Origin of the sequence: Halomonas salsilacus (genome assembly GCF_051216275.1) — a bacterium.
Lineage (GTDB): Bacteria > Pseudomonadota > Gammaproteobacteria > Pseudomonadales > Halomonadaceae > Halomonas.
Map to the genome: position 1 here is coordinate 136,764 of NZ_JBPKAQ010000007.1, position 55,402 is coordinate 192,165.

General features: G+C 65.0%; 56 protein-coding genes and 1 tRNA gene. 21 read left to right on the top strand and 36 right to left on the bottom strand.

Annotated features, from left to right (window positions below; translation table 11 throughout):
- Window positions 1-106 precede the first annotated feature (106 nt).
- Genes nei through ACR80S_RS11805 form a run of 4 tightly spaced genes read right to left on the bottom strand, consistent with a single transcriptional unit; the run spans window position 107 to window position 3,617 of the window.
- Complete coding sequence (nei, locus tag ACR80S_RS11790; protein WP_435403262.1) at window positions 107-931, bottom strand: endonuclease VIII; 825 nt, start codon at window positions 929-931, stop codon at window positions 107-109.
- Entirely contained in the window at window positions 931-2,958 is a 2,028-nt protein-coding gene (uvrB, locus tag ACR80S_RS11795; protein ID WP_435403263.1) for an excinuclease ABC subunit UvrB, read from the bottom strand. Before uvrB ends, nei begins: the two co-directional genes overlap by 1 nt.
- 31 nt (window positions 2,959-2,989) lie before the next feature.
- Entirely contained in the window at window positions 2,990-3,406 is a 417-nt protein-coding gene (locus ACR80S_RS11800) for an OsmC family protein (protein ID WP_435399664.1), read from the bottom strand.
- 13 nt (window positions 3,407-3,419) lie between these two features.
- Complete coding sequence (locus ACR80S_RS11805) at window positions 3,420-3,617, bottom strand: hypothetical protein (protein WP_435403264.1); 198 nt, start codon at window positions 3,615-3,617, stop codon at window positions 3,420-3,422.
- A 237-nt stretch (window positions 3,618-3,854) separates the two neighbouring features.
- On the opposite strand from ACR80S_RS11805, the gene ygfZ reads away from it, so the two are divergent.
- The gene (gene ygfZ, locus ACR80S_RS11810) at window positions 3,855-4,892 is read left to right on the top strand and encodes a CAF17-like 4Fe-4S cluster assembly/insertion protein YgfZ (protein ID WP_435403265.1); all 1,038 of its coding nucleotides are present in this window, start codon (window positions 3,855-3,857) and stop codon (window positions 4,890-4,892) included.
- A gap of 19 nt (window positions 4,893-4,911) precedes the next feature.
- On the opposite strand, the gene ACR80S_RS11815 is transcribed toward ygfZ, so the two are convergent.
- Window positions 4,912-5,685 (bottom strand): TatD family hydrolase, encoded by a 774-nt coding sequence (locus ACR80S_RS11815; RefSeq protein ID WP_435403266.1) that lies wholly within the window; start codon window positions 5,683-5,685, stop codon window positions 4,912-4,914.
- 8 nt (window positions 5,686-5,693) lie between these two features.
- Complete coding sequence (locus ACR80S_RS11820) at window positions 5,694-7,283, bottom strand: peptide chain release factor 3 (protein WP_435399660.1); 1,590 nt, start codon at window positions 7,281-7,283, stop codon at window positions 5,694-5,696.
- Between the two features lie 145 nt (window positions 7,284-7,428).
- Between ACR80S_RS11820 and ACR80S_RS11825 the strand changes: the two genes are divergently transcribed.
- Complete coding sequence (locus ACR80S_RS11825) at window positions 7,429-8,703, top strand: ATP-binding protein (RefSeq protein ID WP_435403267.1); 1,275 nt, start codon at window positions 7,429-7,431, stop codon at window positions 8,701-8,703.
- Window positions 8,704-8,730: 27 nt separating this feature from the next.
- Complete coding sequence (locus ACR80S_RS11830; RefSeq protein ID WP_435403268.1) at window positions 8,731-9,276, top strand: response regulator transcription factor; 546 nt, start codon at window positions 8,731-8,733, stop codon at window positions 9,274-9,276.
- Window positions 9,277-9,300: 24 nt separating this feature from the next.
- Here the strand turns inward: ACR80S_RS11830 and ACR80S_RS11835 are convergent, their stop codons facing one another.
- Both ACR80S_RS11835 and hybE read right to left on the bottom strand, forming a co-directional pair.
- Window positions 9,301-10,074 carry a 3-hydroxybutyrate dehydrogenase gene (locus ACR80S_RS11835; RefSeq protein ID WP_435403269.1) on the bottom strand — a complete coding sequence of 258 codons (774 nt, stop codon included), beginning with the start codon at window positions 10,072-10,074 and terminating at the stop codon, window positions 9,301-9,303.
- Window positions 10,075-10,144: 70 nt separating this feature from the next.
- A complete protein-coding gene (hybE, locus tag ACR80S_RS11840; RefSeq protein WP_435403270.1) occupies window positions 10,145-10,591 on the bottom strand; it encodes a [NiFe]-hydrogenase assembly chaperone HybE in 447 nt (148 codons plus the stop codon).
- Window positions 10,592-10,697: 106 nt separating this feature from the next.
- On the opposite strand from hybE, the gene ACR80S_RS11845 reads away from it, so the two are divergent.
- From ACR80S_RS11845 to ACR80S_RS11855, 3 genes are all read left to right on the top strand, one after another.
- Window positions 10,698-11,513, top strand: a complete 816-nt coding sequence (locus ACR80S_RS11845) for an inositol monophosphatase family protein (RefSeq protein ID WP_435403271.1) — start codon at window positions 10,698-10,700, stop codon at window positions 11,511-11,513.
- Window positions 11,514-11,647: 134 nt separating this feature from the next.
- Window positions 11,648-11,923 carry a GrxA family glutaredoxin gene (locus ACR80S_RS11850; RefSeq protein WP_435399654.1) on the top strand — a complete coding sequence of 92 codons (276 nt, stop codon included), beginning with the start codon at window positions 11,648-11,650 and terminating at the stop codon, window positions 11,921-11,923.
- A gap of 128 nt (window positions 11,924-12,051) precedes the next feature.
- On the top strand, window positions 12,052-12,819 hold the full coding sequence (locus ACR80S_RS11855) for a VOC family protein (protein ID WP_435399653.1): 768 nt from the start codon (window positions 12,052-12,054) through the stop codon (window positions 12,817-12,819).
- 121 nt (window positions 12,820-12,940) lie between these two features.
- Here ACR80S_RS11855 and ACR80S_RS11860 read toward each other — a convergent pair whose 3' ends face one another.
- Together ACR80S_RS11860 and ACR80S_RS11865 are read right to left on the bottom strand one after the other, a co-directional pair.
- Entirely contained in the window at window positions 12,941-13,600 is a 660-nt protein-coding gene (locus ACR80S_RS11860; protein WP_435399652.1) for a CoA transferase subunit B, read from the bottom strand.
- Between the two features lie 87 nt (window positions 13,601-13,687).
- On the bottom strand, window positions 13,688-14,389 hold the full coding sequence (locus ACR80S_RS11865) for a CoA transferase subunit A (protein ID WP_435399651.1): 702 nt from the start codon (window positions 14,387-14,389) through the stop codon (window positions 13,688-13,690).
- Window positions 14,390-14,647: 258 nt separating this feature from the next.
- On the opposite strand from ACR80S_RS11865, the gene ACR80S_RS11870 reads away from it, so the two are divergent.
- From ACR80S_RS11870 to ACR80S_RS11895, 6 genes are all read left to right on the top strand, one after another.
- Entirely contained in the window at window positions 14,648-15,544 is an 897-nt protein-coding gene (locus tag ACR80S_RS11870; RefSeq protein WP_435399650.1) for a LysR family transcriptional regulator, read from the top strand.
- An 80-nt stretch (window positions 15,545-15,624) separates the two neighbouring features.
- Window positions 15,625-16,491, top strand: a complete 867-nt coding sequence (locus tag ACR80S_RS11875) for an acetyltransferase (RefSeq protein WP_435399649.1) — start codon at window positions 15,625-15,627, stop codon at window positions 16,489-16,491.
- Entirely contained in the window at window positions 16,443-17,378 is a 936-nt protein-coding gene (locus ACR80S_RS11880) for a LysM peptidoglycan-binding domain-containing protein (protein WP_435399648.1), read from the top strand. Before ACR80S_RS11875 ends, ACR80S_RS11880 begins: the two co-directional genes overlap by 49 nt.
- 108 nt (window positions 17,379-17,486) lie before the next feature.
- Window positions 17,487-18,647 carry a glycosyltransferase family 4 protein gene (locus ACR80S_RS11885; protein ID WP_435399647.1) on the top strand — a complete coding sequence of 387 codons (1,161 nt, stop codon included), beginning with the start codon at window positions 17,487-17,489 and terminating at the stop codon, window positions 18,645-18,647.
- Window positions 18,619-19,161 carry a phosphatase PAP2 family protein gene (locus tag ACR80S_RS11890; RefSeq protein WP_435399646.1) on the top strand — a complete coding sequence of 181 codons (543 nt, stop codon included), beginning with the start codon at window positions 18,619-18,621 and terminating at the stop codon, window positions 19,159-19,161. Before ACR80S_RS11885 ends, ACR80S_RS11890 begins: the two co-directional genes overlap by 29 nt.
- A gap of 50 nt (window positions 19,162-19,211) precedes the next feature.
- Window positions 19,212-19,808, top strand: a complete 597-nt coding sequence (locus ACR80S_RS11895; protein ID WP_435399645.1) for an alpha-ketoglutarate-dependent dioxygenase AlkB family protein — start codon at window positions 19,212-19,214, stop codon at window positions 19,806-19,808.
- A gap of 250 nt (window positions 19,809-20,058) precedes the next feature.
- Here the strand turns inward: ACR80S_RS11895 and ACR80S_RS11900 are convergent, their stop codons facing one another.
- Window positions 20,059-21,462, bottom strand: coding sequence for an alanine/glycine:cation symporter family protein (locus tag ACR80S_RS11900; protein WP_435399644.1), 1,404 nt, complete (start codon window positions 21,460-21,462; stop codon window positions 20,059-20,061).
- Between the two features lie 513 nt (window positions 21,463-21,975).
- Here ACR80S_RS11900 and gcvH point away from each other — a divergent pair.
- Complete coding sequence (gene gcvH / locus ACR80S_RS11905) at window positions 21,976-22,368, top strand: glycine cleavage system protein GcvH (RefSeq protein ID WP_435403272.1); 393 nt, start codon at window positions 21,976-21,978, stop codon at window positions 22,366-22,368.
- 103 nt (window positions 22,369-22,471) lie between these two features.
- Complete coding sequence (gcvP, locus tag ACR80S_RS11910) at window positions 22,472-25,366, top strand: aminomethyl-transferring glycine dehydrogenase (protein WP_435399642.1); 2,895 nt, start codon at window positions 22,472-22,474, stop codon at window positions 25,364-25,366.
- Window positions 25,367-25,439: 73 nt separating this feature from the next.
- Here the strand turns inward: gcvP and ACR80S_RS11915 are convergent, their stop codons facing one another.
- Entirely contained in the window at window positions 25,440-26,354 is a 915-nt protein-coding gene (locus ACR80S_RS11915; protein ID WP_435400080.1) for a LysR family transcriptional regulator, read from the bottom strand.
- 98 nt (window positions 26,355-26,452) lie between these two features.
- Between ACR80S_RS11915 and ppnN the strand changes: the two genes are divergently transcribed.
- Complete coding sequence (ppnN, locus tag ACR80S_RS11920; RefSeq protein WP_435403273.1) at window positions 26,453-27,814, top strand: nucleotide 5'-monophosphate nucleosidase PpnN; 1,362 nt, start codon at window positions 26,453-26,455, stop codon at window positions 27,812-27,814.
- 131 nt (window positions 27,815-27,945) lie between these two features.
- Here ppnN and ACR80S_RS11925 read toward each other — a convergent pair whose 3' ends face one another.
- A complete protein-coding gene (locus ACR80S_RS11925; protein WP_435403274.1) occupies window positions 27,946-28,314 on the bottom strand; it encodes a hypothetical protein in 369 nt (122 codons plus the stop codon).
- A gap of 1 nt (window position 28,315) precedes the next feature.
- Window positions 28,316-28,780 (bottom strand): flavodoxin domain-containing protein, encoded by a 465-nt coding sequence (locus tag ACR80S_RS11930; protein WP_435403275.1) that lies wholly within the window; start codon window positions 28,778-28,780, stop codon window positions 28,316-28,318.
- A 167-nt stretch (window positions 28,781-28,947) separates the two neighbouring features.
- Here ACR80S_RS11930 and ACR80S_RS11935 point away from each other — a divergent pair, with 167 nt between their 5' ends.
- Window positions 28,948-29,157: a DUF2788 domain-containing protein gene (locus ACR80S_RS11935; protein ID WP_435399638.1), complete on the top strand. Its 210-nt coding sequence runs from the start codon at window positions 28,948-28,950 to the stop codon at window positions 29,155-29,157.
- 118 nt (window positions 29,158-29,275) lie between these two features.
- On the opposite strand, the gene ihfA is transcribed toward ACR80S_RS11935, so the two are convergent.
- The 10 genes from ihfA to cysQ form a co-directional block, all read right to left on the bottom strand.
- The gene (gene ihfA, locus ACR80S_RS11940; protein ID WP_290904649.1) at window positions 29,276-29,578 is read right to left on the bottom strand and encodes an integration host factor subunit alpha; all 303 of its coding nucleotides are present in this window, start codon (window positions 29,576-29,578) and stop codon (window positions 29,276-29,278) included.
- A gap of 90 nt (window positions 29,579-29,668) precedes the next feature.
- Window positions 29,669-32,065, bottom strand: coding sequence for a phenylalanine--tRNA ligase subunit beta (gene pheT, locus ACR80S_RS11945; RefSeq protein ID WP_435403276.1), 2,397 nt, complete (start codon window positions 32,063-32,065; stop codon window positions 29,669-29,671).
- Between the two features lie 33 nt (window positions 32,066-32,098).
- Complete coding sequence (gene pheS / locus ACR80S_RS11950) at window positions 32,099-33,118, bottom strand: phenylalanine--tRNA ligase subunit alpha (RefSeq protein ID WP_435399636.1); 1,020 nt, start codon at window positions 33,116-33,118, stop codon at window positions 32,099-32,101.
- Window positions 33,119-33,239: 121 nt separating this feature from the next.
- Window positions 33,240-33,593 carry a 50S ribosomal protein L20 gene (gene rplT / locus ACR80S_RS11955; protein ID WP_290785858.1) on the bottom strand — a complete coding sequence of 118 codons (354 nt, stop codon included), beginning with the start codon at window positions 33,591-33,593 and terminating at the stop codon, window positions 33,240-33,242.
- A gap of 35 nt (window positions 33,594-33,628) precedes the next feature.
- The gene (rpmI, locus tag ACR80S_RS11960) at window positions 33,629-33,823 is read right to left on the bottom strand and encodes a 50S ribosomal protein L35 (RefSeq protein WP_290785855.1); all 195 of its coding nucleotides are present in this window, start codon (window positions 33,821-33,823) and stop codon (window positions 33,629-33,631) included.
- Window positions 33,824-33,933: 110 nt separating this feature from the next.
- Window positions 33,934-34,476, bottom strand: coding sequence for a translation initiation factor IF-3 (infC, locus tag ACR80S_RS11965; protein ID WP_435400079.1), 543 nt, complete (start codon window positions 34,474-34,476; stop codon window positions 33,934-33,936).
- A gap of 33 nt (window positions 34,477-34,509) precedes the next feature.
- Complete coding sequence (gene thrS, locus ACR80S_RS11970) at window positions 34,510-36,408, bottom strand: threonine--tRNA ligase (RefSeq protein ID WP_435403277.1); 1,899 nt, start codon at window positions 36,406-36,408, stop codon at window positions 34,510-34,512.
- A gap of 251 nt (window positions 36,409-36,659) precedes the next feature.
- The gene (locus ACR80S_RS11975; RefSeq protein WP_435403278.1) at window positions 36,660-37,316 is read right to left on the bottom strand and encodes an OmpA family protein; all 657 of its coding nucleotides are present in this window, start codon (window positions 37,314-37,316) and stop codon (window positions 36,660-36,662) included.
- Window positions 37,317-37,609: 293 nt separating this feature from the next.
- Entirely contained in the window at window positions 37,610-38,077 is a 468-nt protein-coding gene (locus tag ACR80S_RS11980; protein WP_435403279.1) for a DUF2489 domain-containing protein, read from the bottom strand.
- 72 nt (window positions 38,078-38,149) lie between these two features.
- A complete protein-coding gene (gene cysQ, locus ACR80S_RS11985; RefSeq protein WP_435403280.1) occupies window positions 38,150-38,983 on the bottom strand; it encodes a 3'(2'),5'-bisphosphate nucleotidase CysQ in 834 nt (277 codons plus the stop codon).
- 256 nt (window positions 38,984-39,239) lie between these two features.
- Here cysQ and ACR80S_RS11990 point away from each other — a divergent pair, with 256 nt between their 5' ends.
- On the top strand, window positions 39,240-40,697 hold the full coding sequence (locus ACR80S_RS11990; protein ID WP_435403281.1) for an SLC13 family permease: 1,458 nt from the start codon (window positions 39,240-39,242) through the stop codon (window positions 40,695-40,697).
- A 68-nt stretch (window positions 40,698-40,765) separates the two neighbouring features.
- Here ACR80S_RS11990 and cyoE read toward each other — a convergent pair whose 3' ends face one another.
- The 3 genes from cyoE to ACR80S_RS12005 all read right to left on the bottom strand — a co-directional run bounded on the left by cyoE (window position 40,766) and on the right by ACR80S_RS12005 (window position 44,181).
- The gene (cyoE, locus tag ACR80S_RS11995; protein WP_435400078.1) at window positions 40,766-41,692 is read right to left on the bottom strand and encodes a heme o synthase; all 927 of its coding nucleotides are present in this window, start codon (window positions 41,690-41,692) and stop codon (window positions 40,766-40,768) included.
- A gap of 4 nt (window positions 41,693-41,696) precedes the next feature.
- Entirely contained in the window at window positions 41,697-42,761 is a 1,065-nt protein-coding gene (locus ACR80S_RS12000) for a COX15/CtaA family protein (protein WP_435403282.1), read from the bottom strand.
- 682 nt (window positions 42,762-43,443) lie between these two features.
- On the bottom strand, window positions 43,444-44,181 hold the full coding sequence (locus ACR80S_RS12005; RefSeq protein ID WP_435399628.1) for an SURF1 family protein: 738 nt from the start codon (window positions 44,179-44,181) through the stop codon (window positions 43,444-43,446).
- Window positions 44,182-44,191: 10 nt separating this feature from the next.
- Between ACR80S_RS12005 and ACR80S_RS12010 the strand changes: the two genes are divergently transcribed.
- On the top strand, window positions 44,192-44,386 hold the full coding sequence (locus ACR80S_RS12010) for a DUF2909 family protein (RefSeq protein ID WP_435399627.1): 195 nt from the start codon (window positions 44,192-44,194) through the stop codon (window positions 44,384-44,386).
- 67 nt (window positions 44,387-44,453) lie between these two features.
- Here ACR80S_RS12010 and ACR80S_RS12015 read toward each other — a convergent pair whose 3' ends face one another.
- The 5 genes from ACR80S_RS12015 to ACR80S_RS12035 all read right to left on the bottom strand — a co-directional run bounded on the left by ACR80S_RS12015 (window position 44,454) and on the right by ACR80S_RS12035 (window position 49,048).
- On the bottom strand, window positions 44,454-45,311 hold the full coding sequence (locus tag ACR80S_RS12015; RefSeq protein ID WP_435399626.1) for a cytochrome c oxidase subunit 3: 858 nt from the start codon (window positions 45,309-45,311) through the stop codon (window positions 44,454-44,456).
- Window positions 45,308-45,907: a cytochrome c oxidase assembly protein gene (locus ACR80S_RS12020; RefSeq protein WP_435403283.1), complete on the bottom strand. Its 600-nt coding sequence runs from the start codon at window positions 45,905-45,907 to the stop codon at window positions 45,308-45,310. Before ACR80S_RS12020 ends, ACR80S_RS12015 begins: the two co-directional genes overlap by 4 nt.
- 34 nt (window positions 45,908-45,941) lie before the next feature.
- Window positions 45,942-47,576, bottom strand: coding sequence for a cytochrome c oxidase subunit I (gene ctaD / locus ACR80S_RS12025; RefSeq protein WP_435399624.1), 1,635 nt, complete (start codon window positions 47,574-47,576; stop codon window positions 45,942-45,944).
- 41 nt (window positions 47,577-47,617) lie between these two features.
- Window positions 47,618-48,739, bottom strand: coding sequence for a cytochrome c oxidase subunit II (gene coxB, locus ACR80S_RS12030; RefSeq protein ID WP_435403284.1), 1,122 nt, complete (start codon window positions 48,737-48,739; stop codon window positions 47,618-47,620).
- Window positions 48,740-48,874: 135 nt separating this feature from the next.
- Window positions 48,875-49,048: a DUF2970 domain-containing protein gene (locus ACR80S_RS12035; protein ID WP_435403285.1), complete on the bottom strand. Its 174-nt coding sequence runs from the start codon at window positions 49,046-49,048 to the stop codon at window positions 48,875-48,877.
- Between the two features lie 162 nt (window positions 49,049-49,210).
- Here ACR80S_RS12035 and ACR80S_RS12040 point away from each other — a divergent pair, with 162 nt between their 5' ends.
- On the top strand, window positions 49,211-49,564 hold the full coding sequence (locus ACR80S_RS12040) for a hypothetical protein (RefSeq protein ID WP_435399621.1): 354 nt from the start codon (window positions 49,211-49,213) through the stop codon (window positions 49,562-49,564).
- A gap of 62 nt (window positions 49,565-49,626) precedes the next feature.
- Here ACR80S_RS12040 and ACR80S_RS12045 read toward each other — a convergent pair whose 3' ends face one another.
- From ACR80S_RS12045 to ACR80S_RS12055, 3 genes are all read right to left on the bottom strand, one after another.
- A complete protein-coding gene (locus ACR80S_RS12045) occupies window positions 49,627-50,361 on the bottom strand; it encodes an LrgB family protein (RefSeq protein ID WP_435403286.1) in 735 nt (244 codons plus the stop codon).
- Complete coding sequence (locus tag ACR80S_RS12050; RefSeq protein WP_435399619.1) at window positions 50,358-50,714, bottom strand: CidA/LrgA family protein; 357 nt, start codon at window positions 50,712-50,714, stop codon at window positions 50,358-50,360. Before ACR80S_RS12050 ends, ACR80S_RS12045 begins: the two co-directional genes overlap by 4 nt.
- Before the next feature lie 88 nt (window positions 50,715-50,802).
- Complete coding sequence (locus tag ACR80S_RS12055) at window positions 50,803-52,431, bottom strand: BCCT family transporter (RefSeq protein ID WP_435399618.1); 1,629 nt, start codon at window positions 52,429-52,431, stop codon at window positions 50,803-50,805.
- Between the two features lie 211 nt (window positions 52,432-52,642).
- Here ACR80S_RS12055 and ACR80S_RS12060 point away from each other — a divergent pair.
- Both ACR80S_RS12060 and ACR80S_RS12065 read left to right on the top strand, forming a co-directional pair.
- Window positions 52,643-52,719 (top strand) — tRNA-Pro (locus tag ACR80S_RS12060).
- A gap of 484 nt (window positions 52,720-53,203) precedes the next feature.
- Entirely contained in the window at window positions 53,204-54,217 is a 1,014-nt protein-coding gene (locus ACR80S_RS12065) for an extracellular catalytic domain type 1 short-chain-length polyhydroxyalkanoate depolymerase (protein WP_435399617.1), read from the top strand.
- 199 nt (window positions 54,218-54,416) lie between these two features.
- Here ACR80S_RS12065 and ACR80S_RS12070 read toward each other — a convergent pair whose 3' ends face one another.
- Window positions 54,417-55,172 carry a Crp/Fnr family transcriptional regulator gene (locus ACR80S_RS12070; RefSeq protein WP_435399616.1) on the bottom strand — a complete coding sequence of 252 codons (756 nt, stop codon included), beginning with the start codon at window positions 55,170-55,172 and terminating at the stop codon, window positions 54,417-54,419.
- Window positions 55,173-55,402 lie beyond the last annotated feature (230 nt).

Consider the following 55,402-nt stretch of genomic DNA (forward strand, 5'->3'; position numbering starts at 1 on the left):
TCGAACGGCGAGCATTATACCCCACCCCGCTGCCTGTCGACATTCGGGTACTAAAGGGATGAGATAAATAGAGTCGCAAAAGTAGATAACGGTATAAAAAGTATCTTCAAGCCTCGGCTTGGCAGCCTGGGCAGCGATAAAACCGCCGGGATGCCACCCTTTCCCTCTCGATGGCCGTGCCACAGCGATGGCAGAGCAGCCCCTCGCGTTCGAAGACAGCAAAGCGCCATCGCCGGCGGGACGCCCCACGACGCCGTTCGGCGGCAGCCCAGTCGGGCCGATTGGTCACCCCCGCCTGGTCGTAGGCCTGCCGGGTCACCTCCAGAATGGCGCGGGCTAGGCGCTTCAGGGCGGCCTCCTCCAGGTCCGCCGGCCTGGCCTTGTGGTGTAGCCCCGCAAAGAACAGGATCTCGGAGCGCAGGTAGTTGCCGATGCCGGCAAACAGCGCCTGGTCGAGTAGCAACCCGCCCAGGCCGCGGTGACGAAAGCGTGCCTCCTGCAGCCGGGCCACGGCCTGACCCACCGTGACATCTTGGGAGAGCAGGTCCGGGCCGAGCCGCGACAGGAAGGGATGTTCACCGAGCCGGTTCTCCTCCCATAGCGAGACGTCCGAGGCGCTGTAGAGGCTGGCCGCCCTCCCCTGGGCCACCAGTCGCACCCGCAGGGAGCGTCCGGTGTCGGGCTCTCGCTCGGCGTCATGAAGCTTCCAAACGCCGTAGAGCTGGTTGTGGGAATAGAGCACCCGACCGTCGTCGAAGCGGGTCAGCAGCGCCTTGCCCCAGCTTTCCACGGCGGTGACTCGGCGCCCCACCAGGCTCTCTGCCTCGGGCGCCAGTTCGGGAAAGGCGAACCAGACGTGCTCCAGCCGACGACCGGCCAACTGCTCTTGAATCCGGTCGGCGGCACGGCGAATCTCGGGACCTTCCGGCACTAAATGGCCCCCAGCACCAGCTGGCGTTCCTTGAGTTTGTGCAGCCGGTCGCGCAGCCGCGCGGCCTCCTCGAACTCCAGGTTCTGGGCCGCCTCGAACATGGCATCCTCCACCCGGGTCGTTTCCCGAACAAGCTCTGCCGGCGACAACCCGGCGGGGTCGTAGATTGCCTCCTTCTCGGCCACCTTGCGTTCACCGCGCCGGCCTTTGCCCTTGCGACCCGGGGCCTGGGCGGCCTCCAGAATATCCGCCACCGAGCGGGTCACGGTGGTAGGGGTGATGCCATGGGCCTCGTTATGGACGACCTGCTTGGCGCGGCGCCGGTCGGTCTCCTCCATGGCACGACGCATGGAATCGGTGACCCGGTCGCCGTAGAGTATCGCGCGGCCGTTAGCATTGCGCGCGGCGCGGCCCATGGTCTGGATCAGCGAGCGCTCATTGCGCAGGAAGCCCTCCTTGTCGGCGTCGAGGATCGCCACCAAGGAGACCTCAGGGATATCGAGACCCTCGCGCAGCAGGTTGATACCCACCAGCACGTCGAACTTGCCCAGGCGCAGGTCGCGGATGATCTCCACCCGTTCCACGGTGTCGATATCCGAGTGCAGGTAGCGGACGCGCACGCCGTGCTCGTCCAGGTACTCGGTGAGATCCTCGGACATGCGCTTAGTGAGCGTCGTCACCAGAACTCGCTCACCGACCTCGGTGCGCAGGCGGATCTCCGAGAGCAGATCGTCCACCTGGGTGCTGGCGGGCCGCACTTCGATCTCCGGATCGAGCAGGCCGGTAGGGCGCACCACCTGCTCCACCACCTGGCCGGCGTGCGCTGCCTCGTAGGGCCCCGGGGTGGCGGAGACGAAGATCGTCTGGGGGCTGATCGCTTCCCACTCCTCGAACTTCATCGGACGGTTGTCCAGGGCCGAGGGCAGCCGGAATCCGTACTCCACCAGGGTCTCCTTGCGCGAGCGATCGCCCTTGTACATGCCGCCCACCTGGGGAACGCTGACGTGGCTCTCGTCGATGAACAGCAGGGCATCCGCCGGCAGGTAGTCGAAGAAGGTGGGCGGCGGCTCGCCGGGGTTGCGCCCTGAGAGGTAGCGGGAATAGTTCTCGATACCGTTGCAGTAGCCCAGCTCGAGCATCATCTCGATATCGTAGAGGGTGCGCTGCTCCAGGCGCTGGGCTTCCACCAGCTTGTCGTGCTTGCGCAGCCAGTCGAGGCGCTCCACCAGTTCGGCCTTGATCGCATCGATGGCACCGAGGATCGTCTCCCGCGGCGTCACGTAGTGGGACTTGGGGTAGATGGTCATGCGCGGTACCTTGCCCCGCACCTCGCCGGTGAGCGGATCGAACAGGCTGATGGTGTCGATCTCGTCATCGAACAGCTCGACGCGCACCGCCTCGTCCTCGGCGTCGGCCGGGAAAATGTCAATCACGTCGCCGCGCACCCGGTAGGTCCCGCGCTTGAAGTCCATGTCGTTGCGGGTGTACTGCAGCTCCGCCAGGCGGCGCAGGAAGGAACGCTGGTCGATCAGCTCGCCGCGGGTGAAGTGCAGACGCATCTTCAGGTACTGCTCGGGGTCGCCCAGGCCGTAGATGGCCGATACCGAGACCACGATCAATGCATCGCGGCGCTCCAGCAGCGCCTTGGTGGCCGAGAGGCGCATCTGCTCGATGTGCTCGTTGATGGACGCATCCTTCTCGATGAAGGTGTCCGACGACGGAACATAGGCCTCGGGCTGGTAGTAGTCGTAGTAGGAGACGAAGTATTCGATGGCATTGTCGGGGAAGAACGCCCTGAACTCGCCGTAGAGTTGGGCCGCCAGGGTCTTGTTTGGCGCCATGACGATGGTCGGGCGCTGCAGACGCTCAACCACGTTGGCCATGGTGAAGGTCTTGCCCGACCCGGTGACCCCGAGCAGCGTCTGGTGGGCAAGCCCTGCCTCCAGCCCCTTTACCAGATTATCGATGGCCGTGGGCTGGTCGCCGGCGGGCTTGAACTTCGAGGCGAGGCGAAAGGACTTGCTCATTGCGTCTCCGTGTCTGGCGTCGTCGGGACTATCAGGCCTCGACGCTGGTCCGAGTGCTGACCTCCACGGTGGAACTGGTGATCAGGCGATGGATGGGGCACTTGTGACTGATCTCCTCGAGGCGTGCGCGCTGCTCGAAATCCTCGATGCCGTGGAAGGTCATCTCCACGTCCAGTCGATAGGTGCCGTGACGCTCCTCGCTGTCGTCGCGATGCACCTTTACGCTCACGCCCTCGAGGGGCCACTTCTTGCGTCGGGCGTACATCTGCGCGGTGATCGCCTTGCAGGCGCCTAGCGAGAGGTCGAAGTAATCGTGGGGATCCGGGGCACTGCCCTCGCCGCCAAAGGCCTCCGGCACGTCGACAAAGAGGTCATCGAAACCATCCAGTTCGACCCGCTGACGGAAGATATGGTTGCGCTCGCTGACGACTTCAATGGTCTTCTTCATGGGAAGCTCCTGTTCACTTGACCTGGATGGGTAGCTTGAGGGCCTCGACGGCCTTGATCAGCGCCTCGCGCCGCACACGCCCCTCGACCTCGGCACCGTGACGGCCCACCTCGGCACTGTCGACGCCGTCGAGCATCATCAATGCCGTGGTGATGCGGTTGATCTGGTCGGCGTTCTCGACGCCCTTGAAGCTCAGCGACTGGTGCGCCATGGGACGGCTCTCCCTTGCTTGTGACGAAACGTTGTGACGAAACGTTGTAATAAAACGTTGTAATAAAACGCAGTGGCGGAGGGTGTGGCGAGTACGGGGCAAGGCGCTTGCGAGACCATCCCGCGCCAATATGCGGGCGAGTCTAGCATGGCGCCGGGAGGTCCACAGCGGTTGCAAAGTCGCCCGGCTACCCGCATAAGATGAGCCAACCACCCAGCAGACGACGAGGAGCCCCCCATGCACGACTGGATCACCGCCCCGGGCGGACGGCAGGAGGCCGAGGACCGGATCGCCTTCGACAGCCCGGCGCCGGCCCGCCAGGCCCTGGATGGCACCGTGGTGGCGCCGCTGGTCCACCTGGGCGTGCTTGATGTGATCGGCCCCGATGCCGAGCAGTTCCTTCAGGGCCAGACCAGCGCCCAGGTGGGCCTGGCCGACGGCGACTTCGCCCCGCTCACCGTCTTCTGTACCCCCAAGGGTCGCATGTTGGCCAACGCCCAGTTGCTGCGCGTCGCCGAGGAGCACTTCCGACTGCTGATGCACCGTGGTCTGGTCCCATCCCTGGCGGAGCACTTGAACAAGTTCGCCGCCTTCTACAAGGCAGACCTCAGGGTGCGCGACGACCTCGCGCTGATCGGATTGATCGGCCGCGAGGCCCCAGCGCTGGCGGAGGTCAGACTGGACCTGGCGCCCCCGACGGTATGGCACCAGAGGGGTGACGCCGACATCCAGTTGCTGGGCCATCCCGGCCCGCGCCCTCGCCTGCTGATCTGCCTGGCCACCAAGCGCGCCTCGGCGCTGTGGGCTCGGCTCGCCGAGCAGGCCACCCCCGTGGGCAATGCGGTGTGGTGCCTGCAGGACATTCAGGCCGGACTGGCCTGGCTGACGCCTGCCCATCGTGATGCCCTGCTGCCACAGATGATCAACTGGGAGGCACTGGGGGGCATCAGCTTCAAGAAGGGCTGCTACACGGGCCAGGAGGTGGTGGCGCGTGCCCACTTCCGCGGCCAGGTGAAGCGCCGCCTGGTGCGCGCCCAGCTGGAAGGCGGCGAGCTGCCGCCCCTGGGAAGCCCGGTGGAGACCGCCGACGGCAAGGCGCTGGGCGAGGTGCTGGCAGCCGAGCTCGATGCCTATGACCAGGCGGAGATCCTGGCGGTGCTGAGCACCAAGGAGGACCTGGGGCCGCTGAGCGTGGCCGGCCAGAGGTTTAAGCAGTTGAAGCTGCCCTACCCCATCGAGCGCCTGGACCCCGAGAGCCTCGCCGCCAGGACGTAAGCCACCAGAGACATCGACGTCACAACCGGAACAGCCGGTGCGCGGTAGCGGTGCTGTCGGCCGCCACTCGCTCGACCGACTGGCCGCGTAGCTCGGCGACGATCCGGCACACCTCCGTTAACCAGACTGGCTCGTTGCGCTCCCCCCGGTGGCTGGCCAGCGGCATGTCCGGACTATCGGTCTCCAGCACGTAGCCGTCATCGGGCAATGACGCCACCGCACGCTGCAGGCGCTTGGCCCGCTCATGGGTCACGGCGCCGCCCAGGCCGACCACGAAGCCCAGCTCGAGGAATTTCCGGGCCTGCTCCGGGGAGCCGGTGAAGGCGTGGATCAGCCCACCGGCGGGAAGCGCCAGCTGGCGCAGGCGCTTGGCCACGTGATCATTGGCGCGCACGCAGTGGATCACCACCGGCAGCGTTCTCGCCCTGGCAAGGCGCAACTGGGCGTCGAAGAGCGCCCACTGGGCCTCGAGGGTCTCGGTAAAGCGGGCGTCAATACCGCACTCGCCGATTCCCACGAGCCTGGGCGCCATCCCCTTCTCATGTGCATCCAGCGCCTCCTCCAGGGCCGCCAGGTCCCCCTCGCGATGCGCCTCCATAAAATAGGGATGCAGCCCCAGGCAGACGCTGACGTCGTTACGTTTCCCCAGCGCCAGCACGTCGGGCCAGCGGGCCCGGGTGGTGCCCGGCACCACGAAATGCTCGACGCCCACCGCCCTGGCCCGCTCGAAGACCGCCTCGCGGTCGGCGTCGAAGTCGGTAAAATCCAGATGGCAGTGGGCGTCGATAAGCATTGGAGCAATCAATGCTCGCGGGTCGGCTGGAAGCGTATCTCCGGCCAGCGCTCCTGGGTCATCTGCAGGTTGACCCGAGTGGGGGCGATATAGGTCAGGTAGCCGCCGCCATCGATGGCCAGATTGGCGCTGGCCTTGCGCTTGAACTCCTCGAGCTTCTTGGCATCCTCGCAGTAGATCCAGCGGGCGGTATTGACGTTCACCCCCTCGTAGACCGCCTCCACCTTGTACTCCTCCTTGAGGCGATGGGCGACCACGTCGAACTGCAGGGTGCCCACGGCACCGAGGATCAGGTCGTTGTTGTCCACCGGCATGAACACCTGGGTGGCGCCCTCCTCGGAGAGCTGCTGCAGGCCCTTCTGCAGGGCCTTCATCTTCAGGGGGTCCTTCAGGCGCACCCGCTTGAACAGTTCCGGCGCGAAGTGCGGGATGCCGGTGAAGCGCATGTCTTCACCCTGGGTGAAGGTATCACCGATCTGGATAGTGCCGTGATTGTGCAGGCCGATGATGTCGCCGGGCCAGGCCTCCTCCACCTGGGTGCGATCCGCGGCCATGAAGGTCAGGGCATCGGCGATCTTGACGTCCTTGCCAATACGCACGTGTCGCATCTTCATGTTCTTCTCGTACTTGCCCGAGCAGACCCGCAGGAAGGCGATACGATCCCGGTGATTGGGGTCCATGTTGGCCTGGATCTTGAAGACGAAGCCGGTGAAGCGCTCGTCCTCGGCCTCGACGAGGCGGGTATCGGTCTCCCGCGCCTGGGGCGGCGGCGAGTACGCCACGAAGCCATCCATCATCTCGCGCACGCCGAAGTTACCCATGGCGGTACCGAAGTAGACCGGCGTGAGCTCACCGCGCAGGTAGGCCGCGTGATCGAACTCGTGGGACGCGCCTCGCACCAGTTCCACTTCCATGCGCAGCTCCTCGGCCTGGTCCTCGCCGAGCACCTCGTCCACCTCGGGGTTGTCGAGCCCTTGGATGCGTCGGTCGTCGGGGATGCGGCTGCCCTGCCCCTGGGTGTACAGGTGAACGACGTCGTTGTAGAGATGGTAGACGCCCTTGAAGTGGCGCCCCATGCCGATCGGCCAGGTCATGGGCGCACACTGAATGTTGAGCACCTCCTCGACCTCATCCATCACCTCGATGGGCTCGCGGATGTCGCGATCCATCTTGTTGACGAAGGTAAGGATCGGCGTGGTGCGCAGGCGACACACCTCCATCAGCTTGACGGTCCGGGCCTCGACACCCTTGGCGCCGTCGATCACCATCAGCGCCGAATCCACCGCCGTCAATGTGCGGTAGGTATCCTCGGAGAAGTCCTCGTGGCCCGGGGTATCGAGCAGGTTGACGATGCGCCCGCCATAGGGGAACTGCATCACCGAGGTGGTCACCGAGATGCCGCGCTCCTGCTCCATCTTCATCCAATCGGAAGTGGCGTGGCGATCGGCCCGCTTGCTCTTCACGGAACCGGCCATCTGGATAGCGTTTCCAAACAGCAGCATCTTCTCTGTGATGGTGGTCTTGCCCGCGTCGGGGTGACTGATGATCGCGAAGGTGCGTCGCAGCCCGACTTCACGGGCCAAGGTGGCGTCTGACATCGATGGCAAATTCGTCGTCGTGGCACCGCGGGGGTGCGTGGATGGTTGCCGATAAGGCGGTGGCGGCATTCTACGCCGGTCGGCCTGTGAAATGTAGAGCGGCCTTGCAGGGGTTATGATGGTGGCCTGCCAGCGAGGAGCCGCCATGACCGCCACCCAGCCACTGCCCCTCTCCACTCCCAGCCGCAACCTGGTGCGTCTGACCCTCGTGCGCGGGATAACCTGGACCGGCTTCCTGGCCGGGGTGATCTTCGGCGTGGAACTGCTCGGCTTCGAGCTGCGGGTCAAGGCGGTGATCGGGGTGGTACTGGCCATGGCGCTGGTCAACCTAGCGACCTGGTGGCGACTAGGACGCCATCGCGTCGTCTCCCACGTCGAGTACCTGGCCCACCTGCTGGTCGACGTGGCGGGCCTTACCCTGCTGTTCTACTTCACCGGCGGCTCCAGCAACCCCTTCATCACCTACTACCTGGTGCCCGTGACCATCGCGGCCGCCACCCTGCCCTGGCGTTATGCCTGGATCATCGCCACCTCAGCGCTGCTGGCCTACTCACTGCTGATGGTGCATTACCACCCGGTGCCACAGCTGGCCCACGGGGGCCATGCCGATCACGGCGTCAGCCTCCACGTGCTGGGCATGTGGCTCAACTTCGCGCTGTCGGCGGGGTTGGTGACCTTCTTCATCTACAAGATGGCCCATGCGCTGCGCAGCCGGGAGCAGGCGCTGTCACGCACCCGGGAAGCCGCGCTGCGCAACGAGCAGGTGCTGGCGGTAGCGACCCAGGCGGCGGGCACCGCCCACGAACTGGGCACCCCGCTCTCCACCATGGCGGTGCTGCTCACCGAGATGCACGACGACGCCCGGGGCAATCCCCTGCTGGTCAAGGACATCGAGCTGCTGCGCCACCAGGTGGATACCTGCAAGTCACGGCTGCGCCAGCTGGTCGAGAACGCCGACCGACGGCGCATGGAGGAGCCCCAGGTGCGGGATGCCGAGATGTGGCTGGCCGGGGTGGTGCAGCGCTGGTTGGTGCTGCGCCCAGACGTCAGCCATCGCATGGAGGTGGCCGAGCGCCGCGGGCGACCCTGGATCTCGGTGGATACTACCCTGGAGCAGGCGCTGACCAACCTGCTCAACAACGCGGCCGATGCCAACCCCGACGACATCCTGATCGGCCTCGACTGGAACGCCGAGGAGGTGATCGTCGACATCCGCGACCACGGCCCGGGGGTCGCCCTCTCCATCGCCGACCAGCTCGGCGAGACCTTCGTTTCCACCAAGAGTAAGGGGCTGGGCATCGGCTTGTTCCTGTCCCACGCCACCATCAACCGCCTCGGCGGCGGTGTGAGCCTGTACAATCACCCCGAGGGAGGCACCCTGACCGAAGTGGTGCTGCCGCGCAGTGAACCGGCCAGCTGAGCCATCACCCGCAAACACGAGGACGCCATGCAAGTGCCAACCACCGCCGAGCGGCTGCTGATCATCGACGATGACGAGATGTTCTGCCACGTGCTGGACCGCGCCTTGCGCCGCCGCGGCTTCGAGGTGCTGGTGGCCCATGACGCCGAGCAGGCCCTGGCCCTCGCGCACCAGCTGCAGCCGACGCTGGCCACCCTGGACCTGAAGCTGGAGCATGACTCCGGGCTCAAGTTGCTGCCGAATCTGCTGGAGGTCGCGCCGGAGTGCCGGGTGGTGGTGCTGACCGGCTACTCCAGCATCGCCACCGCCGTGGAGGCGATCAAGCTGGGGGCGGTGAACTACCTGTGCAAGCCGGCGGACGCCGACGAGGTGATGGCCGCCTTCGACAGGGAGACCGGCAATCCGGAGACGGGAGTGGCCGAGCAGCCACCTTCGATCAATCGGCTGGCATGGGAGCACATCCAGAAGGTGCTGCAGGAGCACGACGGCAACATCTCCGCCACCGCTCGGGCGCTGGGCATGCACCGGCGCACCCTGCAACGCAAGCTGCAGAAACGGCCGGTGCGGCGCTGACCGCGCAAGGCGGCCCGCAGTGGGTTACTGCGCCGTCCAGCCCAGGTCGATGTTCCAGCTCGACCCGGTGACGGCCCCGGCAGAGTCCGAGGCCAGATAGGCGACCAGCTCGGCCACCTCGGAGGGCTCAATCAGCCGCTTTATGGCGGCGTTCTTGAGCATGATTTGCTCGATCACCTCCTGCTCTTCCATGCCATGCAGCTTCGCCTGGTCGGCGATCTGGTTGTCCACCAGCGGGGTCTTCACGTAGGCCGGGCAGATGGCATTGGCCGTGATCCCCTGGGCCCCACCCTCCAGTGCTGCGGTCTTGGTCAGTCCGATCATGCCGTGCTTGGCGCTGATATAGGCGGACTTGCCGGGGGAGGCCACCTGGGCATGCACCGAGGCGATGTTGATCACCCGGCCCCAGCCGTTCTCACGCATGGAGGGCCAGGCAGCCTGGGTCAGCAGGAAGGGCGCGGTCAGCATCAGGTCGATGATCTGGCGCCATTTCGCCTCCGGAAACTCCTCGATGGACGCGACGTGCTGGATACCGGCATTGTTGACCAGGATGTCCACCCGACCGAAGCGGCGGATGGCCTCTGCCACTGCTGCCTTGCAGGCCTCGCCGTCGGTGAGGTCGGCCTCGAAGAAGGCCGCACCGACGCGTTCGGCCACCTCGGCGCCCGCCGGGTTGAAGTCCACGGCCAGCACCTGATGGCCCAGCTCGCGGAAATGACGAACCACAGCTTCGCCGATGCCGCTGGTGGTGCCGGTCACGAGCGCGACGCGGGGAATGAAAGTGGCGGATCCTGTCATGGACGACTCCTTTTAGGGAAAATTCGGGCATCGCAATGATGCAGCGCAACCAGCATAAGGCGGAGCCGCGTCAGGCGCCACCTTCGCCCTTCTCGCCGGCGGCCATCACCCGTTCCATCAGTTGTTGGGCGAGCCGGCTGGCCTCCTGGCGGCTGGCCACATCGGAGAGATCATCGAGGATCACCAGTCGCCGGCACCACTGGGTCTCCCCCAGCAGTACTGTCTCCAGGGGGTAGTCCCCCGAGGGCAGTGTCAGCCAGTGCCGGCGGCCCACCTCGGTCGGCTCGCCCATCTCGGAGGCAGGCACCATCACCAGCCACAGCGACACCGGCGTGACCAGGGCGCCCACCATTTGTTCACCCAGCACGGGATCGTCATGGTGTTGAAAGCAGAGAGCATCGGCGGCCAGGCGCGGGTTGAAGAGCGGTGCGGCCTTGGCCTCACGCAGGTGGGCATGGGTCCATGCCTCGGCCAGCCGGCGCAGTCGAGCGTAGTGCTCGGGGGTCAGTGCATGCATCCGGGATTCCTCGGCAAATGGGCTGCAGTATAGCGCCGCCCTCCTCGCGGCACAGCCCGGCCTGCTATGCTGGAGAACCGTCACCACCCACCCCATGGAGCTCCTCATGACCGATGCCGAACGCCTGGCCCTGGCCGTCGAGATCGCCCGGGAGGCCGGCGAGATGATCCGCGAGGCCCGGGCTCAGCAGACCTTTGGCCACCGCTACAAGCCGGGCCAGGAACTGGTCACCGACGTTGACGTCGCCGTGGACACCCATATCACCGCTCGGCTCGAGGCCAGCTTTTCCGGCGAGGCGCGCCTCAGCGAGGAACTGGCCCCGGATCGCGACGTGCTGAACGACGAGGCACCGCTATGGGTCGTGGATCCCATCGATGGCACCGTCAACTTCGCCCATGGCCTACACCACGTGGCGGTCTCCATCGCCTGGGCGGTGGCCGGCCAGGTTCGCCTCGGCGTGGTCCATGCCCCCTTCCTCGGCGAGACCTTCACCGCCCTGGCCGGCCAGGGCGCCCACTGCAACGAGCGCCCCATCCAGGCCAGCCGCACCGGCAACCTCGAGCACAGCCTGGTGGGCACCGGTTTTCCCTACCGTCGCGACAGCCGCCCGCCGTTGATGCGACGCCTGACGGCCGTCCTCCAGCACTGCCAGGACGTGCGCCGCAACGGCTCGGCGGCGCTGGACCTGTGTGACGTGGCCTGCGGACGGCTCGATGCCTACTACGAGAGCGTCTCCGCTTGGGACTTTGCCGCCGGCTGGTTGATCGCCAAGGAGGCCGGCGCCCATACCGGCCATCTCTACCCACCCCCTGCAGGCTATCCGGAGGATCTTTATGGCGAGAACCTGCTGGTCACCAGCCCCGGCATCCACCGCGACCTGGGCGAGCTGCTGCGCCGCGCCGATGCCGGTGAGCTTGGCTAGGGGCAAATGTCCGCCATCTTGACCCGGTCGTTGATAGGGCGCACCAATGGCGCGCCTTGTCCTTGGCTATTGGCGAGCCCAGCGGCGATCCGTCACAATGCGCGCATTCGACACCATCCCCGTCAGGAGCCCCCATGTTCGTTGTCATCTTCGGCCGCCCCGGCTGCCCCTACTGTGTCTACGCCAACGAACTGGCCACCCGGCTGCAGAGTGCCGGCGCCATCGAGGGCTTTCGCTATGTGGATATCCAGGCGGCGGGCATCACCAAGGCCGATCTGGAGAAGACCATCGGCAGGCCGGTGCATACCGTGCCACAGATCTTCATCGACGAAACCCCTATCGGCGGCTATACCGAATTCGAACGCTACGCCCGCGAGCACCGTCTACTGGAGCCGGCTCGCAGCGTCTGACCCATCGCCCCCCCTTGCCCTTGCCGCGAACAGGGTCGGCCGGCTGAAAGCGTCATCCCGGCGTTGAATGGCCAGAGGCGCCACCTGCCTATACTTCCCGCCAGCATCCACGACAAGGGAAGCCAACGATGCAGAGGGAAGAGTTTGTCCAGCAGCTGTGGCTGGACTTTATCCACCAGCACCCGGACGTGGGAGCCCTGAGGCTCTGGCCGGTTGATGCCCCGGCGGAATACCTGGCGCTGCTGACGCTCAATCACGGACCCTGGTGCATGGATGCCCTGCTGCCCAGTCTGGCGCGCCTAGGCTATCGCCCCGGTCATCGTCACGCCATGGCCGATCGCGGCCTGCTCGTCACGTTGCTCTCGCCGCCCGACGACGGCTCCTGGCTGGTGCTGGCCGAACTTCAACTCGGCACCCTCTCCCGGGAACCCCGCCAGCGCCTCGAGTCGCTGATGGCCCTGGCGCCCAGGGCCGATCAACGCGGCCAGAACCTGCTTTGCCGCGGGCGCCCCTGGCCGATGCCGGACTGGGCCTCCTACCAGGCGCTGCAAGCGGCCCACCCCCTGGCCGGCCTGCTCGCTGTCAATGGCCCGCGCCTCCACCATGCCGGCTTCGACTGCCAGCGTCTGGGCGACTCCCTCGAGCACTTCGACGCCCGACTCGGCGAAAATGGCTTGCTTGGCAGCAGCGACCGGCACCATGGCATCTTCCCGGTTTCGGGGCTGCTCGACTACCGCTTCTACCCCGCCTGCTCCCAGCGTCTGGCCTTCGCCGATGGCGATGAGCACCGCATCGACAGCGGCGGGCTGGCGCTGGTGCAGAAATCGGTGCGCGCCAACCAGGAGCGTGCCGTGGAACTCCTGCTGCCCCACCACACCCGCTGCGAGATCGCCTGAGCGACACGGTCAACCCCCATCCCCTGGCACAACGCTCTCCCCACCACGCCACGGCGACGACCATAACGACGCCGGCCCGAACGCAGAGCGTCCGGGCCGTCGAGGGGCACCGCGGGTGTGATCAGTCGAAGGTCATTTCCGGCACCTGATCGGGCACGATCAGCTTGCCGGCGGTCTTCTCGACGATCTCCTCCACGGAGACGCCCGGGGCGCGCTCCTTGAGGTGGAAGGCGCCATCCTTGATCTCCAGGTAGGCCAGGTCGGTCAGCACCCGGTTGATGCAGCCCGCGCCGGTCAGCGGCAGGGAGCACTTCTCGAGCAGCTTGGACTCGCCATGCTTGGAAGCGTGGGTCATGGTGCAGATGATGTTCTCGGCACCGGCCACCAGGTCCATGGCGCCGCCCATGCCCTTGATCAGCTTGCCGGGGACCATCCAGGAGGCGATGTTGCCCTCCTGATCCACCTCGAAGGCGCCGAGCACGGTCAAGTCCACGTGGCCGCCGCGGATCATGGCGAAGGAGTCCGCGGAGTCGAAGATTGCCGCGCCGGGGCGAGCGGTGACCGTCTGCTTGCCGGCGTTGATCATGTCGGCGTCGACCTCCTCCTCGGTGGGGAAACGCCCCATGCCGAGCAGGCCGTTCTCGGACTGCAGCATCACGTCGATGCCGTCCGGCACATAGTTCGCCACCAGGGTCGGGATGCCGATGCCCAGGTTGACGTAGAAGCCGTCCTCGAGTTCGCGCGCCACGCGCATTGCCATCTGTTCGCGAGTAAGTGCCATCTTGTTGCCTCGTTGTTCGATGTAACAGCTTCGGGGGAGAAGCTCAGGAAGCGCCGGCCGGGCCGGCAGTCAGCGCATCGGGGGCCTTCAGGCCTCGCGGACGGTGCGCTTCTCGATACGCTTCTCGAAGCTGCCCTGGATGATGCGGTCGACATAGATGCCCGGGGTGTGGATCTGGTCGGGGCTCAGCTCGCCAGGCTCGACGATCTCCTCCACTTCCACCACGGTGATCTTGCCGCAGGTGGCGGCCAGGGGGTTGAAGTTCTGGGCGGTGTCGCGATAGACCACGTTGCCGTAACGGTCGGCCTTCCAGCCCTTGACGATGGCGAAGTCGGCGTGGAACGCCTCCTCGAGAATATAGTGACGGCCGTTGAACTCGCGCACCTCCTTGCCATCGCCGATCGGAGTGCCGTAGCCGGTGGCCGTGTAGAAGGCGGGAATGCCCGCGCCGCCGGCACGCATCTTCTCGGCCAGGGTACCCTGAGGCGTGAGGATCACCTCGATCTCGTCGTTGAGCATCTGCTGCTCGAACAGGGCATTCTCGCCCACGTAGGAGGCGAAGAAGCGCGAGATCTGTTTGTCTTCCAGCAGCAGGCCAAGGCCGAAGCCGTCGACGCCGCAGTTGTTGGAGATCACGGTGAGGTCCTTGACGCCGAGACGCTTGATCTCGGCAATCAGGTTCTCGGGGATGCCGCAGAGCCCGAAGCCGCCGGCAACGACGGTCATGCCGCTCTCGATGCCTGCCATCGCCTCTTCGTAGGAGTTAACGCGCTTGTCGAATCCGGCCATAGTGGCGCCTCATTTTGTTGTACACAGATGTTTTGAAAAACGTTTCGGTGCATGGAACGTTGCGATCAATGTGACGTTGCAATCAACGGGAGGTCGCGATCATCACAGAGTGAGTCTCGCGGACCTAGCGTGCCAACGAAGGGTAACGGATTTGGAGACACGATGGCGACAGTGTTGCCCCTGACGATATATTTGTTAAGTTTGTTTTATTTATTGATAGATTGATCTGCCTTATAAATTCGACCTTGGTAGCATGCGATGACCGTCAAGCAGCTTCGCGCCTTTCTCGCCGTGGCCCAGACATTGAGCTTCACCCAGGCCTGCGAGCGGCTCCATCTCTCACAGCCGGCCTTGAGCCTGGCCATCAAGGGGCTCGAGGAGAGCCTCGGCGGACGCCTGCTGATCCGCACCACCCGCAGCGTGCGCCTCACCCCGGAGGGAGAATCCTTCGTACCGCTGGCCAAGCGCCTGCTGGCGCAGTGGGACAACACCGAGGAGCTGATGCGTCAACGCTTCACCCTCCAACTAGGCCGCCTGACGGTCGCCACCATGCCGTCGTTCGCCAGCAACCTCCTGCCGCCGGCGCTGATGGTCTTCCGCAACCGGCATCCGCGCATCAACGTGACGGTTCACGACGTGATCAACGAGCAGGTCATCGACATGGTGCGCGACCGACAGGTGGAACTGGGCATTGCCTTCGAGCCGGAGGCAGCGGGCAGCCTCACCTTCACACCGCTGTTCCTCGACCGCTTCGTGGCCGTGGTGCCACCCCGCTCACTACTGGCCAATCACCAGCGGCTCAGCTGGGAGACCCTGCTGACCCATGACTTCATCGCGCTGCAGCGCCCCTCGATGGTGCGCCGGCTAGTGGAACAGCAGCTCGGCGAGCGCGGCATTCGCCTGCCCTCGGCCTTCGAGAGCCACCAGTTGGCAACTGTGGGACGCATGGTGGCCAGCGGCCTCGGAGTCAGCGCGGTGCCATCGCTGTGCGCCCGGCAGATGGAGGAGCTCGGCGCACGCTGCCTGCCGCTGGATGACCCCGCAATCGAACGCGCCGTCGGGATGTTCACCCACGGCGAACTCTCCGCTGCCGCCCTGGCCCTGCGCCAAGTGCTGGTGGAGACGCTCGGCCATCCCGAGCAGGAGCACGGCTGAGGATGCTGGGCAGCCGCGCGGCGATCCTTTAGCATTGTCGCATCTGATCTTCTCCTGCCCCTTCGCCCACGGAGTGACGCATGCCGACCCTCAAGGGCCTCGTCAGCCTCTTGCTGCTCACCCTCAACACCCTGTTCTGGGGCGTGCCCCTGCTCCTACTCACCCTGCTCAAGCTGGTGACCCCCGGGCGCGCCCTGCAACGTAGAATGCTGCAGGGACTCAACGCCCTGGCGCTCAACTGGATCGGTGTCAACCTGTGGTGGATGCGCCGCTGGCTCAAGCCCCACTTCGAGTTCGAGATTCCCGAGGGACTCGGCCGGGACCAGTGGTGGCTGGTGATCTCCAACCACCGCAGTTGGACAGACATCTTCGTGCTGTTCTTCGCCCTCCATCGGCGCATCCCCATGCCGCGCTTCTTCCTCAAGCGTCAGCTGATCTGGATCCCCATCGTGGGTCTCGCCTGGTGGGCACTGGAGTACCCCTTCATGCGCCGCATGAACGCGGAACAGCGGGCCCGGCACCCCCACCTGGCTCGCCGCGACCAGGAGGCCACCGAACGGATGTGCCGTCGCGCCCGGGAGGCCCCCATCGCCATCTTCAACTTCCTCGAGGGCACCCGGTTCACCCCGGCCAAGCGCGAAGCCCAGGGGTCGACCTTTCGAGAGCTGTTGCGCCCCAGGGCCGGTGGCATCGCCCAGGTGCTCAGCCTGCTCGGCGATCGCCTGGAGGGGATCCTCGACGTGACCCTAAGCTACGACAACTCCGACCCCACCTTCTGGGGCTTCCTGTGCGGGCAGGAGCAGCGCGTGGTCATGAAGGCGCGTATCCTGCCCATTCCCGACTGGATGCTCGAGGGAGACTATCAGGACGATCCGGACTTCAAGGAGCGGTTCCACTCATGGCTCAACGCCCTGTGGCAGGAAAAGGACGACTCGCTCTCGCGCTGATGATGGCGACGCTGCTGCTGGGTGGGTGTGCCTCACGGCCGGACGCCCCCGCCAGCGAGCGTACCGCCAGTACCGCCGAGAGCGGCGGCTGGGTGGTGGTTCAGCGCGGCGATACTCTGGGCGAGATCGCCCGGCGAGGCACCGTGCCCCTGGAGCGACTACAGCGCTTCAACCCCGACGCTGATTCGAGGCGGCTGGCCGTAGGCCAGCGCCTGCTGATGCCTTCCCAGCAGGAGCGCGCCCCTTCCGGGGGCCCCTACCGCTACCAGGTTCGCCCGGGGGATACCTACTCGAGCATCGCCCGGCGCTTCGGCACCCGCTCCTCGCGCATCCAGGCCGCCAACCCCGGCGTCGAGCCCACCGCCCTGCGGGTCGGCCAGGTGCTTCAGGTGCCCCTTGCTGGAGGTACAGCCACCGCCGGTCGTTCTGCCTCCGTCGGCGCAAACGCCGGTTCACCGGGTGAGACTCCCTCCCCCCGCGCCAGCCTTCCCGACCCCGGCGACCTGCCCCGTTCCGCCCGCAACTGGCCCTGGCCGCTGGAGGACTACCGTATCGTGCGCGCCTTCGGTGCCGACGGCCGCGGCACCCTGCAGCCAATGCTGCTGGCCACGAGCCGCGGTGCCCAGGCCCGCGCAGTGGCCGACGGCGAGGTACGCTTCGCCGACAGCATGCGTCAGCTCGGTGAAGTGGTGATCGTCCACCACGCCGACAACCTGCAGAGCGTCTACGCCCTGTGCGAGAAGCCCCTGGTCGCCAACGGCGATCGGATCGGCCGCGGTGTCCCGGTGTGTGAGGTCGGCTACAGCAGCGCCAGCGAGCGCTACGATCTCCTGTTCGACCTGCGCCACGGCGGCAAACCCGTGGACCCCCGCCGCGTACTGCGCTGAAGCGCGTCACCTAACCGTCACCCCGGCGTCGCCGGGATGTCATCGCATCTGTCCATCCTCGTCCTGTGATGGGGCCCATGACGGGCCCGCCACGCCGCGGGGATGCACATGCGTATCTGTCTGGTCAGCGAGACCTGGGCGCCGGAGATCAACGGCGTCGCTCACACCCTGGGCCACCTGAGCCGGGAGGCCGCCGCCCGCGGCCATCGCCTGCAGTTGGTGCGCCCGAAACCGGTCATCCCTGCGCCTCCGCGCAGCGACGGCATGGAGGCCGAGATGCGAGTGCGCGGGGTCTCCCTGCCCGGATATCGGGAGGTGCGCCTGGGGCTGCCCGCCGCCCGTCGCCTCAATCAATTCTGGCGCGAACAGCGTCCCGACGTGATCTATCTGGCCACCCAGGGGCCGCTGGGCTGGTCGGCCCAGGGCGTCGCCAGGCGCCTGGGGATCCCTTGCGTTGCCGGCTGGCACACCAACTTCGACCACTACTGCCATGACTACGGCGTTCCCTGGCTGAGTGGACCGGTGCGGCGGAGGATGCGCACCTTCCATAACCGCAGCCAGGCCACCCTGGTACCGACGCACCAGCAGGCCGACGAGCTGACGGCAGATGGCTTCCGGGGGGTGCGCGTCATGGCGCGTGGCATCGACGGCGAACGCTTCTCGCCGGCCCACCGCGACTCCGAGCTACGCAGGCAGTGGGGCGCCGGTGAACACACTCCGGTCATTCTCCACGTCGGGCGTCTGGCCCCGGAGAAGAACCTGTCGCTTCTGCGAGAGAGTTGCGTGGCCCTCAGCGAAGCCCGGCCGGACGCCCGCCTCGTCATCGTCGGCGACGGCCCAGGACGGCGCGCACTGGCGGCCTCGCTACCTTATGCCCACTTCACTGGATTCATCCCCGCCGACGATCTGGCACGACACTATGCCAGCGCCGACCTCTTCCTGTTCCCCTCGCTCTCCGAGACCTGGGGAAACGTGCTGCTCGAGGCCATGGCCAGCGGCCTGGCCACCGTGGCCTTCCGCCATGCCGCCGGCGCCGAGCTGATCGATGATGATCACAACGGCCTGGCGCTGGCAGTGGATGACGCCAACGGCTTTCGCGAGGCAGCCGTCACCCTCTGCCAGCAGCCGGCACGCCGTGCTCGGCTGGGTCGCCAGGCTCGCCAGCGGGCGATCGCCTATGGCTGGCCGGCGATCGCCGACACCTTCCTCGACACCCTCGACCACGCCCGGGAGACACCCCATGGACACACGCGCCCCCGCCCTGCTTGACCGCCTCGACCTGATGGAGTGGCGGCTCTGTCAACGCATCGGACGCCTCACTCTCTATCGGCCCTGGCTGGCCCTGCTGCGCCTGGCCAGCAGGCTCGGCGACTGGCCCGTCTGGGTGGCGCTCATACTCGCCCAGCCGCTGCTCCATGACGCCGGCGGCTGGCAGCGCCTCGCCCAGTACACGCTGACGGCGCTGGCCGCCATTGGCGTCTATCGCCTGGTGAAGACGCGGCTGTGCCGGGAGCGCCCCTTCATCACCTTCGTGGGCAACGTGCGCTGCAGCGAACCGGCCCGCGACCGCTACAGCTTTCCCAGCGGCCACACCATGCATGCGGTGATGTTCCTGGTGCTGACCATAAGCCATGTGCCCTGGCTGGCGCCCTGGCTCGTGCCGTTGGTCGGGCTGATCACGCTTTCTCGGGTCGGCCTCGGCCTGCACTACCTGAGCGACGTGGTCGCCGGGGCTCTGCTCGGGCTGCTGTTTGCCGGGATGAGCCTGGCCCTCGTCGGCTAACTCTCATCGACAAGCTCGTCGCATTTGCCCCGCCATGGCATCCTGATGGGATGCCGACCGAGTCCCTGCTTGCCGACCCGCCATTGTGGCTTACGACTCCCTTTCTGGGGGAGCCCGACGCCACGGCACTGCTCGGCACCCTCGATGCCGAACTGCCCTGGCAGCGCCCCACCCTGCGCCTCTATGGCCGCGAACACCCCATCCCGCGCTGCCAGGTCTGGATAGGGGACCCCGAGGCGCGCTACCGCTACTCGGGGCGCGATTTCCTTCCCGAGCCCTGGCACCCGGCCGTGGCCATTCTCCGAGACCGGGTTATCGCCGCCCTGACGATGACCGGCACCGAATGCCACTTCAATAGCGTACTGCTCAACCGTTATGCCGGCGGCGAGGAGCGCATGGGCTGGCACAGCGACGACGAACCAGAGCTCGGCCCCAAGGCACTGATCGCCGCGGTGAGCCTGGGCGCCGAGCGACCGCTGCGCTTTCGCTGGAAGGACCGTCGCGCCTCGGCCTTCAACGCCTGGCTGCCCCATGACAGCCTGCTGGTGATGGGCCCCGGCACCCAGGAATGGCTGCAGCATGCCCTGCTGCCGCGGCGGCTTCCCGGTCTGCGCATCAGCCTCACCTTTCGTCAGGTTCACGCTTGATCGCTGCTGTGTTGACTATCTACTCAACTATTTTGCGACATTCGGCATGGTCCAATGGATGCATAAAATTATAGATAACGGTATAAAATGGCTATATCAAGGGGGTAACGAGTTTAACCAAAGCCCTGAAAGCAATGCGGCCACCCGGGGTGGCCGCATTGCCCTTAGCCGATTTCGTAGGCGATCAACTGCGATGGTAGCCCGGTGTCACGGAGGGCATCCTGCTCACCGTCATCGGCAGGCGCCAGCATCAGCGCTTGTCGTGATCCAGCTCCTCGCCCGGCAGTATCTCCTTGCCGTCGAAGTAGTCCCGGGTCAGCCTGAACACCACCGGCGACAGCAGCGCCAGAGCGATCAGGTTGGGAATCGCCATCATCGCGTTGAAGGTGTCGGCCATCAGCCAGATGAAGCCCAGGTTGGCCATGGCACCCAGCGGAATCGCCAGCACGAACAGCACCCGATAGAGCATGATCGAACGGGTACCGAACAGGAACTGGAAGCACTTCTCGCCGTAGAAGGACCAGCCCAGAATGGTGGTGAAGGCAAACACCGCCAGTGCCACCGACACGATCTGATTGCCGAAGCCCGGCAGCGCCGCGTCGAAGGAGAGCGCCGTCAACGAGGCGCCGGCCTCGCCCTCGATCCACACCGTGGAGGTGAGAATCACCAGGGCGGTGATGGTGCAGATGATGATGGTATCGATGAAGGTGCCGAGCATGGCGATCATGCCCTGACGCACCGGGTTCTTCGTCCTGGCCGCGGCATGGGCGATGGGCGCGCTGCCCAGACCCGCCTCGTTGGAGAAGATGCCGCGGGCCACGCCGAAGCGGATGGCTGCCATCACCGCCGCCCCGGCGAAACCGCCGGCCGCTGCGATCGGGTTGAAGGCGTAGTAGAAGATCAGCCTGAAGGCCTCGCCGATCTGGCCGGCATTGACGATCAGCACCAGGATGCCGGCGATTACATAGAGGATGCCCATGATCGGCACCAGCTTGCCGGCCACCTTGGCGATGCGCTTGATGCCGCCGAGGATGACCGCACCGGCCAGCACCATGATCACCACCCCGGTGAGACCGTGGGGGATCCCGAAGGTGGAATCAAGGGCGTCGGCCACCGAGTTTGACTGCACGGTGTTACCGATGCCGAAGGCCGCCACGGCGCCGAAGAAGGCGAAGGCACCGCCCAGCCATAGCCACTTCTTGCCCAAGCCATTCTTGATGTAGAACATCGGGCCGCCCACATGGTAGCCCGTGCTGTCGGTCTCGCGATAGCGCACCGCCAGCACCGCCTCGGCGAACTTGGTGGCCATGCCCACCAGCGCCGTGATCCACATCCAGAACACCGCGCCCGGCCCCCCCAGGGCGATGGCTGTGGCCACGCCGGCGATATTCCCGGTCCCGATGGTGGCGGAGAGTGCCGTCATCAGGGCATTGAAGGGTGAAATCTCACCGTCGTCTTCCTTCTTCTTCTCACCGGGCACCGGCTTGGCATCCCGCCCCTGCCACAACAGCCTGAACCCCATGCCGAGCTTGCGGATCGGCATCAGCTTCAGGCCGATCTGCAGGTAGAGGCCCACCCCCAACAGCAGGATGAGCATCAGCGGTCCCCACACCACACCGTTGATGGAGCCGAAAATACTGGTCAAGGTTTCCACGTGAATCTCCCTTAAGCGATTGTTGTTTTGAATCGCCGCTCACGGCCCACGATGACAGGCGATCATCCCGCCCTCGGGGTCGTCATGCGCAAAATCGGCGAAACGAACCGCGACAAGATAGCGGATCTTGCCGCCTCGTCACCACCCTGACGAGAGTCTGAGCATCAACGTTCCCCCCGCTCAGTGAAAACATATTTCGTATAGGAAACACACGCAGCGCCTCGTCGAAGCCAATACAGCAACCCAGTCACACTCGTAGCGTAGTCCGGGTCGCCGCCAGCGTCGCCCCGGGCAGGGGACATCGGCATCGCGCCGCCCCCCTCTCGGCGGGTGCGTCGGCTCGGCCGATGGGGATTCCCCCTCCACGGAGGCTATCGGCTGGACGAATCGCCCGGGTCGGGCCACCCTTGAGGTCGGGCGCACGCCCCCGAGACGTCGCAGGGGCTCGCCAAACGCCGCCGATGGCGTTAGCATTTGCGAATCCAGAAAACCTTTTTCGTATAGGAAATCCCCATGAGCTCAATTCCTGCCAACCTTCGCTACGCCGACAGCCACGAATGGGTGCTCGACAACGGTGACGGCACCGTGACCGTCGGCATCAGCGACCACGCCCAGGAAGCGCTGGGCGATGTGGTCTTCGTCGAACTGCCCGAGGTGGGCCGCACCCTCGCGCTCAAGGAGGAGTTCGGCGTGATCGAGTCGGTCAAGGCCGCCTCGGACCTCTATGCCCCGGTGGCCGGCGAGGTCATCGCCGTCAACGAGGCCCTCGAGGACGCCCCCGAAACCGTCAACGAGGCCCCGTACGAGGGCGGCTGGATCATGAAGGTGCGCCTGGACGACAGTGCGCAGCTCGACGACCTGCTTGACGCCGACGGCTACGCCGCCGTGGCCCAGTCCGAGGACTGAGCCGAGACGTCACGCCTGCACTGCCCCGGCCACCCGGCCGGGGCGTTGATTTCATCGCCCCCGTCGTCCCCGCGACGGCCCTGACCCACGCTACGGTGCCCTCATGCCGATCGACACTCGCCGCCTGGCCGACCTGGCCGCCCACGATGACTTCCTTCAACGCCACAATGGTCCCCGCGAGGCGGACGTGACGGCCATGCTGGCCACTCTCGGGGTGGAGAGCCTCGCGGCGCTGATCGAGCGCACCGTGCCCGCGGACATCCGCCTGGGCCGCGAGCTCGAACTGGACCCACCGCGTAGCGAGGCAGAGGCACTGGACTACCTCCAGCGCCTGGCGAGCCAGAACCGGGTGTTTAAGAGCTATATCGGCCAGGGCTATCACGGTACCCACCTGCCGCCGGTGATCCAGCGCAATGTGCTGGAGAACCCGGGCTGGTATACCGCCTATACCCCCTATCAGCCCGAGATCTCCCAGGGGCGCCTGGAGGGGCTGCTCAACTTCCAGCAGATGGTCATGGATCTGACCGGCATGGAGCTGGCCAACGCCTCCCTGCTGGACGAGGCGACCGCCGCCGCCGAGGCCATGGCCCTTTGCCACCGGGCCAACAAGAAGGCCAAGAGCGAGGTATACTTCGTCGCCGACGACGTGCTGCCCCAGACCCTCGACGTGGTGCGCACCCGGGCGGCCTACTTCGGCTTCGAACTGGTGGTGGCCCCGGCCGAGGAACTCGCGAAGGTCGATGCCTTCGGCGCCCTGCTGCAATACCCGGGCGAGAGCGGCCGGGTTCATGATCTGGCGCCGCTGCTGGAGAGCGGTCGCGAACGCGGCATCATGACCTGCGTGGCCGCCGACATCATGGGGCTGGTGCTGCTCAAGGAGCCCGGTGCGCTGGGCGCCGATATCGTCATTGGCACCACCCAGCGCTTCGGGGTGCCGATGGGCTTTGGCGGGCCCCATGCGGCTTTCTTTGCCACCACCGACAAGCTCAAGCGGTCGATCCCGGGCCGCATCATCGGCGTCTCCCAGGACAACCGCGGCGGCCAGGCACTGCGCATGGCGATGCAGACCCGCGAGCAGCATATCCGCCGCGAGAAGGCCACCTCCAACATCTGCACCGCCCAGGCGTTGCTGGCCAACATCGCCGGCTTCTATGCGGTCTATCACGGCGCCGAGGGGCTGCGCACCATCGCCTCGCGCATCCATCGCCTGACCACCCTGCTGGCGCTGGGCCTCAAGGAGAAGGGCATTCGGCTTGTCCACAACAGCTGGTTCGACACCCTGCGCCTGACCGGCGTGGACGCCGGCAAGCTCCACGGCCGCGCCCTGACCCGCGAGATCAACCTGCGCTACTTCGAGAACGGTGACGTCGGCGTGAGCCTCGATGAGACCACCACCGCCCGTGATATCGATGTGCTGTTCGACGTACTGCTGGGCGAGGAGCACGGCCTTTCCGTCGGCGCCCTGGACGAGCACGCGGTGGCCGAGGGCGCAAGCGGCATTCCGGCGGCCTGTCGGCGCGAGAACGACTTTCTGACCCATCCGACCTTCAGCCGCTACCGCAGCGAGACAGAGATGCTGCGCTACCTCAAGCGCCTGGAGAACAAGGACCTGTCGCTGACCCACGCGATGATCCCGCTGGGCTCCTGCACCATGAAGCTCAATGCTACCAGTGAGATGATCCCGATCAGCTGGCCGGAGTTCGCCAACGTGCACCCCTTCGTGCCCCGTGACCAGGTGGCCGGCTATCAGCAGATGATCGACGAGCTCTCCGCCTTTCTGGTGGAGGTGACCGGCTATGACCATATCTCCATGCAGCCCAATTCCGGGGCCCAGGGCGAGTACGCCGGGCTGATCGCCATTCGCCGCTACCAGGCGGCCATCGGCGAGGGCCACCGCGACGTCTGCCTGATCCCCAGCTCTGCCCACGGCACCAACCCGGCTTCGGCGGCCATGGTGGGCATGAAGGTCGTGGTGGTGGAGTGCGACGCCCGCGGCAACATCGACGTCGCGGACCTGCGCGCCAAGGCCGAGCAGCACGGCGAGGCGCTCTCCTCAATCATGATCACCTACCCCTCCACCCACGGGGTATTCGAAGCCAACGTACGCGAGGTGTGCACGATCGTCCACGAGCACGGCGGCCAGGTCTACGTGGATGGCGCCAACATGAACGCCCAGGTGGGCCTGACCCGCCCCGGCGACTTCGGCGGCGACGTCAGCCACCTCAACCTGCACAAGACCTTCTGCATCCCCCACGGCGGCGGCGGCCCGGGCATGGGCCCGATAGGTGTCAAGGCGCACCTGGCGCCCTTCGTGTCGAACCATGTGGTGACGCCCCTGGCCGGCGTCAACGCCGACTGCGGTGCAGTCTCGGCGGCGGCCTTCGGCTCGGCGTCGATCCTGCCGATCTCCTGGGCCTACATCAAGATGATGGGCGCCCGCGGCCTGCGCGAGGCCACCGAGCTCGCCATTCTCAATGCCAACTACATCGCCGCCCGGCTCGGTGAGCACTACCCAGTGCTCTACCGCGGCGAGAACGGCAGCGTGGCCCACGAGTGCATCATCGACATTCGCCCGCTCAAGGCGGCCTGCGGCATCAGCGAGGAGGATATCGCCAAACGCCTGATGGACTATGGTTTCCACGCCCCGACCATGTCCTTTCCGGTGCCGGGCACGCTGATGATTGAGCCCACCGAGTCGGAATCGCGCTACGAGATCGACCGCTTCTGCGACGCCATGATCGCGATCCGCGGGGAGATCCGCCGGGTCGAGGCTGGTGAGTGGTCGGCGGATGCCAACCCGCTGGTGAATGCCCCGCACACCCAGGCCGACCTGATGGACGAGGCTTGGGACCGCCCCTACTCCCGCGAGCTGGCGGCCTTCCCCACCCCGGCGGTCAAGGCGTCGAAGTACTGGCCGTCGGTCAACCGGGTCGATAACGTCTTCGGCGACCGTCAGCTGATCTGCTCCTGCCCCAGCATCGACGAGTATCGTGACTGAGAGCCGCTTTGAGCCGACGCCCTAAGCAAACAGCCCCGCCGAATGGCGGGGCTGTTTGCTTAGGCGAGGTCGTTCAGAACATGACCGGCGGCTCCCCGAAGCCGGAGAGCACCTGGCGGCGCTGCTCGCGGAAGTCCTCGAGGAGGCGCACATAGCGGCGCGGCATCTCGCTACCGGCGCGCGTGACCAGATGCAGGGACTCGTGGACCGCCACCGGCAGGTCAAGCTCCTTGACCTGGCGCTGCCAGGGGGAGGTCTCCAGCACCAGCCTCGAGACCACGGTAAACCCAAGTCCTCGGGCCACCGCATCCAGCGCCATGCCCACCTCATTGGTGAAGCCCTGGCGCCGGAAGTGGCTGATGGAGCGGAACTCCTCGGGGAAGTTGCTGCGCAGCAGCGCGCTGGCGTGGTTGAGGCCATCGAAGTAATTGATAAAGCCGATCCCCATCAGTTCGGCAAGCCCGCTGCCGGCGAAATCCGCGGGCACCACCAGGCACAGGGGCTCGCGGTGCCAGGGCACCACGTCCAGGTCGGGTTGACGCAGGGTTTCAGTGACGATGCCGAGGTCATAGCGGCCGGTCAGCACGTCCTGGACGATCTCATGGTTGAAGGCAAAGCTGTAGCTGACGGTCAGGCCGGGATACATCTGCTGCTGGCCGAGCAGGAAGGGATAGAGCATCAGCCCGACGCTGCCCGGCGAGGCCAGGCGGCACTCCCCCGAGAACAGCGAATCGGCATCCAGGGAGTGTCGGAACTGCTCGTGGTCGGTGAAAAGCCTCAGCGAATAGTCATAGGCCCGCCGGCCCGCCTCGGTGAGGGTGAAACGCCGACCGTGGCGCTCCAGCAGCGGCTTCTCCAGGTACTGCTCCAGCTTGCGCACGTGCTGACTGACGCCGGGCTGGGTCATCTCCAGGCGCCGCGCCGTCTGGGTGAAGCTGCCGGTCTCGACCAGGGTGATGAAGGTGCGAAAGTAGAGCGCGTTGAACATGACGGGCCAGTTGACGGATAGGCAAGTCATTGTAGCACCGGGCGACGAGTTGCCGTGATAGCATCGGCGGGGACGACACCCGCGACAAGGACGCCTGAATGCCCGACACCATCTCCAGCATCATCTCCCCGGAAGGCAGCCTCGAGATCCTCTCCCAACATGAGGTCAGCCGCCTTCACGATACCTCCAAGGCCGGGCTGCATGACCTGTTGCGCCGCTGCTCGCTGGCGGTGCTCAACTGCGGCTCCCCTACCGATGACAGCGTGGCGCTGATGGAGGCCTACCACGACTTCGATATCGAGGTGATTCCCCAGGACCGCGGGGTGCGCCTCAAGCTCACCAATGCCCCGGCCGAGGCCTTCGTTGACGGCAGGATGATCCGCGGGATTCGCGAGCACCTCTCCTCGGTGCTGCGCGATATCGTCTACGTCTATAACGAGATCCAGGGTCACCAGCGCTTCGACCTGACCACCGCCGAGGGCACCACCAATGCGGTGTTCCATATCCTGCGCAAGGCCGGCACCCTCAAGCCGGGCCGCGACCCGAGTCTGGTGGTGTGCTGGGGGGGGCACTCCATCTCCCGGGAGGAGTACGAGTACAGCAAGGACGTGGGCTATCACCTGGGCCTGCGCGAGATGGACATCTGCACCGGCTGCGGACCCGGCGCCATGAAGGGCCCCATGAAGGGCGCCAACGTGGCCCACGCCAAGCAGCGTCGCCGGGAGGGGCGCTACCTGGGGGTCTCGGAGCCCGGCATCATCGCCGCCGAGGCGCCCAATCCCATCGTCAACGAACTGGTGGTGATGCCGGACATCGAGAAGCGCCTGGAGGCCTTCGTGCGCCTGGGCCACGGGATCATCGTCTTCCCTGGTGGGGTAGGCACGGCCGAGGAGATCCTCTACCTGCTCGGCATCCTGCTCCACCCGGACAACGTCGACGTGGAGCTGCCGGTGATCTTCACCGGCCCGGCGAACAGCGCGGACTACTTCTCGCGCATCGACGAGTTTTTGACCTACACCCTGGGCGAGTCGGCGCGGGAGCGCTATCGCATCATCATCGACGACCCCACCGAGGTTGCGCGCGCCATGCGCAAGGGTATCGATTCAGTGGCCGAATACCGCCGGAGTCGCCAGGACGCCTTCTATTACAACTGGCGCCTGACCATCGATCGTCCCTTTCAAGAGACCTTCGAACCCACCCACGAGGCCATGGCCAGCCTCGCCTTGCACCGGGACCAGCCGGTCCATGAGCTGGCCGCCAACCTGCGCCGCGCCTTCTCGGGGATCGTCGCCGGTAACGTCAAGGAGCAGGGTATCCGCGCCATCCAGGCCCGCGGCCCCTTCCGCCTGCAGGCCGAGGCGGAACTGATGTCACGCCTCGACGAGCTCCTCGACTCCTTCAACGCCCAGGGCCGCATGAAACTCTCCGGCGACTATGAGCCCTGCTACACGCTGGGATAGTGGCTGCACGCTGGGATAGCGTCACGTAGAACAAGGCAAGCCAACGCAGAAACAGAAACCCCTCAGGCGTCGATACCCGCGGGGTTTCTAGTGGTGGCGCCTGTACCGCATTGACCTGAGCTCACCTCGCATTAGGCGCTGGGCGACCTCAGCCAGATCGACAGCGCGTGAAACAGCAAGCCCAGGGTGGCGCCGTGGGCAATTAGCAGCTCCCAGCCGATGAAGTCGGTGAACAGCGCGTGGTACAGGCCCATGCCGGCCAGGCCCAGCGCCATGCAGAGGCCCAGGCGTCCCATCAGGCGCGGCAGGCGGGCCCGAGCCTCGGACTCGAGCAGCCGCCAGTGGGCGGCGGCGACGCCGGCCACCACCACCAAGGCGATCAGGATCAGGTTGAAGCGTTTGTCATGCCCCCCCACCAGGTAGCGAGGGAGGGTCGACAGCATCAGCAGCACCAGCCCCAGCATGAGGCTGAGCCGTTCGGGGGTAGGCTGAGTCCCCATTTCAGGCCACCTTCAGCGCTTCGGACTCGATCCACTCCTCGACCCAGGGCAGCGCGGCGTCATCGGCTATGAAGGTCTCCATGGCGTCGACCTCCAGTCGCTCGCCGAGTCGCTGAGCGCCCTGCCCCTGCAGCAGCTCATCGAGCTGACGACCGGCGCCGCAGAAGGTCTCCCCGTAGGAGCTGTCGCCCAAGGCGATCAGCCCATAGCGCAGCGAGCCAAGACCGGGGCTCTGCTCGGCGATGGCCCGGGCGAAGGGCACGAAGTTGCCCGGGTAATCGCCGCTGCCGGTGGTGGAGACGCAGAACAGTGCCAGCTCGGTAGGCGACCCGGTGAGATCTTTCAGGGTGGGGTTGTCGTAGATGGCCACGGAATAGCCGGCCTCCTCGAACAGCGGCTTGACCTGCTCGGCGACGTCGAGGGCGCCGCCATACATGGTACCGACAAAGATCTTGAGCATGGGCATGTCCTGGATATACTTGAGAATTCTGGTCAGATATTAACACGACTCATTGACGGCTCGCATCTTCACCGGCACAGGGCCGGGGCATTTCGCCGCACGCATTCTCCTGCAAGGCCGGCGAGAGTCCGAGTATAATACTGGGTCATTCTCTTACCCTCCACGGAGACGACATGCAGCAGACCTTCGAGGCCTGGATCACCCCGATCATGATTGGAGGACTGATCCTGTTCATGGGCTTCATCATCTGGGATCTGGCGAAGAAGTCCAACGCCGGACGCTTTGGCACCATCATGCTTTTCGTCGTGCTGGGCGCTGGCATACTGGGCTACATCCTCAAGGTGGTGATCACCTGGGTGCTGGAGAACGGCGGCACGGCATGATGTCGAGGGGTCCCCAAACCCATGAACCACGCCTCCGTCTGAAGCATTCAAGCCATAGACCCAAATGCACAACGCCACCCGCAGGGGTGGCGTTGTGCATTTGGCGGCGGGGCTGTCTTCAGTGGGCTTCGCCGAGGTAGCCCTCTACCTGGCTCTTGAGCTTCTGCCCCGGCCGGAAGGTCACCACGCGCCGTGCGGAGATCGGAATCTCCTCACCGGTCTTGGGGTTGCGGCCCGGCCGTTCGCGCTTGTCGCGTAGGTCGAAGTTGCCGAATCCGGACAGCTTGACCTGCTCGTTCTCGCGCAGGCAGGCGCGGATCTCCTCGAAGAAGGCCTCCACCATGGACTTGGCCTCGCGCTTGGAGAGCCCCAGCTCGGCGTGCAGATGCTCGGCCAATTCGGCCTTGGTCAGTGCACCCATGTTCACTCCCTCGTATGGGGTCCGCCTCATGGCCGGTGCCAACTCCCCTGCCCGCCTCGCTGGATCTTTCGCGCATCTTGACCACGAAGCTTATCCTCGAAGCTCTGCATCCAGATGCTGACGGGACTCGGTAACGATGGCATCGACCAACTGATTGATTTCCTCATCATTCAGCGTGCGCGAAGGATGCTTCCAGGTCAAGCCCAGGGCCACGCTCTTGCGCCCTTCGGGTACTCCCTTGCCCTGGTAGACATCGAAGAGGCGGCACTCGGTGAGCCACTCGCCGGCCTGGCCACGGAGGGTGTCCAGCAGCGCCTGAACCGGGAGGTCCTCGTCGACCAGGAAGGCCAGGTCACGCCGCACCTCCGGGAACCGCGATAACGGCGTGAACGCCGGTACCCGCCCGTGGGTCAGGGCGTCGAGGCGCACCTCGAACAGCACGGCGTCCACCTTCAGGCCCACCTGGGCGCGAACCGCCGGGTGCAGGGTGCCGATCCAGCCGGCCTCCTCACCGCGATGCAGGATCCGCGCGCACTGGCCCGGATGCAGCGCAGGATGCTCAGCGGGCTCGAAGCGCCAGGCGCCGGGCTCACCGCCCATGGCCAGCAGGCTCTCCAGATCCCCCTTGAGGTCGAAGAAGTCGACCCTGTCTCGACTGGCCGTCCAGCCCTCGGGGTCCCGGGAGCCGCACACCAGCGCACCCAGCATAGGCAACTGCTGCAGGTCATCGAGCTCACCGCGGAAGATCAAGCCGGTCTCGAACAGCCTCACGCGAGTCTGCTGACGGTTGAGGTTATGCTCGAGCGCCCGCACCAGGCCCGGGAAGAGACTCGCCCGCATCACGGAAAGGTCCGCGGAGATGGGGTTGGCCAGCACCGGCGAGATCGACTCGGGCAGCAGCGCCTTCTGCAGTTCGGGGGCAACGAAGCTATAGGTCACCGCCTCCTGATAGCCGCGGGCCACCATCTGACGACGCAGGCGGCCCAGCGGGGTACGCGCCTCATGGTCGGGGCGTAGCGCGAGGCGGGCCTGGGGACGACGCACCGGCAGGCGATTGTAGCCGTGGATGCGTGCCACCTCCTCGATCAGGTCCTCCTCGATGGCAATGTCGAAACGCCAGCTCGGCGCCACGGCACGCCAGCCTTGGTCATCGGCCTCTACCGCCATCCCCAGACGCTGGAGGATATCGGTGACCTCCGCGGCGGGTAACGCCTTGCCCAGCGCCTGCTCCAGGCGAGCGGCGCGCAGGCGAATCCGGCGCTCAGCGGGCAGGTGCTCCGGGCTTGCCACCTCCACCAGGGGGCCCGGCTCGCCGCCGGTGATCTGCAGCAGCAGCGCCGTGGCGCGCTCGGCCGCCTCATGGGCCAGCTCGGCGTCCACGCCGCGCTCAAAGCGGTGGGAGGCATCGGTGTGCAGCCCGTAACCGCGCGCCTGGCCGGCCACCGCCAGGGGGGCGAAGAAGGCCGACTCCAGGAAGATGTCACGGGTCTCGGCATTCACGCCGGAGTGCTCGCCCCCCATCACGCCGGCGATGGCCAGGGGGCCACGCGCGTCGGCGATCACCAGGGTGCCGTCGGTCAGCGTCACCTCCTGGCCGTCGAGGAGCACCAGGCGCTCGCCCGCCCGGGCCAGGCGCACGACCACGGCACCGTGCAGGTTGGCGCGATCGAAGGCGTGCAGCGGCTGGCCGAGCTCCAGCATCACATAGTTGGTGACATCCACCACCGGGTCGATGGCGCGGATGCCGCTGCGACGCAGGCGCTCCACCATCCATAGCGGCGTCTCGGCGGTCACGTCGACGCCCTTGATGAGGCGGCCAATATAGCGCGGGCAGAGCTCGGCGTTCTCGACGCGCACCGGGAAGGTCTCGTCATGGGTCGCGGCCACCGGTTGGGTGTCGGGGCCGGCCACCGACAAGCGGTTGAGCACGCCCACCTCCCGGGCCAGGCCCTTGAGGCTCAGGCAGTCGCCGCGGTTGGGCGTCAGGTCCACTTCGATGGTGTGGTCATCCAGCCCCAGCCAGGTGCGGAAGTCCTCGCCCACTGGGGCGCTCGCCGGCAGGTCGAGGATACCAGGGGAGGTCTCCTCCGTGAGGCCTAACTCCGAGGCGGAGCAAATCATGCCGCGAGACTCCTGGCCGCGCAGCTTGGCCTTCCTGATCTTGAAGACATCACTCTTGGCATCGCCGGGCAGCACGGCGCCGACCCGGGCGAAGGGTACCTTCTGCCCCACTTCCACATTGGGGGCCCCGCAGACCACCTGCACCGGCTCGCCGGAGCCGTCGTCGACCCGGCAGACGTTGAGCTTGTCGGCATCGGGATGCTGGACCTTCTCCAACACCTCGGCCACCACCACGCCATCGAAGTCCGCCGCCACGGGCTCAACGGCATCGACCTCGAGGCCGGCCATGGTGATCTGGTCGGCCAGGGCCTGGGTGGCAAGCTGCGGTGACACCCATTCGCGCAGCCACTGTTCGGAAAATTTCATGACAAATCCTGTGTTGTGCGGGTGCGAGGGAGATCAGGCAAACTGGCGCAAGAAGCGCAGGTCGTTGTCGAAGAACATGCGCAGGTCGTTCACGCCGTAACGCAACATGGCCAGGCGCTCGGCCCCCATGCCGAAGGCGAAACCGGTGTAGCGCTCGGCGTCGATGCCGGAGTGGCGGAAGACCTCGGGATGCACCATGCCGCAGCCCATCACCTCGAGCCAGCCGCTGTGGGAGCAGACCCGACAGCCCTCGCCCGAGCACATCACGCACTGGATATCGACCTCGGCGGAGGGCTCGGTGAAGGGGAAGTAGGAGGGACGAAAGCGCACGGAGAGGTCGCCACGCTCGAAGAAGGCGTGAAGGAAGTCCTCGATGGTACCCTTGAGGTCGGCAAAGCTGACGTCCTCATCCACCAGCAGCCCCTCCACCTGATGGAACATGGGCGTGTGGGTCAGGTCGGAGTCGCTGCGGTAGACACGCCCCGGGCAGACGATGCGGATCGGCAGCTTGCCCTCTTTCATGGTGCGCACCTGCACCGGCGAAGTGTGGGTGCGCAGCAGACGGGTGGCATCAAAGTAGAAGGTATCGGCCATGCCCCGCGCCGGGTGGTGCGCCGGGATATTTAGCGCCTCGAAGTTGTGGTAGTCGTCCTCGATCTCCGGCCCCACCGCCACGTCGTAGCCGATGCGGGTGAAGAGCCCCTCGATGCGCTCCAGGGTACGAGTAACCGGATGCAGGCCGCCGCTGGGCTGGCCGCGACCCGGCAGGGTCACGTCGAGCTGTTCGGCGGAGAGCCGATTCTCCAGGGCCGCCTTCTCCAGGGCCGTACGGCGCCCCTCCAGCTCCTCGGCGAGGGCCTGCTTGGCCTGGTTGATGCGCTCACCGGCGGCCGGGCGTTCGGCGGCTGACAGCTTGCCGAGGCCCTTGAGCAGCGCGGTGATCTCGCCCTTCTTGCCGAGGTAACGCACGCGCAGCTCCTCCAGGGCCGGAATGGTCTCGGCGGCCTGGATCGCCTGGCGGGCCTCGGTGACCAGAGTGGGAAGGTGATCCATCCGTTGCGCTCCGAATTCGAGTGTCAGTCTTGAAGAAAAAAGGGGAAGAGCGGCTGCTCTTCCCCTTGCAACGTCAACGGATGCTCGGCCTGAGCCGAACCCCCGCAGATGACGCGGTCACTTACTGGGCAGCCTTGGCCTTCTCGACGATAGCAGCGAAGGCGGCCTTCTCGTTCACGGCCAGGTCAGCGAGGACCTTGCGGTCGATCTCGATGCCGGCCTTCTTCAGGCCGCCCACGAAGCGGCTGTAGGACAGGCCGTGCTGACGGGCGCCGGCGTTGATACGCTGGATCCACAGGGCGCGGAACTGACGCTTGCGATTGCGGCGGTCGCGGTAGGCGTACTGGCCGGCCTTGATGACCGCCTGCTTGGCGACGCGGAACACGCGGCTGCGGGCACCGTAGTAACCCTTGGCCTGCTTGAGAATCTTCTTGTGACGACGACGGGCGACAACGCCACGCTTGACACGAGTCATAGCTTACTCCTGACGAAAAAAGGGTCTACCAAGGGTTACAGGTTGGGCAGCATCCGCTGGATGAGCGCCTTGTCGGCGTCATGGATCTGCTTCATCCCACGCAGCTGACGCTTACGCTTGGTGGACTTCTTGGTCAGAATGTGGCTACGAAACGACTGCTTGTGCTTGAAGCCGTTGGCCGTCTTTTTGAAGCGCTTGGCGGCGCCACGGTTGGTCTTGATCTTCGGCATGGAAGAACACTCCATTACGAGGTTTATTCAGAAAACCCGGGGCCGACGGTGGATACTGACTCCCACCGCCCGTTAAACCGGCCGCCGGATCACTTTTTCTCTACTGCTGCTTACTGCTTTTTCTTGGGGGCGATGATCATGATCATCTGTCGCCCTTCCATCTTCGGGAAGGACTCCACGATCCCGATCTCGTCGAGATCGGCGGCGATCCGTTCCATCAGCTTGCGGCCGAGGTCCTGATGCGCCATCTCACGACCGCGGAAACGCAGCGTGACCTTGCCCTTGTCGCCCCCTTCGAGGAAACGAATCAGGTTTTTCATCTTGACCTGATAGTCACCCTCGTCGGTGCCAGGCCGGAACTTGACTTCCTTGACCTGAATCTGCTTCGTCTTCTTCTTCTGAGCGGACTTCTGCTTCTTTTGCTCGAAGACGAATTTGCCGTAGTCCATGATCTTGCAGACGATCGGATCGGCATTGGATATCTGTACGAGGTCCATTCCCGAGGCTTCGGCGCGCTCCAGTGCTTCACTGGTGGGCACGACGCCCAGCTGCTCGCCTTCGGCATCGATCAGGCGAACCTGATCCTCGGTAATACGCTCGTTCATCGGGGGGCGCTTATCCTGGACGCGCCCTCTTGGGTTGCTTCGCTTGATCGCTCAGTCTCCTTAAGACGATTGACGTTGTCGTCAGCCGAGTTCGGCGTTCAGACGCTCGATGAGGTCATCGACCCGCATGGTGCCTAGATCCTCGCCGGTACGCGTACGCACGGCCACCGAGTCGGCCTCGACTTCCTTATCCCCCACCACGAGGAGATAGGGAACCTTCTGCAACGTATGCTCGCGGATTTTAAAGCCGATCTTCTCGTTCCTCAAGTCCGCCTTGACGCGAAGGCCGATTTTCTGCAGCCGTTGCTCGAGATTCAGCACGAAATCGCGCTGGGCATCGGTGATATTGAGGATCACCGCCTGCTGGGGGGCCAGCCACAGGGGCATGGCCCCGGCGTAGTGCTCGATCAGTATACCGAGGAAGCGCTCGAAAGAGCCCAGGATCGCGCGGTGAAGCATCACTGGGGTCTTGCGCACGCCGTCCTCGTCAACGAACTGGGCACCCAGGCGGCCCGGCAGGTTGAAGTCCAACTGCAGGGTACCGCACTGCCAGACCCGGTTGAGGCAGTCGCGCAGGGAAAACTCGATCTTGGGACCGTAGAAGGCGCCTTCGCCCGGCTGCAGGTCCCAATCGAGCCCGGTCGCATTGAGCGCCGCCTCGAGGCCCGCCTCGGCGCGGTCCCACAGTGCCGGCTCGCCCATGAAGCCGTCGGGACGGGTGGAGAGCTTGAGCTCCACTTCATCGAAGCCCAGCGCCTTGTAGACCTTAAGGGTCAGGGCGATGAAGTCCTCGGCCTCGGCCTGGATCTGCTTATCGGTGCAGAAGATATGGGCGTCGTCCTGGGTGAAGGCGCGCACCCGCATCAAGCCATGCAGGGAGCCGGAAGGCTCGTTGCGATGGCAGCTTCCGAACTCGGCCAGGCGCAGCGGCAAGTCCCGATAGCTCTTCAGGCCCTGGTTGAACACCTGCACATGGCAGGGACAGTTCATCGGCTTCACCGCGTAGTCACGCTTCTCGGACTCCGTGGTGAACATCAGGTCGCTATAGTGTCCCCAGTGGCCGGACTTCTTCCAAAGCGAGAGGTCAACCACCTGGGGCGTCTTGATCTCCTGGTAGCCATTCTCGATCTGCACGCGGCGCATGTACTGCTCCAGCGCCTGGTACATGGTCCAGCCGTTGGGGTGCCAGAAGACCATGCCCGGCGCCTCTTCCTGGAGGTGGAAGAGGTCCATCTTCCTGGCCAGCTTGCGATGATCGCGCTTCTCGGCCTCCTCGAGGCGCTTTAGATAGGCCTTGAGCTGTTTCTTGTCGGGCCAGGCGGTGCCGTAGATGCGGGTCAGCATCGGCTTGCTGGCATCGCCGCGCCAATACGCCCCGGCGAGCTTGGTGAGCTTGAAGGCCTTCAGGTGCCGGGTATTGGGCACATGGGGCCCGCGGCACATGTCGGTGTACTCTTCATGGTGATAGAGACGAATGGTCTCCCCTTCCGGGATCTCGCGGACGATCTCCTGCTTGTAGGGCTCGTCGCGATGGAGGAAGGCCAGCATGGCCTTGTCGCGATCGACGTACTCACGAACCACGTCGTAGTCCTGCTCGATCAGCGCCTTCATGCGATTCTCGATGGCTTCGAGGTCCTCGGGGGTCACCGAGCGGCCAAAGTCGATATCGTAGTAGAAGCCGTCGTCGATCACGGGTCCGATGGCCATCTTGGCCTCGGGATAGAGCTGCTTGACGGCGTGGCCGATCAGGTGGGCACAGGAGTGACGGATCACCTCCAGGCCCTCGGGATCACGGGCGGTGAGGATCGCCACCTCGGCGTCGTACTCGATGAGGTCGACGGCATCCACCGGCACACCGTCGATCTTGCCGGCCACGCAGGCCTTGGCGAGTCCCGGACCGATCTCCTCGGCCAACTGCATCACGGAAAGCGGTTCGTCGAAGATTCTTTGACTGCCGTCGGGCAGGGTCACGATGGGCATGAAGGGGTCCTTGTGCGCAGTGGTGGCCCATACGAAAGACCACATGTCGCGGTAAAAAGGGTGATAAAAACGGTCGCCACAATACCAGAGTCGGGGCTCGTCACGCTACCGAACGGCCGCGGAACACGGCCAGGGCACACTGCAGACCGACCTCTCGGAAGGCCCGAGCGCCCCGGGACCACAACGCAGCAGGGGCGCCCGAAGGCGCCCCTGCTGGACGGGCGATCGCTCGCCCGGGTCACTACGGTCGATTACTGACGGTCGATCTCGACACGACGGTTAAGGGCACGGCCCTCGTCGGTCTCATTGCTGGCAACCGGACGCTGCTCACCGTAGCCAACGGCCATCATGCGGTCACCGGCAACGCCCTGGCTGGCCAAGTAGCTGCGCACGGAGTTGGCACGACGCTCGGAGAGGCCCTGGTTGTACTGGGCGGAGCCCCTGGAGTCGGTATGGCCCTCGATGCGGATACGCACGTCGGTGTGCTCGCGCAGACGACGGGCCACTTCGTCCAGGGTCATCTCGGCCTGGGGACGCAGCTCGTCGGAGTCGAACGCGAAGTTGACCTCACTGGAGAGGGTCACGGGCTCGAAGGCGGGCACGGGCTCGGGCTCGGGCGCAGGCATCGGCTCGGGCTCGGCCACCGGGGCCGGGGAGCGGTCCGCACACAGCAGGGCGCCGATGGCAGCGCCGGCAACGGCACCGGTGGCAGCGCCCTCTTCTTCATCGGAGCTGCCGCTGGTGGCGTAGCCGATGCTGCCGCCGATCAAGCTGCCGGCGATGCCGCAGGTCACCGGCTGCTGGAACCAAGGGCGGTCGGACGAGGGGCTGGTGTTGGGGGTGGCACAGCCGGCCAGGCCGACCACCAGAGCAGAACCGAGCAGCAAGCCAGTCGTGGATTTCTTCATGGTGAAACTCCTTGTCTTTTTTTCTTGCTTGATTCCAGGACAGGCTGCATGTGCAACACCTTCCCAGATGATCCCGACGATTGGGCGCCGCGGAGTCAGCTCCGCCGCGACCGTCCCAAACCTACCGAGCAGCATAAGGTGCCTCGGCAAGGCTGGACACGAACACAGCTTGCAGCAGCTCGCCCGGTCTTTCAATCGCCATGTTATGAACTTAGCAGAACGATACAGTATACGCACAGTGTTCGAAAATGTCCGAGCACTATCTGTCTGTCAATTCAGGGCAGGCTGTCGATTCAGTGCAGACTTCCCGGCCAATTGCGTTTGAATTCCAATACCGCGTCGGCCGCACCGAGCACCGCCTCTCGCAGCTCCTCTTCCACGGCGAGTCGTTCTCGATCTTCCTTGAAACGCTCCTTGGGTGTCAGCGCCCTGCGCGCCTCGTGAGTATGGAGATGTAGGGTGCGGGCGTGCACCTCGCCGAAGGGGCGGAAGGTGTCACGCTCCATGAGCCGCGGATCGAGGATTTCCAGCAGCACCTTGCAGCGCCAGGCGCCCTCGGTCACATCCACCTGCTCCTGCAGGAGGGACGAGGCCACCATCTCCAGGTTCTCGAGGCAGTTGTCGCGGGCACGACGCTCCTCTTCCTCACGGAAGTCCTGGCGGCGGCGCACCTCCTGGCGAAGCGTGTAGGCGTAGGCGGCAAGGCCGGCGATGATCACCAGGCCAATGCCGATCAGGACAAGCGCAGTGGTTGTCGTCATCAGGGATCTCGGGGTTGGGTTAGGAATGATGCCTCTAGGGACGCTGACTGTAGAAGCTATGTATAAGTTTCATTATACCAACGGTTTCCGCTCACCCCAAACCGCCTGACATGATATGACGGCCAGGCGTTCCCTCCACGCCGGCGCCGCGCAGGCAATGAAGTGGCCGTTGACCAGGCTCTCGCCCTGCTGGCAGCGCAACGGGTCCAACGTCTTGGCGGCCAGCACCGTTCCCCCCGCCGCTTCAAGCACCGCCTGACCGGCGGCGGTATCCCACTCGCAGGTCGGCGAAAAGCGTGGATAGAGATCGGCCTGGCCCTCGGCGATACGACAGAACTTCACCGAGCTGCCGCAGCGGGAAAGCTGCGCCCCGGGAATCTCCGCGATCCACTCCCGGGTGGCGGCATCCAGATGGGCCCGACTGGCCAGTATCCGCGGCGGCCAGTGCGGTGCCACGCGAATCGCCTGGCGCTCAGTTTCCTGCCAGCGCCAGGCCCCCTCCCCGACGACGCCGGCCCAACTGGTATCCGAGGCCGGCGCATGCACCACGCCAAGCACCGGCCTGCCCGCCTCGATCAGCGCTACATTGACGGTAAAGTCATCGAAGCCATCGACGAACTCACGGGTGCCGTCCAGCGGGTCGATCAGCCAGAAGCGTCGCCACCCCCGGCGCTCGGCCCAGGGCACGTCGCGACCCTCCTCGGAGAGAATTGGCAACGTCGAGCAGGCCGTCAGGCCCGCTACCAGGATCTCGTTGGCGGCCAGGTCCGCGGCCGTCACGGGTGAAGCGTCGTCCTTGGAATCGACCCGAAAGCCCGCCTTGCGCACCGCCAGGATGGCACGGCCCGCCTGCTCGCAGAGGATGACCAGATCCTCGAGATCCGCAGGAACATCGTATGGCGTCATGGTGAGGCTCCCCGGGGTGAATATGCAGGTTGCTAGGAAAGGTTGCTTCGAAAGGGCGTTACGAAAAAACAGGCTGGAGACAACCGGCATCGGGCAAGCAGATGGCTACCTCCAAGGATGAGGGTCGCTACCGGACGGCAACAAGGGACATTCGACCAAAGACGAACAAAAGACTTCTGACAATTTTCTACAACTTAAGTGGAATCCCGCGTCGAATCACACCTGCCGGGTGCCCTTCCTGCCGATGGAGACATGCATGCAGACGATTCCCGACGTTCCGGAGAAGACACCGGGCCCCTCCGGCCCCGGCCGCTTTGGCCTGTGGCTGGGCCCCGCCCTGCTAGTGGCTACCCTGATCCTGCCGCCCCCCGCCGGCATGAACGAGGCCGCCTGGGCCTGCGTGGGGATGGCCCTGCTGATGGCCACCTGGTGGTCCACCGAGGCCGTGCCCATTCCAGTCACCTCGCTGTTACCCATGGTGCTGGTTCCCGCGCTCGGGCTCGGCACTCTGGGCGAGGCCACCGGCAGCTATGCCAACCCCATCATCTACCTGTTCCTGGGCGGTTTCCTGCTCGGCATCGCGATGCAGCGCTGGAACCTGCATCGGCGCCTGGCGCTGCATGTGCTCCAGTTGGTGGGCCATCAGCCTCGCCGTCAGATCGGCGGCTTCATGATCGCCACCGGCTTCCTGAGCATGTGGGTCTCCAACACCGCTACCGCCATCATGATGCTGCCCATCGGCATGTCGGTGATCAGCCTGCTCGGCGACAGCGACCCCGCCGAGGTCAAGCGCTACGCCACGGCCCTGCTGCTGGCCATCGCCTATTCTGCCAGCATCGGGGGTGTGGCGACCCTGATCGGCACCCCGCCCAACGCCCTGCTGGCCGGCTACCTGGCCGAGGATCGCGGCATCGACATCGGCTTCGCCCAGTGGATGGTCATCGGCTTGCCCATCAGCATCGCCATGATGGCCGCCGCCTGGTGGTGGTTGACCCGCGAGGGCTTCAGCCTGGAGGCCGGGGAGGACAGTGCCGGCATGGTGGGCAACGAGTTGGCCAAACTCGGGCCGATGAGCCCCGCCGAAAAGCGGGTGGCAACCATCTTCTCCCTGGCGGCAGTGGCCTGGGTGGTGCGCCCCCTGCTCAATGACCTGGGCCTGACCTGGCTCTCCGATACCGGCGTCGCCATCACCGCCGGCGTGGTGCTCTTCCTGGTACCCAGCGGCCGTGGCGACGGCGAGCGGCTGATGATCTGGGAAGAGGCCCAGAAGCTGCCCTGGGGCATCCTGCTGCTGTTCGGCGGCGGCCTGGCCCTGGCCGGCACCATCACCCGCACCGGGCTTGCCAGCTGGATCGCCGAGCAGCTTGCCATCTTCGGCACCTTCCCGCTGCTGGCCATGATCGCCGTGGTGGTGCTGGTGATCATCTTCCTCACCGAGGTGACCTCCAACACCGCCACCGCCGCCGCCTTTCTGCCGCTGCTGGGCGCCCTGGCGCTGTCGCTGGAGATCTCGCCGCTGCTGATCACCGTGCCGGCCGCCATCGCTGCCAGTTGTGCCTTCATGATGCCGGTGGCCACGCCGCCCAACGCCATCGTATTCGCCACGGGGCACATGAAGATCCAGTCGATGATCCGCGCCGGCTTCGCGCTCAACCTGATCAGCACCGTGCTGGTGACCCTGATGGCTTACTTCCTGGTGGTCACCTTCTGGTAGGCAGTCGTCCTGCAAAAACGACGACGCCCGGCCTAGGCCGGGCGTCGTCGTCTGTGCCTCGGGGTTGGTTACCCCCACAAGGACCAGGCCATGGCGTAGTGGTCCAGCAACAGCACCCCGAAGACCCCAAGGATATACCGGATCGAGAACCAGAAGGCGGCTAGGGGGGCCTTTGGATCCTGACCACGCCATACCTTCCAGTTCCAGAACATGAAGCGCGCATTGAGCACCACCATGCCCACCAGGTAGACGGCCCCGCTCATGCCAATAGCGAAGGGCATCAGGGTCACCGCCACAGTCAGCCAGCCGTATAGCCACACCTGCAGGCGGGTGAAGGCCTCGCCGTGGGTCACCGGCAGCATCGGCACCCCGGCCCGGGCATATTCGTCGCGCTTGTGAAGCGCCAGCGCCCAAAAATGCGGCGGCGTCCAGGCGAAGATGATCAACATCAGCAGCAGCGGCTCGGGCCCGACCTGGCCGGTTACCGCGGTCCACCCCAGCAGCGGCGGGGCCGCCCCGGCCACGCCGCCGATCACGATGTTCTGGGGCGTCGCGTGCTTGAGAAAGGCGGTATAGACCAGCGCATAGCCGATCAGCGAGCCCAAGGTCAGCCAGGCGGTAAGCGCATTGACCTGCCAGGCCAGCAGGCCGATGCCCGCCACCGAGAGCAGCGTGGCCCAGGCCAGCGCCACGGCACTGGGCATGCGACGAGACGCCAGCGGGCGACGTGAAGTTCGCAGCATCAGGGCATCCAGGCGGCGATCGACCACGTGGTTGAAGGCCGCGGCGCCCCCGGCGGCCAGTCCGATGCCCGCCAGCCCGAAGAACACCACGGCAAGCGATGGCAGCATGGGACGCGCCAGCGCCATGCCGACCAGAGCACACACCAACATAACCACCACCACCCGCGGCTTGCACAGTGTCAGCAGGTCACGCCAGCCCCAGCGGGCCAACTCCTGCGGCACGGACGCCGCCGTACGAACTTGCGTCAGCATGGCCTCAGACATGGACCCACTCCTTCTTGGTCGATTGTTGTAATGCTTGCGCCGCTTCAGTTTCACGCCATACCCAGATCGCCATGGCCAGGGCAATGACCAGCGCCACCGCCCCGGCAGTATGCAACAGGGCCAGCCACAGCGGCAGCCACAGCAGCACATTGGCAATGCCCACCCCCGCCTGCACGGCGAAGAGCCCCATCAGGGCACCCAGCCAGGGGCGCAGCCGGGACTCATGCCAGTGGCCGACGGCCAGAGCCAGCAGCGCCAGCCCCAGCGCCAGGGCTCCCAGGCGATGGCCCATCTGGATCGCCGTGCGCGCATCGGCATGCAGCTGCCCATGCAGGTAGTTGGGCCCCACGCTCTGGGTCAGGTGAAAGCCCTCGCTCCAGTCCATGGCTGGCCACCACTGGCCGTTGCAGGTGGGAAAACCCTGGCAGGCGATACCGGCGTAGTTGCTGGAGACCCAGCCCCCCAGGGCGATCTGTGCCGCCAGCAGCACCACGGCGAGCCCCCACAGCGCCGTCAGCGGACGCCGCGGCGGCGCCACGCCGCCGAACGTCAGCCGGCCGCCGTCGAAGCGGCGCAACCTCAGATGCAGCCACAGGAACAGCAGCATCACCGACAGCCCACCGAGCAGGTGGAGGGTCACCACCTGGGGCCACAGCTTGAGGGTCACGGTGAAGGCCCCAAAGGCGCCCTGCACCAGGATCACCGCCAGCAGCGCGAGACTCACGCCCCTGGGGTAGTCGGGACGGCGGCGCAGCGGGGCCCCGAGAACAACCAGGGCGATCACCAGCAGCCCCAGGGCCGACGCCACGTAACGGTGCACCATCTCGACCCAGGCCTGGAAGGTCTCGAGGGGGGCCTCCGGGGTATGGGCCATGGCGCGAGATTCATCCGGCACCACAAGGCGGCCGTAGCAACCCGGCCAGTCCGGGCATCCCAGGCCGGCATCCACCAGCCGCGTGAACACCCCCACCAGAATCACTGCCACGGTGAAAACCACCCCTACCAGGCTCAAGGCCTTTAGCCACCGCAGGCGGCGCCGAGACGCTTCGTTGGTCATTGCCGTCATCCCTGTCGTTCCTATCGTCCCGCCAGCTTGGGTTTTTCCCGACGCAGCACCTCGGGGTTCATGCGCAGCAGGCGATTGATATCATCGAGCACGTCGCGTGGTGACGCCTCGGGCCCGTAAGCGAGCACCGGCAGGCCCTGGGGGTCCAGCACCCAGAGACGGTCGGGGGCGTGCCACGCCGGTCGTTCGGTCCAGTTCGCCAGCGCCTCGCCGGGCAGCGCCTCGGTGTCACCACCGACGCGCAGGCGACTGACCCGGGGCGCCTCGCGCCCCAGGGCCCGATGCAGGCGCCACCACTGGTCGGCCAGGGCCGCGCAATCGGCGCTGCAATCAAAGGCCAGCACCCAGTCACCGGCCACTGCCGGGGCGAACTCACCCACCAGTGGNAGGGCCCGATGCAGGCGCCACCACTGGTCGGCCAGGGCCGCGCAATCGGCGCTGCAATCAAAGGCCAGCACCCAGTCACCGGCCACTGCCGGGGCGAACTCACCCACCAGTGGCCAGGCCGACAGCGCCGGGATATCCGGCGCCAGATCACCATGGGCGGTCCGCTGCTCGGGAATACCGACCCGCCAGGTCACCATGGCCCAGGCCACTAGCAGCGGCAGCGCAAAGAGCGATACCAGTGCCAGGACCTTGAGGCGAGAAGCACGTGCTCGAGAGGTCTGACTCATCACAAGCTCTCCTGCTTGTCTGTACGATACGAACCTGCACCGGTCGATCGCCGGTCACGCCCCAGGCGCCGACCACCGATCACCATCACCACCAGGGCGGCCAGCGCCAGTCCCCACCACTGCACCGCATAGCCCAGGTGTCGACTGGGAGGCATCACGCTGGGCGTCCACCAGGACGCCAGAAGGCCCGGGCCCTGCTCGAGATGTAGCCAGCCATCATGGGCGAAGGGCATCTCCCAGGCATCGAGCTGAATCCGCTGGAGGCGCTGCCCTTCGCGGTTCGGGCCGAACAGTGGCGCTCCCTTGCCGGCGACCTGCCAGCGACCCTCCAGGGTCACACGCCCGGAGGGCGTTGCCACCTCGGGCGTCTCGCGGCCGGCGCCGCTGGCCAGGAAGCCACGCTGTACCAGCCACACTCGGCCGTCGTCGGTACGCAGCGGGGTCAGTGGCGCCACGCCGTGACGACCCTCGAGAATGCGGTTATCGAGGAACAGGGTCAGCTCGGGCAGGTACTCGCCGCTCAAGGTCAGCCGGGTGCCATCCGGCGGCAGCTCGCGCGGCGCCTCGAGGTGCGGTGCCGCCTCGAGGGCCGCCAGGTAGTCGCGCTTCTCGGCGGCCCGCTCCCACTGCCACAGCCCGAGCCCCAGACCCAGCAGCACCAGCGGCGCCCACAGCACCCACCACAGGCGTTGCCGCCATGGCCCGCGACGGGCATGCTGAGAGGAAGAATCGTTCAAGGAGTGTTCCATGCTGCTCAAGGTCCTGATCGCGCTGGTATTCCTGGCCATGCTGGCGAGCCTTGCCGCCGGTGCCGGCTTCCTGCTTCGCGATGGCGCCACCTCGCGCCGACTGCTGGTGTCACTCAAGGTGCGTGTTGCGATGGCCGCCACCCTGCTTGCACTGCTCTTTTACGGCTTCTACGTCGGCGGCCTCGCTGGCTGATCGCCACCCTGTAAGGCGCCGTCCCGGAAGGCGGCGCACTGAGAGACCGGGACGGGAAGGGTGTGCCCTAGAAGACATAGACGAACAGGAACAGGCCGATCCACACCACGTCCACGAAGTGCCAGTACCAGCAGGCGGCCTCGAAACCGAAGTGGTTGTCGCTGGAGAAGTGGCCGCGCAACACCCGCATCAGCATCACCGCCAGGATAGTCGCCCCGATGATCACGTGGGCGCCGTGAAAGCCGGTGAGCAGAAAGAAGGTCGCCCCGTAGATGCCTGCTTCCAGGGTGATGCCATAGTGGACATAGGCCTCGTAGTATTCGACGCCCTGGATGGTGATGAAACTGATGGCCAGCAGCAGGGTGGCGAACAGCCAGTTGCGGGTGGTGTCGCGGTGCCCCTCCTTCAGCCCCTCGTGGGCCACCGTCAGAGTGATGCTCGAGGCCACCAGGATCAGGGTGTTGACCAGCGGAAGCTGCCAGGGGCTGAAGGTGTCACGGGGGCCGGCCACGTTACCGGGCGGCTCCAGCAGCGGCCAGCTCGCGGTGAACTCAGGCCATAGCAACGCCGCCACGCCCTTCGCCCCCTCTCCGTCGAGCCATGGCAGGGCGAAGGTGCGGATGTAGAACAGCGCCCCGAAGAAGGCTGCGAAGAACATCACCTCGGAGAAGATGAACCAGCCCATGCCCTGGCGGAAGGAACGATCCATCTGAGCATCATAGAGCCCACCACGGGACTCCTTCACCACATCCCGGAACCAGAACCCCATTACTGACAGTACGGCGAGTAGGCCGAGCGTCATGATCGAGGTCCCGCGGTCGTGCACCAGCACCATGCCAGTGCCGATCATCATCAGTCCCAGGGCCAGCGAGCCCAGGATCGGCCACTTGCTGGTTGCCGGAACGTAGTAGCTGCCACCACTCATGCCTCATCTCCTTTGCCAGCAGTCGCCCGGGCCTGAAGCGGCGCCTCATCACGGGTGACGGGATACAGGGTGTAGACCAGGGTTACGGTATTGACCTCGGGAGGCAGATCCCGGGACAACTGGAACACCAGCGGCAGCTCCAGGCGTTCGCCCGCCGCCAGGTGTTGCTCCTCGAAGCAGAAACAACTCACCTTGCGCAGGTGGCGCGTGGCGTTGGAGGGCGACACGCTGGGCACCGCCCGCCCCCAGGTGCCTTCGCTGCTGGCGTTATGGAAGGCGAAGCCCACCTCGGTGCTCTGCCCCGGGTGGACGCGAACCTGGCGGTTCTCCACCTCGAGGTTCCAGGGCAGCCCGGACCCATTGCGGGTAATGAATTGCACCGTGACATAGCGCGACTCATCCACCCCCTCGTGCACGATGGCCTGGGCGGTGGTTTCCACCTTGCCGTTGATCCCGGTGACGCGGCAGAAGACGTCGTACAGCGGCACCAAGGCGAAGGCGAAGGCAAACATGCCCACCAGGGTGGCCACCGACCTCACCACCGTACGGCGCACGCCGGGATTGGCCTGGGGCGAGCGGCGTTCCGACTCAGTCATGGGTCACCTCCTGCGGCACTGTGCCGGTGTCTGCTCAGTGCTCATGGCGCTGAAACGTCGGCGGCGTCTCGAAGGTATGCAGCGGCGCCGGGCTTGGCACGCTCCACTCGAGATCCTCGGCGCCTTCCCAGGCCTTGGCCGGTGCCTTCTCGCCACCGCGCACGCAGAGGATCACCACCGCCACGAAGACCAGCTGAGAGGCGCCGAACATGAAGGCCCCCAGGCTCGACACCAGGTTGAAGTCGGCAAACTGCAGGGCGTAGTCCGGGATGCGCCGTGGCATCCCGGCAAGCCCCGCGAAGTGCATGGGGAAGAAGGTGAGGTTGACACCGATCACCGACAGCCAGAAGTGCCACTGGGCCAGCTTCACGTTCGGATAGTGGCCGGTCCACTTGGGCAGCCAGTAGTAGACCCCCGCCATGATCGCGAACACTGCCCCCGGCACCAGCACATAGTGGAAGTGAGCCACCACGAAGTAGGTGTCGTGGTACTGGAAATCCGCCGGGGCGATGGCCAGCATCAGGCCGGAAAACCCGCCAATGGTGAACAGCACCACGAAGGCCAGGGCAAACAGCATCGGTGGCTCAAAGGTGATGGAGCCACGGAACAGGGTGGTGATCCAGTTGAACACCTTCACCCCGGTGGGCACCGCGATGATCATGGTGGTGTACATGAAGAACAGCTCGGCGGCCAGCGGCAGCCCCACCACGAACATGTGGTGCGCCCATACCAGGAAGGAGAGGATGGCGATGGAGGCCGTGGCGTAGACCATGGAGGCGTAGCCGAACAGCCGCTTGCGGGCGAAGGTCGGGATGATCGCCGAGACGATACCGAAGGCCGGCAGGATCATGATGTAGACCTCGGGGTGCCCGAAGAACCAGAACAGGTGCTGGAACAGCACCGGGTCCCCGCCGCCGGCGGCATTGAAGAAGTGTGTGCCGAAGTTGATGTCCATCAGCATCATGGTAATCACCCCCGCCAGCACCGGCATCACCGCGATCAGCAGGAAGGCGGTGATCAACCAGGTCCAGACGAACAGCGGCATGTCCATCATCCGCATGCCCGGGGCGCGCATGTTGATGATGGTAGCGACGATGTTGATGGCGCCAAGGATCGAGCTGATGCCGGCGATATGCAGCGAGAGGATGAAGAAGGTGGTGGACGGCGGCGCATAGGTGGTGGAGAGCGGCGCGTAGAAGGTCCAGCCGAAGTTGGGCCCGCCCCCCGGCATAAGCAGTGTGGAGAGCAGCAGCAGGAAGGCTACCGGGAGCAGCCAGAAGCTGAAGTTGTTCAGCCGCGGCAGGGCCATATCGGGCGCGCCGATCTGCAGGGGGATCATCCAGTTGGCCAACCCCGTGAAGGCCGGCATGACCGCCGCGAAGACCATGATCAGGCCGTGCATGGTGGTCATCTGGTTGAAGAATTCCGGATTGACCAGCTGCAGCCCCGGTTGAAATAGCTCGGCGCGCACCACCAGGGCGAAGATCCCGCCAACGAAGAACATGATCAGCGAGAAGATCAGGTAGAGGCTACCGATCTCCTTGTGATTGGTAGTCAGCAGCCAGCGCAGGATGCCGCGCGGCGGCGCATGATGGGCGGATGCCTGGCCGCCGGCGGTAGCCGAGGTACTCTGCTCGACGGGGTGATGCGGAGGCAGCTTGGGCGCCATCGTGAATCTCCCTGATCTGTCATTTTGCTGTTATTTTACTGTTACTGGTTCGCCAGTTTCTCGACCACCACGGCAGGCTGAATCGCATCCCCGGTATCGTTACCCCAGGCGTTGCGCGTCCAGGTGGCCACGGCGGCGATCTCGACGGGATTGAGAGTGCTGCGGAAGGCGGGCATCGCCGTACCCGACACGCCGTTGAGGATGACATCCAGGTGCCAGTCCGCATCGTCGATAATCCGTTGGTTGCCGGCCAGCGCCGGGAAGGCCGGTGCAGCGCCCTGCCCCTCGGCCTGGTGGCAGGAGGCACAGATGCTGGCGTAGACCGTTTCGCCCCGCTCCATCAGCTCATCCAGGGCCCACTCGCGGTCGACGCCCATGGCCTCCTGTTCGGCCTCGTCCCTGCGCTCGCCGAGCCAGACCTCGAAATCCTCTTCCTCCATGGCATGCACCACGACGGGCATGAAGCCATGGTCCATGCCGCAGAGTTCTGCGCACTGGCCGCGATAGATGCCGGGCTCGTTGATACGCACCCAGTTCTCGTTAACGAAGCCGGGAATAGTGTCCTGCTTAACGGCGAAATCAGGCACCCACCAAGAGTGGATGACGTCGTCGGAGGTCATCAGGAAGCGCACCTTGCGGTTGATGGGCAGCACCAGGGGGTTGTCCACCTCGAGGAGGTAGTGTTCTTCGCGCGTCTCCTCGCCGCGGATCTGGGCGCGGGGCGTGCTCATGCTCGAGTTGAAGGCCACGTCCTCGCCCAGGTACTCGTAGCGCCAGCGCCACTGCTGGCCGATGATCATCACGTCCAATTCCGCATCGGAGGCGTCGTACATCTTCTTGAGGGTCGCGGTGGCCGGTACCGCCATGCCGACCAGGATTACCAGAGGGACCGCGGTCCACAGCACCTCCACCGTGGTGTTCTCGTGAAAATTGGCTGCCTGGGCGCCGCGCGAGCGACGGAACTTGAACAGGGAGTAGAACATCACCCCGAACACCACCACGCCAATGATCACGCAGATCCAGAAGATGATCATGTGCAGTGAGTAGATCTCGCGGCTCAGGTCGGTGACACCTACCGGCATGTTCCAACCGCTGGCAACGGCTGAAGGCCCTGACGCAAGCCCGATCAGACAGCCCGCCATCCACACAAACAACGTGCGCATCGGCGCCTCCTCGTTATTGTTGTCATCGCGTTTAACGCAACATTAGCTGTGTTTTGAAGCCAGTATATAGGAGCCTGCCGTGACAAACCGCCACAGATGCCGAGCGTACCAACGCCAGATTCAACGCGGCCACCCTCAGCGCGCGACCGAGATGGCCAGCGCCGCCACCCCGACCACGAAGATCAGGCCCATCCCCACGCCCACGAGGATGAACGCCATTGGCCTGCCATGCTCGAAATCCTGTTGGCGCTGCTGCTCCTTCTGCACGCCGAAGAACGCCGCCAGTACCGACTTGATCACACCCCACATGGTCCAACTCCTTGTCTGCTTATCCGGGTAGCTGGGGGCGGTGTGACGGGCGTCATGAAAGCATGACGTCTGCGGCACGACCCAGGCCACCTCAACTATACTCTAGATGCTAACTCTCAATTCCCCGCAGCGCGCCCCATGGGGCCCGTTCAGGAGGCGATCATGAAGACCCATCCCTTCGGCATGGACCCGGGCATGATGAATGCCAACCCCATGCTGGCCTGGTGGCAGGAACAATGGATAAAGGGCGCCAACCCCATGGCGCAGATGCAAGCGGCCTGGATGGAGAGCCTGGCAGAGGCGATGAAGTTCGAAGCACAATTTCTCAAGGCAGTCGCCGAAAGCGGCCAGCAGATGACCGAATGCTTGCACAACGAGAATCCCGCCACGGCCGAGGAGGTCCAGGCTTGCTACCAGAAACTCGTCAAGCAGATGACCGATGCTCAGCACACTCGCATGGAGCAGGCCGCCCAGCTCAGCCATGACTTCCGCAAGCGGCTCTGGGAAGAGATCTGACAAGCCCCCGCCCTCCCCCTTGCCACCCGAAGCGGCGCCATCAGGCGCCGCTTTCTTGTCGATCACCCTCCCAGGCCGAACAGTCGGGTCAGCAACGGCAGCAGGAAGGCGGTGAGCAAGCCGGTCAGCCCCATGGCCAAGCCCGAGAAGGCCCCGGCGACCGCCCCGATACGGGCAAAGGCCTGGGCGGTGCCGAAGCCATGGGCGGCCAGGCCCAGGGTGAAGCCCTGCACGGCAGGGTCCTGCACCCTCAACAGCCGGAACACCCAGGGCGACAGCGCACAGCCGATGGAGCCGGTCAGCAACACCAGGCCCGCGGCCAGGGACGGAATCCCGCCGATCTGCTCGGCGATCCCCATGGCGATGGGCGAGGTCACCGAGCGCGGCGCCAGGGAGAGCACGGTCTCCGGCCGCGCCCCCAGGGCCATGGCCAGCCCCAGAGTAGACGCCACCGCGGTCACGATTCCCGTCATGCAGGCTATCAGCAGCGGACCCAGCAGACGCCGCACCCGTTCACGATGATCGTAGAGCGGAATGGCCAACGCCACGGTGGCGGGCCCCAGCAGGAAGTGGATAAACTGGGCACCCTCGAAGTAGGTGGGATAATCCATGTCCACCAGTATCAGCAGCCCGATCAGCATGGCGATGGAGAGCGTGACGGGATGCAGCAGCGGTGTGCCTCCCAATGCCCTGTTGATGCGCACCGCCAAGGCGAACACCAGCAGGGTCGCCAGCAGCGAGAGGAGCGGACTGCCGGAGAGGTAGACCCACAGCTGGTCCAGATCGGCGACGTTCAAGAGCGACTTCCCCGCCGACGGTTCATCCGGTCCAGCACCCAGGCCGTAACGCCCAGTGTCACCGCCGTGGAAAGCACCAGGGTGACCAGGATCGGCCACAGATCCTGGCCGATCAACCGGAAGTGGACCATCAGCCCCACCCCCGCCGGCACGAACAGCAGCGTCAGGTAACGCAGCAGGCCCTCGCCTGTCATGCGCAGGCTGTCCGGCACCTTACCCCGCGCCAGCAGACCCGCCAGCAGGATCACCATGCCGAAGACCGGACCCGGCACCGACAGCATCAATCCGCGTGCCAGCAACTCCCCCAGAAACTGGCAGATCAGCAGCACGCTCATCCCCATGATCAATGGCATTCCACCTGTTCTCCTATCTGGGGAGCCTGCCCCTGCCGCCCCCCCCCGGTCGCTCTGTCGTTTCTTACCGCTCGTAGACGAGAGTCGTTCAGTGCGGCTTATGGACCTCGTCATCGGACACCGGCACCGGCTCGACGCCGGCATCGGCCAGGTCGGCCCAGGGCTCGCGGGGCGCCTCGGCGCGGTCACCGGTTCTCGCCGCATAGCGCTCACGATGCAGCGCCTTGAGCAGCCCTGCGATCATCAACATGATCACCACCGAGAACGGCAGCGCCGCCATGATCACCGCCGCCTGCAGGGTCTCCAGGCCGCCGGCCATCAGCAGCACCGCGGTCAACATGCCCAGCACCGCTCCCCACAGGATGCGATGAAAGGTCGGCGGCTCCGGATCCCCCCCGGAGAGAATGGTGTTGATCACCAGGGTGCCCGCATTGGCCGAGGTGATCAGGTAGGTAGCAATCAGCACCACCAGCGCCAGCGACAGGACCTGCCCGGCCACGCCCAGCTGCATCGCCTCGATGGTGGCGAACAGCGCCGCGGCCACGTCCCGATCCACCGCCGCCACGATGCCGCCCACCCCGAACAGCTCGTGGTAGAGGGCCGTGCCACCGAATAGCCCGATCCACACGACGGTGATCAACGTGGGCACCAGCAGCACCCCCATTACGAACTCGCGAAAGGTGCGACCGCGCGAGACCCGGGCGATGAACATGCCCACGAAGGGCGACCAGGCCAGCCACCAGCCCCAGAAGAACACCGTCCACTCGGCCTGCCAGCCGTCATCCCGGGTAGCATTGGTGTGAAAGGTCATGCCCATCAGGTTCTGGATGTAGTCGCCCGCGGACTCCACGGTGATGGCGATCAGGTACTGGGTCGGCCCGAACAGCAGCAGGAACACTACCACCGCAATGCTCAGCCAGAAGTTGGCCTCCGAGAGCAGGCGAACGCCCCGCTTTACTCCGGACACCACCGAGATGGTCGCCACCGACATGATCACCGCCGTGACGGTCAGCTGCAGCCACACTGAACTCTGAAGCCCGAACAGCGCGCCCAGGCCAGCGTTCATCTGCTGTACGCCAAGCCCCAGGGTAGTGGCGATCCCGAATACCGTGCCGAACACCGCCAGCACGTCCACCGCATCCCCCAGGCCCCCTTCTACCCGCTTGCCGAACAGCGGCTGCAGACAGGAACGGATGGTCAATGGCAGCTTCCAGCGATAGCAGAAATAGGCCAGCACCAGCGCCACAAAGGAGAAGATCGCCCAGCCATTCAGCCCCCAGTGAAAGTAGGTCAGGCGCATGGCGACCCGGGCGGCATCCGGCGTCATCCCCTCGCCGATGAAGGGGTTGCCCTGGAACTGCAGGATCGGCTGGGCCACCGCCCAGAACAGGATGCCCACCCCAGTGCCCGCGGCAAACAGCATCGAGACCCAGGAGAAGAAGGTAAACTCCGGCTGCTCGAAGTCGCCGCCCAGGCGCACGTTCTTGAAGCGCCCCGTGCCCAGCCACACCATGAACAGCAGCAGGAAGGCCACCAGCAGCACGTAGTACCACTCGAGGAAAGGATCCAGCATCCCGCGGGCGACGGCCAGCCCCGTGGCGAGGCGCTCGGTAAAGAAGGCACCGTAGATCAATGCCACGGTCACCACCAGGATCGTGACCAGGGTGATGCGTGGGTTCATTCCCTTCAGCAGCCCGCGCTGCGCCTGTCCGTACATGTCCGCTCCGAGCCGATATCATGGAGTGAGCGAGCAACGCCGCCCGTTAGTCTCCCCATGATAGAGCATCGCCTGCGCACACCCCAGCGGCCGGCGCGCCAAGCGATTGAAACGGAAGTGCAAAAGGGGCTTTCTATTTCCCCGCGAACGCGCTAGTATACGCCTCGTTCTCGGGGGACAGGCCAAACGGCCAAAAAGCCGAAAACAGAGTCGGAGCGTGGCGCAGCTTGGTAGCGCGTTGCAATGGGGTTGCAAAGGTCGCAGGTTCGAATCCTGTCGCTCCGACCAAAAAACATAGTAAAAACGGCCACTTAGCTAAACAGCGGAGTGGCCGTTTTTCGTTTCGCGGTCCCTAGGTTCGAATTAGGTTCCATGCGTCAGGAAGTCGGCAGCTAGATTCTGGCAACCAGCCGCGGATCACCTCAAGGGACGCCGTCAGGGGGAGGGCTGGGTGATTTAATGGGCAAGCGGGCGAAGCTGGTCAAACCATCACTGTTACGATAATCAGCGCCCCTATCTCTACACCAGTCATTCTTTACACCAGTCATTTTCTTGCACTTTATGGTGCTGACTTCGCCACCATATGGCGATGCCTAATAAAGGTGAAACTATCGCGTTGAGGCTCTGTCTGGCAGCAGGACTTAATTGCGTCAAAATCTTCATGTTCGCTTACGCACAGAGGAGTCCCCATCGGTCGAGTAAGATAGTGTTCAAAGTGTGGTGCAGGAACAGCCTATTAATGGGGCGGTCGCACCATGCGTCAGGAGAGTTGATGAAAAATCTTATGGATCCAAATATGTATATGGGCGCAAGCAACAGCCAGAATGACCATCTGGCAGACCTGAAGGAATTCGGGTCAAACTTGGGCGCCTTGTATATGGGCGGAAGCAACAGCGAGAAAGACCGCCTGGCAGACCTGAACGAATTCGGGTCAAATCCAGGCGCCTTGAATGCCAAGATCTATATACCGGAAGATTTGCCCGCGGATGCACCACTCGTTGTCGTGTTGCATGGTAGCGATCAGACAGCAGCTGAATACGACAAGGGAGCCGGCTGGTCTGAAATTGCCGATCTATATGGTGTCGCATTACTTTTCCCCGAGCAGCAGCGCGTAAACAATTTCACGCTCGGTTTCAATTGGTTCGAGCCTGACGACGGTCATCGCGGCGCTGGCGAGCCACTCTCCATTATGCATATGGTTGAACAAGTGGTCAGCGACCATGGCATCGACCGCCAGCGTATCTTCATCACAGGGTTGTCAGCTGGCGGTGCCATGACGTCGGTCATGCTTGCAACCTACCCGGAAATCTTTGCTGGCGGCGCCATCATTGCCGGCTTGCCGTACGGCAGTGCCGACACACTCCCGGAGGCCATGCTAAGAATGAAGGGTCTCGGGTCTACGACAGCGCAACAGCTTGAAACACGGCTGCGGAATGCCTCGGCGCATGAAGGACCTTGGCCAACACTGTCAGTCTGGCACGGAAGCGGTGACCGAACGGTTGACGCCTCGAACGCCAAGGCGATCATCGGACAGTGGCGAGCGCTTCATGATCTTGAGCAAAGGCCATCTAGCACGCATAGCGTTGATGGCTATCCCAGAAGAGTCTGGAGTGATGCCGAGGGTAGAGAACTCATTGAAGAATACAGTATTACGGGGATGGGCCACGGAACACCGCTGAAAACGCAGGGTAAAAACAGTTACGGCTCAATCGGGGACTACATGCTTGAGGTAAATATCTCCTCCACGCACTACATTGCTGACTTCTGGGGGTTGAGTACAACATGAGGCCCGCCTGACGGTATTGGAGCGGCGGCGGGCCTCGGACTCAGCATCAGCGCCTGCCGCCCACACCTCGACATAGCGCCGGGCCAGTTGCATGGCCTGAGCCTCGGTCCGCAGGGATTGGCAGCGAACCATGTAACGCGGCTTACTCCAGCACCAGCTCGCAGTACTGATTGATATAGGTAAGCGTCAAATGACCCACCTACCCCCGAGCCCCTATTTCCCGAGCGGGGGGGAAGGTGCGATAGCCCAACAGGCGGTCGTACTCCTTCGTTACGGTCTGATAGCACTCACAGACCCGCGCTTCCAGGCCGGGTCTGTCAAGAATAATGATGTGTCCACGATGGTAGGAAATCAGTCCGGCACTCTGCAACTTGTGGGCCGCAGTGGTTACGCTTTCTCGACGGACACCAAGCATGTTGGCGATCAGCGCCTGGGTCATGACCAGTTCCTTGTCTTGCAAGCGATCATGGATAAGCAACAACCAGCGACACAGTTGCAGATCCACGCTGTGATGCCGAATGCATACCGCGGCCTGCGCCATCTGTGCGATCAGTGCCTGGGTGTAACGCAGCAGAATGTCCTGCAAGGCACCCGCACGATGGAACTCAGTCTTCAGCTCCGTTCCCTTGAGGCGATAGGCATTGCCGGCACTCTGGACGATGGCACGACTCGTTGTAGATTCACCTCCCATAAAAAGCGAAATCCCGACGACACCTTCGGCACCAACAACGGCGATTTCTGCCGAATCACCATCGTCTATGACGCAGAGTAGCGATACGATGGCATCCGTCAGGAAATAGCCATATTTCATCTTCTCTCCCGACTCGGCCAGCGTATCTCCCAACTTCAACTCGACAGGCTGGAGGAGAGGTGCCAAGCGCTGGTATTCACCCAAGGGTAGGGCTGCCAGTAAGTAGTTCTGACGAGGATCTGCTGGTGTGGACACGACTGACATCACTCCTTGATAGCAGACAAGTTGCCCGCGTCGGGCACAAGCCACCAAGCAGGCGCAAGAAAAAAAGCAAACTTTGATTATCCTAGCGCGGGAGCACGCAATGTCCATGTACGCTAGGGACCTGATGAATAAATCCCCAACTATAGAATTAGATGTATCAGTCTTCAGGTGTGATTAAGGTAACCCCTCCTCGCTTCCAACAGTTTGTTGGTCCAAGGGAAGCTCCATGG

Bases quoted from the DNA above. Each gene is read 5' to 3' on its own strand.
- uvrB (WP_435403263.1), bottom strand. From the start codon at position 2,958: ATGAGCAAGTCCTTTCGCCTCGCCTCGAAGTTCAAGCCCGCCGGCGAC.
- ACR80S_RS11800 (WP_435399664.1), bottom strand. From the start codon at position 3,406: ATGAAGAAGACCATTGAAGTCGTCAGCGAGCGCAACCATATCTTCCGT.
- ACR80S_RS11805 (WP_435403264.1), bottom strand. From the start codon at position 3,617: ATGGCGCACCAGTCGCTGAGCTTCAAGGGCGTCGAGAACGCCGACCAG.
- ygfZ (WP_435403265.1), top strand. From the start codon at position 3,855: ATGCACGACTGGATCACCGCCCCGGGCGGACGGCAGGAGGCCGAGGAC.
- ACR80S_RS11815 (WP_435403266.1), bottom strand. From the start codon at position 5,685: ATGCTTATCGACGCCCACTGCCATCTGGATTTTACCGACTTCGACGCC.
- ACR80S_RS11820 (WP_435399660.1), bottom strand. From the start codon at position 7,283: ATGTCAGACGCCACCTTGGCCCGTGAAGTCGGGCTGCGACGCACCTTC.
- ACR80S_RS11825 (WP_435403267.1), top strand. From the start codon at position 7,429: ATGACCGCCACCCAGCCACTGCCCCTCTCCACTCCCAGCCGCAACCTG.
- ACR80S_RS11830 (WP_435403268.1), top strand. From the start codon at position 8,731: ATGCAAGTGCCAACCACCGCCGAGCGGCTGCTGATCATCGACGATGAC.
- ACR80S_RS11835 (WP_435403269.1), bottom strand. From the start codon at position 10,074: ATGACAGGATCCGCCACTTTCATTCCCCGCGTCGCGCTCGTGACCGGC.
- hybE (WP_435403270.1), bottom strand. From the start codon at position 10,591: ATGCATGCACTGACCCCCGAGCACTACGCTCGACTGCGCCGGCTGGCC.
- ACR80S_RS11845 (WP_435403271.1), top strand. From the start codon at position 10,698: ATGACCGATGCCGAACGCCTGGCCCTGGCCGTCGAGATCGCCCGGGAG.
- ACR80S_RS11850 (WP_435399654.1), top strand. From the start codon at position 11,648: ATGTTCGTTGTCATCTTCGGCCGCCCCGGCTGCCCCTACTGTGTCTAC.
- ACR80S_RS11855 (WP_435399653.1), top strand. From the start codon at position 12,052: ATGCAGAGGGAAGAGTTTGTCCAGCAGCTGTGGCTGGACTTTATCCAC.
- ACR80S_RS11860 (WP_435399652.1), bottom strand. From the start codon at position 13,600: ATGGCACTTACTCGCGAACAGATGGCAATGCGCGTGGCGCGCGAACTC.
- ACR80S_RS11865 (WP_435399651.1), bottom strand. From the start codon at position 14,389: ATGGCCGGATTCGACAAGCGCGTTAACTCCTACGAAGAGGCGATGGCA.
- ACR80S_RS11870 (WP_435399650.1), top strand. From the start codon at position 14,648: ATGACCGTCAAGCAGCTTCGCGCCTTTCTCGCCGTGGCCCAGACATTG.
- ACR80S_RS11875 (WP_435399649.1), top strand. From the start codon at position 15,625: ATGCCGACCCTCAAGGGCCTCGTCAGCCTCTTGCTGCTCACCCTCAAC.
- ACR80S_RS11880 (WP_435399648.1), top strand. From the start codon at position 16,443: ATGGCTCAACGCCCTGTGGCAGGAAAAGGACGACTCGCTCTCGCGCTG.
- ACR80S_RS11885 (WP_435399647.1), top strand. From the start codon at position 17,487: ATGCGTATCTGTCTGGTCAGCGAGACCTGGGCGCCGGAGATCAACGGC.
- ACR80S_RS11890 (WP_435399646.1), top strand. From the start codon at position 18,619: ATGGACACACGCGCCCCCGCCCTGCTTGACCGCCTCGACCTGATGGAG.
- ACR80S_RS11895 (WP_435399645.1), top strand. From the start codon at position 19,212: ATGCCGACCGAGTCCCTGCTTGCCGACCCGCCATTGTGGCTTACGACT.
- gcvH (WP_435403272.1), top strand. From the start codon at position 21,976: ATGAGCTCAATTCCTGCCAACCTTCGCTACGCCGACAGCCACGAATGG.
- gcvP (WP_435399642.1), top strand. From the start codon at position 22,472: ATGCCGATCGACACTCGCCGCCTGGCCGACCTGGCCGCCCACGATGAC.
- ACR80S_RS11915 (WP_435400080.1), bottom strand. From the start codon at position 26,354: ATGTTCAACGCGCTCTACTTTCGCACCTTCATCACCCTGGTCGAGACC.
- ppnN (WP_435403273.1), top strand. From the start codon at position 26,453: ATGCCCGACACCATCTCCAGCATCATCTCCCCGGAAGGCAGCCTCGAG.
- ACR80S_RS11925 (WP_435403274.1), bottom strand. From the start codon at position 28,314: ATGGGGACTCAGCCTACCCCCGAACGGCTCAGCCTCATGCTGGGGCTG.
- ACR80S_RS11930 (WP_435403275.1), bottom strand. From the start codon at position 28,780: ATGCCCATGCTCAAGATCTTTGTCGGTACCATGTATGGCGGCGCCCTC.
- ACR80S_RS11935 (WP_435399638.1), top strand. From the start codon at position 28,948: ATGCAGCAGACCTTCGAGGCCTGGATCACCCCGATCATGATTGGAGGA.
- ihfA (WP_290904649.1), bottom strand. From the start codon at position 29,578: ATGGGTGCACTGACCAAGGCCGAATTGGCCGAGCATCTGCACGCCGAG.
- pheT (WP_435403276.1), bottom strand. From the start codon at position 32,065: ATGAAATTTTCCGAACAGTGGCTGCGCGAATGGGTGTCACCGCAGCTT.
- pheS (WP_435399636.1), bottom strand. From the start codon at position 33,118: ATGGATCACCTTCCCACTCTGGTCACCGAGGCCCGCCAGGCGATCCAG.
- rplT (WP_290785858.1), bottom strand. From the start codon at position 33,593: ATGACTCGTGTCAAGCGTGGCGTTGTCGCCCGTCGTCGTCACAAGAAG.
- rpmI (WP_290785855.1), bottom strand. From the start codon at position 33,823: ATGCCGAAGATCAAGACCAACCGTGGCGCCGCCAAGCGCTTCAAAAAG.
- thrS (WP_435403277.1), bottom strand. From the start codon at position 36,408: ATGCCCATCGTGACCCTGCCCGACGGCAGTCAAAGAATCTTCGACGAA.
- ACR80S_RS11975 (WP_435403278.1), bottom strand. From the start codon at position 37,316: ATGAAGAAATCCACGACTGGCTTGCTGCTCGGTTCTGCTCTGGTGGTC.
- ACR80S_RS11980 (WP_435403279.1), bottom strand. From the start codon at position 38,077: ATGACGACAACCACTGCGCTTGTCCTGATCGGCATTGGCCTGGTGATC.
- cysQ (WP_435403280.1), bottom strand. From the start codon at position 38,983: ATGACGCCATACGATGTTCCTGCGGATCTCGAGGATCTGGTCATCCTC.
- ACR80S_RS11990 (WP_435403281.1), top strand. From the start codon at position 39,240: ATGCAGACGATTCCCGACGTTCCGGAGAAGACACCGGGCCCCTCCGGC.
- cyoE (WP_435400078.1), bottom strand. From the start codon at position 41,692: ATGCTGACGCAAGTTCGTACGGCGGCGTCCGTGCCGCAGGAGTTGGCC.
- ACR80S_RS12000 (WP_435403282.1), bottom strand. From the start codon at position 42,761: ATGACCAACGAAGCGTCTCGGCGCCGCCTGCGGTGGCTAAAGGCCTTG.
- ACR80S_RS12010 (WP_435399627.1), top strand. From the start codon at position 44,192: ATGCTGCTCAAGGTCCTGATCGCGCTGGTATTCCTGGCCATGCTGGCG.
- ACR80S_RS12015 (WP_435399626.1), bottom strand. From the start codon at position 45,311: ATGAGTGGTGGCAGCTACTACGTTCCGGCAACCAGCAAGTGGCCGATC.
- ACR80S_RS12020 (WP_435403283.1), bottom strand. From the start codon at position 45,907: ATGACTGAGTCGGAACGCCGCTCGCCCCAGGCCAATCCCGGCGTGCGC.
- ctaD (WP_435399624.1), bottom strand. From the start codon at position 47,576: ATGGCGCCCAAGCTGCCTCCGCATCACCCCGTCGAGCAGAGTACCTCG.
- coxB (WP_435403284.1), bottom strand. From the start codon at position 48,739: ATGCGCACGTTGTTTGTGTGGATGGCGGGCTGTCTGATCGGGCTTGCG.
- ACR80S_RS12035 (WP_435403285.1), bottom strand. From the start codon at position 49,048: ATGTGGGGTGTGATCAAGTCGGTACTGGCGGCGTTCTTCGGCGTGCAG.
- ACR80S_RS12040 (WP_435399621.1), top strand. From the start codon at position 49,211: ATGAAGACCCATCCCTTCGGCATGGACCCGGGCATGATGAATGCCAAC.
- ACR80S_RS12050 (WP_435399619.1), bottom strand. From the start codon at position 50,714: ATGCCATTGATCATGGGGATGAGCGTGCTGCTGATCTGCCAGTTTCTG.
- ACR80S_RS12055 (WP_435399618.1), bottom strand. From the start codon at position 52,431: ATGTACGGACAGGCGCAGCGCGGGCTGCTGAAGGGAATGAACCCACGC.
- ACR80S_RS12065 (WP_435399617.1), top strand. From the start codon at position 53,204: ATGAAAAATCTTATGGATCCAAATATGTATATGGGCGCAAGCAACAGC.
- ACR80S_RS12070 (WP_435399616.1), bottom strand. From the start codon at position 55,172: ATGTCAGTCGTGTCCACACCAGCAGATCCTCGTCAGAACTACTTACTG.